This is a genomic window from Pseudomonas sp. B424 (assembly GCF_055408345.1).
The window spans coordinates 1-43,019 of the sequence record NZ_JBUZTL010000031.1; the positions used below are offsets into that span (position 1 = coordinate 1).

41 protein-coding genes are annotated in these 43,019 nt (G+C 59.1%); 20 read left to right on the plus strand and 21 right to left on the minus strand.

All coding sequences use genetic code 11. The features are described from left to right. Window positions 1–363 precede the first annotated feature (363 nt). Both ACZRMS_RS23390 and ACZRMS_RS23395 read left to right on the plus strand, forming a co-directional pair. Complete coding sequence (locus tag ACZRMS_RS23390; RefSeq protein WP_463997281.1) at window positions 364–1,815, plus strand: collagen-like triple helix repeat-containing protein; 1,452 nt, start codon at window positions 364–366, stop codon at window positions 1,813–1,815. Window positions 1,816–2,005: 190 nt separating this feature from the next. Then, window positions 2,006–3,688, plus strand: a complete 1,683-nt coding sequence (locus ACZRMS_RS23395) for a ShlB/FhaC/HecB family hemolysin secretion/activation protein (RefSeq protein ID WP_463997282.1) — start codon at window positions 2,006–2,008, stop codon at window positions 3,686–3,688. Window positions 3,689–3,783: 95 nt separating this feature from the next. On the opposite strand, the gene ACZRMS_RS23400 is transcribed toward ACZRMS_RS23395, so the two are convergent. Together ACZRMS_RS23400 and ACZRMS_RS23405 are read right to left on the minus strand one after the other, a co-directional pair. Beyond that, entirely contained in the window at window positions 3,784–4,197 is a 414-nt protein-coding gene (locus tag ACZRMS_RS23400) for a response regulator (protein WP_463997283.1), read from the minus strand. 22 nt (window positions 4,198–4,219) lie between these two features. Continuing rightward, window positions 4,220–4,444: a Flp family type IVb pilin gene (locus ACZRMS_RS23405; RefSeq protein ID WP_463997284.1), complete on the minus strand. Its 225-nt coding sequence runs from the start codon at window positions 4,442–4,444 to the stop codon at window positions 4,220–4,222. 331 nt (window positions 4,445–4,775) lie between these two features. On the opposite strand from ACZRMS_RS23405, the gene cpaB reads away from it, so the two are divergent. The 8 genes from cpaB to ACZRMS_RS23445 are packed head-to-tail and all read left to right on the plus strand — an operon-like array spanning window position 4,776 to window position 12,189. Continuing rightward, window positions 4,776–5,711 carry a Flp pilus assembly protein CpaB gene (cpaB, locus tag ACZRMS_RS23410; RefSeq protein WP_463997285.1) on the plus strand — a complete coding sequence of 312 codons (936 nt, stop codon included), beginning with the start codon at window positions 4,776–4,778 and terminating at the stop codon, window positions 5,709–5,711. A gap of 27 nt (window positions 5,712–5,738) precedes the next feature. Continuing rightward, window positions 5,739–6,965 (plus strand): type II and III secretion system protein family protein, encoded by a 1,227-nt coding sequence (locus tag ACZRMS_RS23415; RefSeq protein ID WP_463997286.1) that lies wholly within the window; start codon window positions 5,739–5,741, stop codon window positions 6,963–6,965. Continuing rightward, window positions 6,962–8,161, plus strand: coding sequence for a pilus assembly protein (locus ACZRMS_RS23420; RefSeq protein ID WP_463997287.1), 1,200 nt, complete (start codon window positions 6,962–6,964; stop codon window positions 8,159–8,161). The genes ACZRMS_RS23415 and ACZRMS_RS23420 overlap by 4 nt, the downstream gene beginning before the upstream one ends. After that, window positions 8,158–9,432 carry a CpaF family protein gene (locus ACZRMS_RS23425; protein ID WP_463997288.1) on the plus strand — a complete coding sequence of 425 codons (1,275 nt, stop codon included), beginning with the start codon at window positions 8,158–8,160 and terminating at the stop codon, window positions 9,430–9,432. Before ACZRMS_RS23420 ends, ACZRMS_RS23425 begins: the two co-directional genes overlap by 4 nt. A 10-nt stretch (window positions 9,433–9,442) precedes the next feature. After that, entirely contained in the window at window positions 9,443–10,327 is an 885-nt protein-coding gene (locus ACZRMS_RS23430) for a type II secretion system F family protein (protein WP_463997289.1), read from the plus strand. A gap of 1 nt (window position 10,328) precedes the next feature. Beyond that, window positions 10,329–11,213: a type II secretion system F family protein gene (locus ACZRMS_RS23435; protein ID WP_463997290.1), complete on the plus strand. Its 885-nt coding sequence runs from the start codon at window positions 10,329–10,331 to the stop codon at window positions 11,211–11,213. A gap of 14 nt (window positions 11,214–11,227) precedes the next feature. Continuing rightward, window positions 11,228–11,905, plus strand: coding sequence for a tetratricopeptide repeat protein (locus tag ACZRMS_RS23440; protein ID WP_463997291.1), 678 nt, complete (start codon window positions 11,228–11,230; stop codon window positions 11,903–11,905). Between the two features lie 17 nt (window positions 11,906–11,922). After that, window positions 11,923–12,189 (plus strand): DUF3613 domain-containing protein, encoded by a 267-nt coding sequence (locus tag ACZRMS_RS23445; RefSeq protein WP_463997292.1) that lies wholly within the window; start codon window positions 11,923–11,925, stop codon window positions 12,187–12,189. Between the two features lie 61 nt (window positions 12,190–12,250). On the opposite strand, the gene ACZRMS_RS23450 is transcribed toward ACZRMS_RS23445, so the two are convergent. Both ACZRMS_RS23450 and ACZRMS_RS23455 read right to left on the minus strand, forming a co-directional pair. Continuing rightward, the gene (locus ACZRMS_RS23450) at window positions 12,251–13,039 is read right to left on the minus strand and encodes a response regulator transcription factor (protein WP_463997293.1); all 789 of its coding nucleotides are present in this window, start codon (window positions 13,037–13,039) and stop codon (window positions 12,251–12,253) included. A 118-nt stretch (window positions 13,040–13,157) separates the two neighbouring features. Next, entirely contained in the window at window positions 13,158–13,631 is a 474-nt protein-coding gene (locus ACZRMS_RS23455) for a prepilin peptidase (RefSeq protein ID WP_463997294.1), read from the minus strand. Window positions 13,632–13,702: 71 nt separating this feature from the next. Between ACZRMS_RS23455 and ACZRMS_RS23460 the strand changes: the two genes are divergently transcribed. Together ACZRMS_RS23460 and ACZRMS_RS23465 are read left to right on the plus strand one after the other, a co-directional pair. Further along, the gene (locus ACZRMS_RS23460) at window positions 13,703–14,146 is read left to right on the plus strand and encodes a TadE/TadG family type IV pilus assembly protein (RefSeq protein ID WP_463997295.1); all 444 of its coding nucleotides are present in this window, start codon (window positions 13,703–13,705) and stop codon (window positions 14,144–14,146) included. After that, a complete protein-coding gene (locus tag ACZRMS_RS23465; RefSeq protein WP_463997296.1) occupies window positions 14,136–16,880 on the plus strand; it encodes a PAS domain-containing sensor histidine kinase in 2,745 nt (914 codons plus the stop codon). The genes ACZRMS_RS23460 and ACZRMS_RS23465 overlap by 11 nt, the downstream gene beginning before the upstream one ends. Window positions 16,881–16,983: 103 nt before the next feature. On the opposite strand, the gene ACZRMS_RS23470 is transcribed toward ACZRMS_RS23465, so the two are convergent. From ACZRMS_RS23470 to ACZRMS_RS23500, 7 genes are all read right to left on the minus strand, one after another. Next, complete coding sequence (locus ACZRMS_RS23470) at window positions 16,984–18,990, minus strand: pilus assembly protein TadG-related protein (protein WP_463997297.1); 2,007 nt, start codon at window positions 18,988–18,990, stop codon at window positions 16,984–16,986. Between the two features lie 232 nt (window positions 18,991–19,222). Further along, window positions 19,223–19,810, minus strand: a complete 588-nt coding sequence (locus tag ACZRMS_RS23475; protein ID WP_463997298.1) for a DUF4136 domain-containing protein — start codon at window positions 19,808–19,810, stop codon at window positions 19,223–19,225. A gap of 28 nt (window positions 19,811–19,838) precedes the next feature. Beyond that, window positions 19,839–20,453, minus strand: a complete 615-nt coding sequence (locus ACZRMS_RS23480; protein WP_463997299.1) for a DUF4136 domain-containing protein — start codon at window positions 20,451–20,453, stop codon at window positions 19,839–19,841. Window positions 20,454–20,476: 23 nt separating this feature from the next. After that, window positions 20,477–21,226: a methyltransferase domain-containing protein gene (locus ACZRMS_RS23485; protein WP_463997300.1), complete on the minus strand. Its 750-nt coding sequence runs from the start codon at window positions 21,224–21,226 to the stop codon at window positions 20,477–20,479. Next, window positions 21,223–21,528 (minus strand): nucleotide pyrophosphohydrolase, encoded by a 306-nt coding sequence (locus tag ACZRMS_RS23490; RefSeq protein WP_463947599.1) that lies wholly within the window; start codon window positions 21,526–21,528, stop codon window positions 21,223–21,225. Before ACZRMS_RS23490 ends, ACZRMS_RS23485 begins: the two co-directional genes overlap by 4 nt. Before the next feature lie 149 nt (window positions 21,529–21,677). Next, a complete protein-coding gene (locus ACZRMS_RS23495) occupies window positions 21,678–22,532 on the minus strand; it encodes a MaoC family dehydratase (RefSeq protein ID WP_463997301.1) in 855 nt (284 codons plus the stop codon). 3 nt (window positions 22,533–22,535) lie between these two features. Next, entirely contained in the window at window positions 22,536–23,888 is a 1,353-nt protein-coding gene (locus ACZRMS_RS23500; protein ID WP_463997302.1) for a 3-oxoacyl-ACP reductase, read from the minus strand. A gap of 185 nt (window positions 23,889–24,073) precedes the next feature. Here ACZRMS_RS23500 and ACZRMS_RS23505 point away from each other — a divergent pair, with 185 nt between their 5' ends. Next, a complete protein-coding gene (locus ACZRMS_RS23505) occupies window positions 24,074–25,348 on the plus strand; it encodes an acetyl-CoA C-acetyltransferase (protein WP_463997303.1) in 1,275 nt (424 codons plus the stop codon). Window positions 25,349–25,415: 67 nt separating this feature from the next. Here the strand turns inward: ACZRMS_RS23505 and ACZRMS_RS23510 are convergent, their stop codons facing one another. Continuing rightward, entirely contained in the window at window positions 25,416–26,429 is a 1,014-nt protein-coding gene (locus ACZRMS_RS23510) for a bile acid:sodium symporter family protein (protein ID WP_463997304.1), read from the minus strand. An 82-nt stretch (window positions 26,430–26,511) separates the two neighbouring features. Between ACZRMS_RS23510 and ACZRMS_RS23515 the strand changes: the two genes are divergently transcribed. Further along, window positions 26,512–27,306, plus strand: coding sequence for an AraC family transcriptional regulator (locus ACZRMS_RS23515; RefSeq protein ID WP_463997305.1), 795 nt, complete (start codon window positions 26,512–26,514; stop codon window positions 27,304–27,306). Between the two features lie 127 nt (window positions 27,307–27,433). Further along, window positions 27,434–28,327 (plus strand): PA4780 family RIO1-like protein kinase, encoded by an 894-nt coding sequence (locus ACZRMS_RS23520; protein ID WP_463997306.1) that lies wholly within the window; start codon window positions 27,434–27,436, stop codon window positions 28,325–28,327. A 38-nt stretch (window positions 28,328–28,365) separates the two neighbouring features. Here ACZRMS_RS23520 and cueR read toward each other — a convergent pair whose 3' ends face one another. The 3 genes from cueR to ACZRMS_RS23535 all read right to left on the minus strand — a co-directional run bounded on the left by cueR (window position 28,366) and on the right by ACZRMS_RS23535 (window position 31,668). Next, window positions 28,366–28,791: a Cu(I)-responsive transcriptional regulator gene (gene cueR, locus ACZRMS_RS23525; RefSeq protein WP_463997307.1), complete on the minus strand. Its 426-nt coding sequence runs from the start codon at window positions 28,789–28,791 to the stop codon at window positions 28,366–28,368. A gap of 13 nt (window positions 28,792–28,804) precedes the next feature. Beyond that, window positions 28,805–31,192, minus strand: a complete 2,388-nt coding sequence (locus ACZRMS_RS23530; RefSeq protein WP_463997308.1) for a heavy metal translocating P-type ATPase — start codon at window positions 31,190–31,192, stop codon at window positions 28,805–28,807. 95 nt (window positions 31,193–31,287) lie between these two features. Next, entirely contained in the window at window positions 31,288–31,668 is a 381-nt protein-coding gene (locus ACZRMS_RS23535) for a hypothetical protein (protein ID WP_463997309.1), read from the minus strand. A 146-nt stretch (window positions 31,669–31,814) separates the two neighbouring features. Here ACZRMS_RS23535 and ACZRMS_RS23540 point away from each other — a divergent pair, with 146 nt between their 5' ends. Then, window positions 31,815–32,015, plus strand: a complete 201-nt coding sequence (locus ACZRMS_RS23540; RefSeq protein WP_048360213.1) for a heavy-metal-associated domain-containing protein — start codon at window positions 31,815–31,817, stop codon at window positions 32,013–32,015. A 193-nt stretch (window positions 32,016–32,208) separates the two neighbouring features. Beyond that, complete coding sequence (locus tag ACZRMS_RS23545; RefSeq protein ID WP_463997310.1) at window positions 32,209–33,405, plus strand: multidrug effflux MFS transporter; 1,197 nt, start codon at window positions 32,209–32,211, stop codon at window positions 33,403–33,405. A gap of 1 nt (window position 33,406) precedes the next feature. Here the strand turns inward: ACZRMS_RS23545 and ACZRMS_RS23550 are convergent, their stop codons facing one another. After that, window positions 33,407–33,577, minus strand: coding sequence for a hypothetical protein (locus ACZRMS_RS23550; protein WP_463997311.1), 171 nt, complete (start codon window positions 33,575–33,577; stop codon window positions 33,407–33,409). Between the two features lie 124 nt (window positions 33,578–33,701). Further along, entirely contained in the window at window positions 33,702–34,715 is a 1,014-nt protein-coding gene (locus ACZRMS_RS23555; protein ID WP_463997312.1) for a zinc-binding alcohol dehydrogenase family protein, read from the minus strand. A gap of 124 nt (window positions 34,716–34,839) precedes the next feature. Between ACZRMS_RS23555 and ACZRMS_RS23560 the strand changes: the two genes are divergently transcribed. Beyond that, on the plus strand, window positions 34,840–35,757 hold the full coding sequence (locus ACZRMS_RS23560; RefSeq protein WP_463997313.1) for a LysR family transcriptional regulator: 918 nt from the start codon (window positions 34,840–34,842) through the stop codon (window positions 35,755–35,757). Window positions 35,758–35,806: 49 nt separating this feature from the next. Here ACZRMS_RS23560 and ACZRMS_RS23565 read toward each other — a convergent pair whose 3' ends face one another. The 4 genes from ACZRMS_RS23565 to ACZRMS_RS23580 form a co-directional block, all read right to left on the minus strand. Continuing rightward, window positions 35,807–36,760, minus strand: a complete 954-nt coding sequence (locus ACZRMS_RS23565) for an adenosine deaminase (protein ID WP_463997314.1) — start codon at window positions 36,758–36,760, stop codon at window positions 35,807–35,809. A 171-nt stretch (window positions 36,761–36,931) separates the two neighbouring features. Then, window positions 36,932–37,618, minus strand: coding sequence for an SDR family oxidoreductase (locus tag ACZRMS_RS23570; RefSeq protein ID WP_463997315.1), 687 nt, complete (start codon window positions 37,616–37,618; stop codon window positions 36,932–36,934). A gap of 519 nt (window positions 37,619–38,137) precedes the next feature. Next, on the minus strand, window positions 38,138–38,734 hold the full coding sequence (locus ACZRMS_RS23575; protein WP_463997316.1) for an IMPACT family protein: 597 nt from the start codon (window positions 38,732–38,734) through the stop codon (window positions 38,138–38,140). Between the two features lie 95 nt (window positions 38,735–38,829). Beyond that, entirely contained in the window at window positions 38,830–39,750 is a 921-nt protein-coding gene (locus tag ACZRMS_RS23580; protein ID WP_463997317.1) for a LysR family transcriptional regulator, read from the minus strand. Window positions 39,751–39,873: 123 nt separating this feature from the next. Between ACZRMS_RS23580 and aptA the strand changes: the two genes are divergently transcribed. Both aptA and ACZRMS_RS23590 read left to right on the plus strand, forming a co-directional pair. Beyond that, window positions 39,874–41,223 carry an omega-aminotransferase AptA gene (gene aptA, locus ACZRMS_RS23585; RefSeq protein ID WP_463997318.1) on the plus strand — a complete coding sequence of 450 codons (1,350 nt, stop codon included), beginning with the start codon at window positions 39,874–39,876 and terminating at the stop codon, window positions 41,221–41,223. An 86-nt stretch (window positions 41,224–41,309) separates the two neighbouring features. Beyond that, a complete protein-coding gene (locus ACZRMS_RS23590; RefSeq protein ID WP_463997319.1) occupies window positions 41,310–42,803 on the plus strand; it encodes a CoA-acylating methylmalonate-semialdehyde dehydrogenase in 1,494 nt (497 codons plus the stop codon). The last annotated feature ends 216 nt before the right edge of the window (window positions 42,804–43,019 follow it).

A 43,019-nucleotide genomic window follows, 5' to 3' on the forward strand; every position in this document is an offset into this window, starting at 1 on the left:
GTCATGGGAGAGGTGATGCAGGAAGCCTTGGCTATGCGGCATGATGCTCCGGCTTCAATTCAATAACCGTGTTGCACTCAGCTCCTGCAACCGCCTAGGCTTATACCTAAAGTAGGGTTGTTATTGCCGGCGTTTTGTCGGATATCAAATAGTATTGATAAGTAACGTTTTTTTAGAATGCGTCAGTTCTAAAGTATTAGTCCATAAGCAAGATGACGGCACTTTTATATAAGGGGTTAATACCAAGTTGTGAATTGTTTGATAAGGCCCGTGGCGTTGTTATGTCTGCAACCGATGAATGTATCCCTGACGCAGAACAGGGAACTCTCGAACTCAGGCGTAACAGGTGCAAGGGAATTAATCATGAACACTCAATTGTGGTTGAAAACAAGTACAGCATTACTGTTGGTCATGACCGTCAGCCTGGCTGGCTGCAGCAGCGGTGGTGGCGGTTCCAAGAGCCATGTGTCGGCGAGCACGCCGGATAGCGGCACCGGCGGCGGTACCGGTGGTGGCGATGGCGGCACAGGTGGCGGCGATGGCGGAACTGGCGGCGGTACAGGGGGTGGCGACGGTGGTACCGGTGGTGGCGGTACAGGCGGTGGCGACGGTGGCACGGGCGGTGGCGGTACGGGCGGTGGTGGCACTGGTGGTGGCGGTACAGGTGGTGGCGGCACGGGTGCAGGCACCACGCCTCTGGTCACAGGCCAGGTCGTCGGGCAAGTCGGCACGGCTGTTGGCGGCGTGGGCTCCACGGTCAGCGGGCTTGGCAGCACCCTGACCACCGTGCCTGTGGTGGGCAACCTGGGCGGCGGGCTGGTGGTCAACACCGGTAATGCGGTGACCTCCGTCACCGATGGCCTCACCAACGGCCTGGGCTCGCTGGGTACAGACAAGGACTCGCTTGGCCTCACCGTAGCCGGTGCCACCAATGCCGTCAGTGACTTGGGTAAAGGTGTGTCTTCGGTCGGTACCGGCCTGAGCACCGTGCTGGATAACACCCCGATCAGCCAGATCCCGCTGGTCGGTGGTGTGGTGGGCAAGGTGACTGACACCACAGGCGGGCTAGTGAATAAAGTGGGCACCACGGTGACCATGCTCGGCAACACGCTGACCACCAATGTGACCAGTGGCCAGTTGGGCAAGGTGACTGGGGGCGTGAATGACAAGGTGCTGGTGCCGGTGATTTCCCTGGTGGAAAACGTGACGGGCAAAGTGGGGACCACGACCGGTCTGGGCGCGCCGGTGGACGGCCTGCTGAACAAAGTCGGCGGTGTCGTGGGCGGGCTGGGCAACAAGGTAACCGCTACCGGCGGCGACAACCCGGTCACCTCTCTGGTCGGCGGCGTGCTGGCCGGTGTGGGCGGTGTGGCTGACAAGGCGGGTGGTTACGTGAACCCGGCGGCAGGTACCGGCACAGGCACAGGCACTGGCCTGGGTGGTCTTGGCGGGTTGCTGGGCCTGGGTGCTGGTGCAGGCGCAGTTGCCGGTGGCGGCACGGGTGCTGGCGTAGGTGTCGGTGCAGGCGCTGGCGTAGGTGCCGGTGTAGGCGTAGGTGCAGGTGTCGGTGTTGGTGCAGGCGCTGGCGTGGGTGCCGGTGCCGTCACGGGTACCGGTGGCGCCGCAGGTGGTGGTCTGGGGGCAGGTCTGGGTGCCGGGCTTGGTGGTTTGCTGGGCGTCAAAGTAGATTCAGGCAGCACCGGCAACACAGGTGCAGCAGCGGGCGGTACGGGTACAACAGGCGGTTTGGGTGGTCTGGGTGGTGCTCTTGGGGGAGTGCTTGGCGGGCTGGGCAACTTGGGCAAGAAAAACTGACGATATTGCACCTGGCCGGTTCGACGGCCGTACCTACAGCGCCTACTCTTGGTTGGGACGGGAGATTCAGATGAGTCTCTCGTCTTTTTTCATGTGCAGGTTGTAGGACTGATGCTCGGGCAGCTTCGCGCAGACCTTAAAGGTGAAGCCCCCCCTCGTTATGCCGCTGTAGTTGAACATGGAGAGTCATATGCGTAATTGCGTCCCCTTTTTACTATTGGCATTGGTCCCGTATGCGGGCGCCGAGCCTCTTCCCCGTTTCCTCAATAGCAACGACAGCATGCAAAACCTGCCCGCGCCCAATTTGCCGGTGGATGCCTATCGCCCGTCGGCACCTGCGCTGGAGCTGCCAAAACCTGCCGCCGCCGAGGCCCAGCCATTACAGATGGGTACCCGGCTGACCATCCGCAAGTTGCAGATCGAAGGTGGCACGGTGTACCCGCTCACTGAACTGGGTGCCGCGTACAAGCCGTTGCTGGGCCATGAAGTCACCCTGGCCCAATTGATTGAAGCCACCCGCAGCATCACCCAGCGCTACCAGGATGACGGTTATTTATTGTCGTACGCGTTTTTGCCCCCGCAGAACTTTGATCAGGGTCTGGTGCGTGTGGTGCTGGTCGAAGGTTATATCCGTGATTACCAGGTAGATGGCGATGTGGGGCGGGTCAAAGGCTTCATTGATGAGTTGGTGGACAAGCTCAAGGGCGAGCGCCCCCTGACCCGTAAAACCTTCGACCGCTACAGCACCTTGATGAGCCGGATTCCCGGCGTGACCCTGCAGGCGCAAGTGCCCCCGCCGGGTACCACCGATGGCGCGTCGACGCTGCATATCAGTGCCAGCCGCCAGCCGTTCACTACCAGCATGAGCCTCACCGAAGGCAGTCGGGACAGTACCCAGGCCTTGTTCGGGATCAGCAGCAACTCGCAAACGGCCATGGCGGAACAGTTGACCCTGAGCGGATTGTTCCCGCCGGGCGATGACAAGGAACACTACTACCGCCTTGACTACTCGCAGTACCTGAACGCCGAAGGCACGCAGTTGAACCTGTATGGCGCCAGTTATCGCAGCGACCCCGGCACCAACATTGCCACCAGCGATGGCTTTGAGCTCAAGCCCCATCGCGAAAATGACCGCTTCTCGATTGGCGTCAGCCACCCGCTGATTGCAGCACCCAGTGAATGGCTCAGCGCCACTGCCCGGCTGTACGGGGTCAACGACAAGACGGACTACGAGGTGGTCGGCTACGGGCAGACCATCAGCGAAAAAACCAACACCCGTGCGGTGGCGTTTGAAGGTGACTGGCGCAAGTCCGATGCCAGGCAGTTGCGCATTGTCAGTGCCGGTCTGTACCAGGGGATAAACGGCTTGGGCGCCAAGACCGAGACCAATCTGACCAGCAGTCACTACGACCTGGATTTCTTCCGTTTGCGTTTGTCGGGCGTGCAGAGCGACGGTTATTTCGATAACTGGCAGGGCGTGATGTCGGGCGCCTTGTACTGGACGGATGACAGTTTGCCTGACAGTGAACGTGCAGTATTCGGCGGGCAGAACTTCGGTCGTGGTTACCCGGATGATCAAGCGTCGGGGGATAAAGGCTGGGGTGTGGCGTATGAGTTGAACTACAGCTTTAATCGCGACGGTGAATGGGTAAAGTTATTGCAACCTTATGCGGCTTTGGACAGGGCCAAGACCTGGTACAACGAACTGCCTTTAAAAGGTTCGGACATGTCGTCGGCGGCAGTGGGGTTGCGTTTTGGTGACAAGCGTTACTACAACATTGCCCTGGAAGTTGCCAAGCCCATGTCGGACATTGCATTGGACAGTTTTAATCGCCGGCCACGTTATACCTTGAGTTTCAGTTATCAGTTGTAAGGCTGGATGCATAAAAACTGCCGCAGGCTGCGATCTTTTTAAAGACTAAAAGAACGCAGTCGGCGGCAATTTTTTATTGGGTTTTAACAGATGGTCTAAGGCGTGGCCAGGTGCAGCTTGGCGGGTTTCGGGAAGAGGTTGTCGAGGGTGTCGAGCAGGCGCACGTGGTAGATGGGTTTGCGGAACAGGTCCAGCACCTGCAGGCGCAGAAGGTCGCTGACATCGTCCATGTCGGCGTGACCCGAGATGACAATCACCGGTAAATGCTGGCGCGATGTGTGTTCACGCAGGCGCTTGATCAGCGCTATACCGCTGTCTTCCGGCATGCGCAGGTCAGTGATGACCAGCGCAATATCCGGATGTTGGGTCAACTGCTGAAGGGCAAGTTTGACTGAAGTTGCCGTAAAGCAACAAAAGTCCTCGCCCTCCAACAGTTCTGCCAACTCCAGAAGTGCGTCCTCTTCATCATCGACCAGGAGAAGCTGTTGGCGTGGTGAGGAGAGGGGCATGTTAATGGCGCTCCGTAATTAATTAAGCTGTTGCGGTTCCCAGGCCGGTTTTGATTTTGGTGAATACGCCTGTTACAGCGGTTTGTACATCGGGTGAAAGCCCAGCAATAACCACAGCCACCATTGCCGCAATAATGGCGTACTCAATACCTGAAGCGCCCTCTGTTTGTTGTGCGAAACGTTTGACCTGTTGCGACAGGAATACTTTGGTCGGTACGTACACTTTCAGAACAGTATTCAACATCATCTGACTTCTCCTTGGTGCACCGGGACGGGCACTGCATAACAATGGCGCTACATGATTTCTATGTGCCACCACAGCATTGGCAATAATTGACGTTCCGACAACTGTAACAATGGACTAATCACAAAGCATTAATCCAAATGGACATTAAAAAAATGTGTGGTCAATCAAAGTATTGAGAATTAAACGAAGAATTTTCAGCCGACTAATGGCATTTTGCTTCACCTGAGCTATTTTTAAATAGCGAAAGGTTGCAAGCGCGTCATTGGTTCATAGCCACCTGATTATAAATGGGTATTTAGTCTGCAGCAGGCAGTGGTAAATGGAGTTATTTATGAACAATCGACGCAGTTTGATACTGGCCGCCATTTTATTTATCGGTGCTATTGCTGCCGGTTATTGGGGGCTGGTGTTGAGTCGGCAGCAGCCGGTTGCCGCAGTCCCTGTGACCCAGGTGGTCGAGCAGGGTGTGGCAGCCGCTGAAGACACGACCCGCAAGGCAGTGGTGGTGCTGGCCCGCGATGTACCCCCGAATGTGGCCTTGACGGCCAATGATCTGATCCTGGAAAAACTGACCACTGCACCTGCTGGCAGCTTGACTGCAATTGATCAGGCGGTGGGCCGTACCCCGTGGCGCAGTCTGGCGGCGGGCACCTGGCTCAGTGAGCAAAGCTTCGAGGCAGGCGGGCCATTGGCTCGCATGATTCGCCCTGATGAGCGCGCACTGGCCGTAGGCATTGACGAAGTCAGCGGTGCGGGCGGGCAGTTAACCCCGGGCGACTACGTCGATATCTTGCTGTTCTTGCGTCAGGACACCGCCAACCCCCAGCAGTCGGCTCAGGTGGTACTGCCTGCAGTACGTGTATTGAGCGTGGGTGAAGAACTGGGCCTGACCAGCGACGGAAAGCTGGCCAGCCAGCCGAAAAACGCCGAAGAGGCACTCAAGCTGGAGCAGCGTCGCGCCAGTGCGCGCACCGCAGTGCTGGCAGTGCCTGAACCTCTGCTCAATCAATTGATGCTCGCCACTCAGGCCGGGACTTTGCGTCTGGCCGTGCGCAGCGCCCAGGAGCAGCGCTTGAGCAAATACTGGGCGGGTGAGCAGGAGTCCCCGTCCAACCTTGAGAATGCCAAACGCAGTCTGTATCAGTTCAACCAACTGGCTATGGCCGGTCCGGTAAGAGCGCCAGTTATCAGTAACCCCGGTGCGCCTCGTGTGCGTGGTACCGAAATTATTCGTGGCAATCAGATGGCCCAACAGCCTGCCCAATAAAAATCCTGATTTTAAAGGAAGCACACCATGAGCCACCGTTGCGTACCGTTATACAAACGTGCAGCCTGGACGCTGATTTTAAGCAGCTTGCCCCTTGAAATGGCCCTGGCCGCGTCCAGCAATTGTGCGGCACTCGAACAGATGCCGTCGGTCGTGGAAGTGATTCAGGGAGCCCAGCAGGCACTGGAATCGCCGGTCAGCGTGACCCGTATTGCAGTAGGCGACCCGACGGTTGCAGACGTACACGTTAATGGCAGCAACTCCTTTTTGCTCACCGGTGTAGCGCCGGGCACCACCAGCCTGATGATCTGGACTGCCTGCTCGAAGACGCCCCGCCAGAGCATGGTCTTCGTCAAGGGTAAAGCCTCGGCGGGCCTGACCAGTACAGCCCTGTCGCCTTCCGCGGACCCTACCTTGCCGAGCCAGGTGCAAACCGATATCCGCTTTGTTGAAGTCAGCCGCACCAAGCTGCAGGAAGCCAGTACCTCGATCTTTGGTATGGGCAGCAACTTCCTGATCGGTTCGCCGGGCTCGTTGATTACCTCGGCAGCCAATGTCATCACCGGCGGGCCGCCGGCCAACAATAACTTCTTCAACATCGGCTTCGGCGGTGGTCGGGTCCGGGCCATGATCAACGCTCTGGAAGGCAGCGGTTTTGCCTACACCCTGGCGCGTCCCAGCCTGGTGGCACTCAGTGGGCAAAGTGCAACGTTCCTCGCCGGTGGCGAAGTGCCGATCCCGGTGCCGAGCAGTGGCAGCGATAACGTGTCGATCGAGTACAAAGAGTTCGGTATCCGCCTCACGCTGACCCCCACCGTGGTGGGGCGTGATCGCATCCTGCTCAAGGTTGCCCCTGAGGTCAGCGAGCTGGACTACACCAATGCGGTGAATATCGCCGGGACACTGGTGCCGGGTCTTAATGTTCGTCGTACCGACACCAGCATTTCCCTGGCCGATGGCGAGAGCTTCGTGATCAGTGGCTTGATCAGTTCGAAAAACAGCGCCCAGGTAAACAAATTCCCGGGGCTGGGAGAAATCCCGATTCTTGGCGCCTTTTTTCGTGACTCCAACACCAGCAGCGAAGAGAAAGAACTGCTGATGATCGTGACGCCGCACCTGGTTCAGCCGTTGGCGGCCAATGCGCAACTGCCGTCCCTGCCGGGCGAAAAACTGCGCACTTACGACCCTAACTGGTACCGCTTGTACTTCCTGGAAAACGGCAACTTCAATAGCCGCAGCGGGTTATCTCAATGAGCCAAAGCCTTAGCCAGACGTTTCTCGCGCTGACGCGCAACAACACCGATCTTGAGTGGCTGCAAGGTGCATTGGCGCCCTTGGGCCAAGTGGTGGGTGCGGGCACCAGCAGCCTGGATGAACTGCTGGCATTGGTTGATGTGACGTTCGCCGGGTTGATTTTTGTGGGCCTGGACCGCGAAAAAGTAGTGGCTCAGTGCGCACTGATTGAAAGTGCGCTGGAAGCCAAGCCGATGCTGGCCATTGTCGCCCTGGGCGATGGCATGGATAACCAGTTGGTACTCAATGCCATGCGCGCCGGGGCCCGGGATTTTGTTGCCTATGGTTCGCGGTCCAGCGAAGTGGCGGGGCTGGTGCGCCGCCTGAGCAAGCGTCTGCCGCCGGTGGCGCCGAACGCCGAGCTGGGCGGCCTGAGCGTGCTGTTCAGTGCCCAGTGCAATGCCGACGGTGCACTGCTGGCCAGTCACTTGGGGCTGGTGGTGCAAAAGACTGAGCAGAGAACCCTGTTTCTGGATCTGGGGGTGCCCCGGGGTGATGGTCTTGCCCTGATGGGCCTTGAGAGCACGTTTTTCTTTGGTGATGCCTTGCGCCATCTGCGGCGCCTGGACAGCACCTTGATTGACAGCGCCTTTGCCAGGGCCGAGGGCGGGTTGCGGGTCCTGGCCCACAGCGACAGCGATGAGTCACTGGAGTCAACCAGTGCGGCCGAGTTGTACATGCTGCTCAGCGCCTTGCGTCTGCATTTTCAGCACATCGTGGTGAACCTCTCGGGCCAGCCCGACAGCGATGCGCTGCGTACCTTCGTCAGCCATTGCGACACCTTGCTGTGGTACACCGACCAAAGCGTGCTCGACTGCCGGCGCAACCTGGATGTGCTCAGCCTTTGGCGTGCCAAAGGCATGAAGCTCGATCATGCGGGGTTGTTGGTCGACCGTTATTTGCGCGGTGTGGCCCCCAGTGCCGATGCGCTGGTCAAGAGTTTTGGTTTCCCGGTGATGGCTACGCTGCCACTGAGCCCCGAGTTGCGAATCAACGCCAAGAACCAGGCCGCGAGCCTGTTTGATCTGGCCCCGCGAGAAGCCCTGAGCCTGGGGCTGAAAAAACTGGGTGAGCAACTGACCCGCCGTTCGCAGGTGGCCGAACAGGCGGTTTCCAGGCCTGCCGCGTGGTTGAACCGTCTGTGGGGGGCTAAATGAGCAATGAACAACTGTTTGGCTCAGGCCTGTACAAGGACGGCCGGGCGGACCATGACGGTCTGAAACTGGTATTGCACCGCTACATCATCGACGCCATTGAAGAGACCGGCAAAAACCTGCTGGAAGATTCGCGTGTGATCCTGTCGCAATTCGTCACCGAGCGGGTTGCCGAGTATGTGTCGCGCCTGCACCTGGCGATTTCCCGCTATGAGATGGAGCGCCTGGCCGAAGAAATCGTCGACGAACTGACCGGGTTCGGCCCGCTGGAAGTGCTGCTGCGCGACCCGGCCGTGACGGAAATTCTGGTCAACGGCCCGCACCGGGTATTTGTGGAACGCGAGGGTTTGTTGAGCCGAAGCGATCTGCGCTTTATCGACGATCATCACGTTGAACGGGTGATGCAACGCATATTGGCGCCGCTGGGTCGGCGCCTGGACGAGTCCTCGCCGATGGTGGATGCGCGCCTGCCCGATGGCAGCCGGGTCAACGCGATCATCCCGCCGATTGCGCTGGATGGTCCGTGCCTGTCGATCCGTAAGTTTCGCAAGGACATGCTCAAAGGTACCGATCTGGTTGCGATGCAAACCATCGACCAGGGGATCTACGAATTTTTTCAGGAGTCGGTGGGCAAGCGCTGCAATATCCTGATCAGCGGCGGTACCGGGACCGGTAAAACCACGCTGCTCAATATTTTGAGCCAGCTGATCAACCCCCACGAACGTCTGGTCACCATCGAAGACGTGGCCGAATTGCAACTTGGTCACCCGCACGTGGTGCGCCTTGAAACCCGCCCGCCCAATGCCGAAGGGCATGGCGAGGTCAAATCCAGCGACCTGATCCGTAACGCCCTGCGGATGCGCCCGGACCGCATCATCCTTGGTGAGATTCGGGGTGTGGAAGTACTCGATGTGCTGACCGCAATGAACACCGGCCACGACGGTTCGATGAGCACCGTGCACGCCAACACCGCGCAGGATGCCTTGCTGCGACTGGAAACCCTGGTGGGCCTGACGGGCCGCACGGTGGCGGAAAAAACCCTGCGCCAGATGATTTGCGCCGCACTGGACGTGATCATCCAGCTCACGCGAATGCCAGATGGTCGGCGGTGCGTCAGCGAGGTGCTGGAAGTGGTGGGGGTGCGTGACGATGTGTATGTGACCAACACTCTGTTCCGGCTGGACAAGCGCACGGGCTTTGGCTTTATGCGCGAAGCCTTGAACCCGGCAGGTGACAAGTTGCGTCGTGACCCCATTTTGAATGCTCACGGCTGAGGCACTGCATATGATCCCGGCCCTACTGCTGTTCACCATCAGTTTTCTGATGTTCTCGTTATCCATGAACCTGGTGTATCGCGCCCTGCGTGACCCGACAACCAGCCGGGTACTCGATCGCCTGGGCGAAAGCCAGCCGCAGCATGCGGAAAGAATCCAGGGTGTCGCGTGGCTGGACCGGGCATTTCTGCAGGCCGGTCTGGGGCGACCTTCTGAGCGTCTGGGCCTGTGGCTGTCGTTATGGGCAGTGGCGATAGTGTTGGCAGGTCTGCTCGGCGGCTGGTGGTTTTTCCTCGCACTTGTGGTGTTGCCGCCGGTACTGCTCAAGGTGTTTGTCAGTTGGCGTTACCACCGTCGCGTGCGGCGCATGGTTGAACAACTGCCGCTATTGCTCGACCACAGTGTGCGTAGCCTGAAGGCGGGCCGAACCTTGACCGATGCGGTGCTGAACGCGATCGAAGCCTCCAGTGATCCGCTCAAAAGCAGCATCGGCCGGGTGTCGCGCAGTGTGCAGATGGGGGTGAGTTTACCCGAGGCAGTGCAGGACTTTGCCGAGCTGTATGAGCGTGACGAATTTCGCATGTTTGCCCTTGGGTTGAAGGTCAACCATCGCTACGGCGGCAACGCCAGCGAACTGCTGGAAAACCTGATCGTACTGATCCGCGAACGCGATCAAGGGGCTCGCAGGTTGAGGGCCATGACCGGGGAAACCCGCATGACGGCTTTGGTGCTGGGCATGTTGCCGGTGTTTGTGGTGGCGTTCTTCATGGCCACCAACCCCAACTACATGATCAAAATGTGGCAAGACGGGGGAGGCCAGCACATGCTCCTGACGGCGCTTGCGATGCAAATAATTGGCAGCGTGGCGTTGTGGCGCATGGTACGGAGCGTATGACATGGCCTTTTTGATTTGCGCAGTTTTATTGCTTGGCGCCATGGGGTTGCTGATCAACAACGTGGTTCAGGAACGCCTGAGTCAGCAGCGGGTGATGCAGCGCCTGGAAGGTGACCAGACCGGGCCGGGCAAGCTCAGCCTGTGGATGCGGGCGATGGGTAACAGCAAGTTTGGCCAGCGCTCGGTCACCATGGACAGCGAGACCCAGACCCTGCTCAACCGGGTGGGCTGGCGTACCGCAAGCCAGCGTTCGTTGTTTGCCGCCTTTCAGATCGGCACACCGTTTGCGTTCGCCGGGCTGGTGTTTCTGGGGCATGAACTGTTCTTCCCCAAGTCGGGCAACCTGTTGGTCGTGTTGCTGTTGTCCCTTGCCGTGGGGTATCTGATCCCCAAGCGGCTGTTGGCTTTTGCGGCCAAACAGCGTCAGCAGGAAGTGGCGGTGGAGGTGTCGACCTTTATCCCCTTGCTGCGCATCCTCTTCGAGTCGGGCATGGCGGTCGAGCAAGCGCTGCGAGTGCTGAGCCAGGAGGGGAGGCAATTGCTGCCGATACTCACCGGCGAATTGCGGGTGGTGCTCAATCGGGTGGACTCGGGGCTGGAGTTGAGTCAGGAACTGAGCAAAACCGCGAGGTTGCTGGAGGTGGATGAGTTCAATGACACCTGCGTGATCCTTCAACAATTGATTCAGCAGGGCGGCGGCGCGATGAAGTCGTTGCAGGCGCTCAAGGAGCTGCTGGATGACCGGCGCCTGACACGCATGGAGGAATACATCTCCAAAATGTCCGCCAAAATGTCGGTAGTGATGATGGTGTTCCTGTTCCCAGCGTTGATGATTGTCCTGGCCGGGCCGAGTTTTGTCGCTATCTCACGAGCCTTTCTCTCTTGATCAGGGGTATGAACATGAAAGCTGTCATCGTCGTATGCGGGCTGCTGATGCTGGGCGGCTGTGCGACCGGAGGAGGCGGGCTGGGCATGGGCGCCAGTTGCACCAAGTTGAGCAACGATCAGGAACTGTCGCTGAGCCTGGCGGACAACATGGCCAAAGAGGGCAAGCTGCACGCCAGCCTGGCCAACCTGCAAAGCCTGCCGGAGCGTTCGGCGCAGGTGCAACTGCGCAAGGCGCGGATCTACCGCCAGCTGGGCCGTAATGAGGCCGAGCCTTTGTATAACGGATTATTGGGCAGTTGCCTGGCCGCTGAAGGCGAGCATGGCCTTGGCCAGTTGGCGGCAGGGCGCGGTGATAACGCACTGGCGGCAACCCATCTGGAACGCGCTGCACAAATGGCATCGACCAACGACAAGATTCGCAATGACCTGGGCGTGGTTTACCTCAACCAGCGCAGGATCAATGAGGCGCGGTTCGAGTTCTTGACGGCTCTGGAGCTCAAGCAGGAGGACACACTGGCGGCAGAGAATCTGGTGACCCTGCTGATTTATCAGGACCAGTGGAAACAGGCTTCAGAACTGGTGAGCCGTACCGGGCTGACCTCCGAGCAAGTGAGTAACGCACAGTCCCGGGCACAAGCGTTGAAGGCCCAAGCCAAGGCAGCCAGTAACCAGGTGGCTGTCGTCAAATAATAAGTTGGAGGTTTGCCATGACTTTTTACATTCGTGTGGGGGTGCTGTTAGCCCTGGTGCCACTTGGCGCGATGGCCATCGAGCCAGGACCTTCGTCCAGAAACCAACAGGAAACCGAACACTGGTTGCAGCTGCAAATCAGCGGCAATGCTCAATCGCCGGTGCGCCAGGTGGCAACGCCGGCCGAGCGCGAGCAAAGCCTGCAGCGCTGGCTGGACAGCTACAAACACGAAATTCCTGAGTATTACAAACAGGATGAGGGCGGCAAGGCCAAGCAGAATTGACTACGCATTCTGCGGGAGGTGGTCTCCCACAGAGGTTGCGTCAATACGGGCAGGGTGTCGTTTACAGCACACTTTGCCGGTGTTGTTGAGACGGGCCGTTGGGGGACAAGGCAAGCGCCAGTTGGGTGCGGTTGTTCATGTGGGTAAGGCGCAGCACTTGCGACACGTAGAGCTTTACCGTGTTTTCGGTGATGCCCAGATCACAGGCAATCTGGTAGTTGGTCTGGCCTTTGCTCACCAGCTTGGCAACGTCCAGCTGGCGCGGTGACAGCTGTTTGAAAATGGCCGGGATCTGTTGCCAGGTACCCTCGATCGAGCCTTGCGGGTCCGTGCTGTGAGACGCCGTTTGGGGAGGGCGTCGAGCTGACTCCATGTCTTGATACAGATCGTCAATGGACTCTGCCAGGAACTGCAACTTCTGGTTCAGGTGGCCCAGCTGATCGCTCTTGTGGCGCTCGCGCAGGATGCCTTCCTGACGCTGAATGCCCTCGAGCAGTTCATTGAGGTCAACCGGCTTTTGATAGTAATCGGCGATGCCGATACGCAGGGCCTTGATCACATCCTGCTTGTCGGCTCGGCCGGTGAGCAAAATGCTTTCAAAGGCGCGGTGCTTGCCCGCGAGTTTTTGCAAGTGCTGGGTCAGCTCGATGCCATTCATCTCGGGCATGTGCAGGTCGCACAGCACCAGGCCGATGTCCGTGTCGGCAATGAAAGCACTGATCGCTTCACGGGTGGTATTGCAAGGCACGCAACGGTAACCGCTGCTTTCCAGAAACTCGCACAGTTCTTCGACAATCAATGGTTGGTCATCGACCACGAGCACTTTTATTAGGGGGGTTGGCGTATTCACACGGTTCTCCATCCTGGTAAACCAATCAGGGACTTCTTTGATCCATTCACTTGAGTGGACTGATTAAAACGTAGACCTACTTTACTACTATGTACAAGGTATTAATCCCTCATATCAATTAGCTCAGAGCCCACATAGTCAGGGTAAATCCGCCTAATAGGAAGGGTGCGAAGGGAAGCTTTTTTGACGTTGAGACTTCCATTCCAAATGAATAGATCTTAAGTCGTTGATTCACTGAAGGCAGGATTTTTGACGCAAACAGCCACCAGATCCCGGTACAGACACCGGCGCCGATCAGGGTGCCCAGAATTGTCGGACGGTCGGTTGCCAGCGCCAGGGCCATCAACAGCTTTACGTCGCCGGCTCCAAGCTTGTTCAGCGCATAGCCGGGGAGGGTCAAGACCAGCGTGATCAGCAGCGCCCAGCCGCCTTCGGCCGCGCTTGCCCCGAGCCAGGTATGGCCTGTCCACAGCAGATACAGCAATGCCAGCGCCGCTGCACCAAAGGTCAGGACGTTGGAAATCTGGCGTTGGAGAAGGTCTTGAATGGAGCAGGCGATGAACCACAGAAACACTACACATAACTGGATCACGTAATTAACGTCCCTTTTTTACCAATGATTCTATGATGATATTACTGTCGATTGTCAGGGTAGACGCAGCCATGAAAGCAATACTTCCAAAAAAGCAGAAAGGCGCCGCGGCGATTGAGTTCGCACTGGTGTTTGTGATTTTTTTTGCGGTGCTCTACGGCGTGATCAGCTACAGCCTGCCGCTGTTGCTGATGCAGTCATTCAATAACGCGACGTCCGAAGCGGTCCGCCGCAGCATGGCGGTGGACCCGACGGCGACCGATTATCAGGGGGCGGTGGAAACGCTGGCCAAGAAAGTACTGAACGAGAAGCTGAGCTGGGTGCCCTCCGCAGTGAAAGGGAATTTGATGCCGAGCGCGACATACAACACCACCACCAAAGTGCTGACTGCCAGCGTCTCGCTGCCAGCCACGGCCTTGACCTCAATCATGCCGGTGCTCAAATTGGGCACCATTACCGTGCCTAACTTGCCGACCAATCTGACGGCCCAGTCGAGTGCGCAACTTGTCCCCTAATGAAGGGCTGTTCGGGCGATTATTGGGACGGACCGACAATCGCTTGCCTGAATCCACAGATCCGCAATTGCATACCAATGCGGGCATCCAGTTGATGCTCGATCAACAAGGCTACGTCACGGACATTCACGGCCTGCAGCGTTACGGTCTGGCGCGTTCGAGCGGCGACGGCTCACCGCGCCTGCTGCTGAGCTATATGGTGCCGGGCAGCACGCTGGCGCTCGAAGGCGTACCGGCTGACTGGGTGGGCCACAGCCTTGACCTGGATTTCCAGTGCGCGGGCCTGCGCGTGGTGCATACCCGGGGTTGGGTTCAGCCACAGGGTGACGGCTGGCTTTTGCAGCTGCTGGATATCAGCGACCTGCGCCAGGGCAGCCAGCAGGCCCGCGCTCGCGAGCGCTGCACGCAACTGACCCTCGGCCTGAGTGAGCAATTGCGCCAGTGCAGTGCGGCGCGCTTGCCTGAAGTGATGCACGAAGCGTTACGCAGCGTGGCCCAGCACGGGCGCGTGCCCTGCATGGCGCTGGCCGTGCGCGATGATGCGCAGTCCGGCTGGTACATGCACAGCACCTTCCATGCGTTTGATGCCCCCAAACTCTGGACGCTTGAGCAGAACCTCGGCAGCCTGCTCGACCCGCTCGGCGGGTCGGTGCCCCAGCGTGTAGAGCGCGGTGCCAACCCCCGGCTCAACGACCTGTTTGGCAATGCCGACGGCGTGCTGGTGCCGTACAGCGACCAGCAAGGGCTGTGTGCGTGGCTGATGCTGGGGTTTTACCCGGCCTCCCTGCACGGGCCGCAGATGAGCGACAGCGACTGGTTGCAAGTGTGCGCTGCGTTGGCCGGACCACTGCTGGATCGCTTGCGCGAACAGCAGCATCTGCAACAGCGCGAACGCATGGAAGCCCTGCAAGTCTTGCTGGGCACGGGCTGGTGGGAGTGGTCAACCACCAACGAACTGTTGCAACTGGCCCCGCAACTGGCCACGCACCTGACGGCGACAGCCGGGTCACAGCTGCTGACCCGCGAGGCCTGGCTGGCGCTGTTCCATCCAGCTGATCGGGATGAGCTCAGCGGTCGTTTCAATGAGCTGCTGGAGCATGGCAAGGCTCTGTTGCTGTTCGCGCGGGTGCATCAACCTCAGAGCGCGCAGCCTGCCCAGTGGTACCGGATTCAGGGGCAGGTGCTGGGGACCGGCCCCCGGCGGCGAATCGTGGGCTTCATGCTGGATGTCAGCGACATCAAGAATCAACAGCAGCAAATCGCTGCCGCCCATGCCCGGCTGGACAACCTGATAGCCAGTTCGCCTGCGGTGATCTACGTGCAGCGCTATGTCGAAGGTGCGCTGCAGCCTGCATTCTTCAGTGACAGCCTCAAGCCTTTGCTGGGCTGGACATTGGAAGAGTGCACGAGCGCGACCTTGATCGAGTGGGTCCATCCCGAAGACCGGGAGCAGTATTTTGAACGCACGCGCCAGTTGCTGCGCGAAGGCAGCGCCCGCAGCCGGTATCGCCTGCGTGATCGACGCGGCGATTATCACTGGTTGCTGGATGAGGCCAAGCTGTTGCGCGACGACCTGGGCTTGCCCGTTGAAGTAGTCGGGTTGTGGCTGGACATCAGCGATGCGACCGAAGCGGCCGAGCGAGTCAAAAACAGTGAAGAGCGTTACCGGATTCTGGTTGAAGACTCGCCTGCCATGATTTGCCGTTACCTGCCTGACCTGACCCTGACCTTTGGCAACCAGCCGCTGGCCAGCTATCTGGAGTGCACGACCGCGCAACTGCCGGGGATCAACCTGAGCAGCTGGCTGTCCAGCGAACAGCGTGAGGCCTTTGTGCAGCGCATTGCGGGCTTGACCCCGGAAGCGCCGGTCAGCTCCGCTGAAATCAGCCTGCAACTGCCGGGTCGTGAATATGCCTGGTGGGTGTGGTCGGACCGGGGCATCTTCGACGAGCAGGGCAACTTGCTGGAAGTGCAGGCCGTGGGCCGCGACAACACCGAGGTGCGCCGCTCGCAGCAGCAACTGACCCACAGCGCGAAAATGGCCACCCTTGGCGAAATGGCCACGGGGCTGGCCCACGAAATCAACCAGCCGCTGAACGTGATGCGCATGGCCATCGTCAATGTGCTCAAACGCCTGAGCAACGGCGATGTGCAGATCGATTACCTGCAAGACAAACTCACCCGCATCGACGGGCAAATCCAGCGTGCGGCGCGGGTGGTCGACCACTTGCGCGTGTTCGGTCGGCGTTCGGAGATCGAGCAGCAAGTGTTCAACCCGGTGCAGGCGCTGGAGGGCACTTTGGCCCTGCTTGGAGAAGGGTTGCGCGGTAAAGGTGTGGAGCTGCGCAGCGAGGGTCAGGCGTGCGATGTACAAGTGCGTGGCCATGTGGACCAGCTTGAACAAGTGTTGATCAACCTGATGGTCAACGCCCGTGATGCGCTGATGAGCAAACGCGAAACCGACCGTGACTTTGAGCCCTGGATTGCCCTGAGTGTCGAGTCCGATGCCCAGAGTGTGCGGCTTAAAGTGGACGACAACGGAGGCGGCATCGACCCGCGCCTGCTGGAGCGGATCTTCGAACCGTTCTTCACCACCAAGCCCATCGGTTTGGGCACTGGTTTGGGGTTGTCCGTGAGCTACGGGATTATCGACAACATGGGTGGGCGGCTAAGCGTGAGCAACACCGGGCACGGCGCCCGGTTTTGTGTGGAGTTGCCGGTGGTTGAGGTTTAAACCACACCTGTGTGGGAGCGGGCTTGCTCGCGATTGCATCACCTCGGTGTATCAGCTGTACCGAGGTGCCTGAATCGCGAGCAAGCCCGCTCCCACAGTGGGGTTACATCACCAGTTGGGCGCGACCGCCTTGGTTGCAGGAGAGGTTGGCGCCGACAACAACCTGGTTTAAATCTATCCCCAGAGCCAAGAGTAATGTGTCAATAATTCTGTCGAGCACAGGCCCCAGTACGGTGTTGATGGTGCTGATCAGTATTGGGGTAACGGTTGTAAGCAAGCCGTCCAGAGCCCCCATTAGTACACCAAGGATGTTGTTTTGCACGGGTTGGTAAATATGAACTTTTATTCCATGTAATGTATTGCCGAGGCTCGTGACTATTCCGTTAGTGGAGTAAGTGTGAGGCAGTGGTGTTTGCCCTACCGGTAACAAATTTGTAGGCCCATAAGTGTAGGGCTGTTTCATGTTTGCTCCGACACTGGTATCGAGGCTTATACCTATGCCTCCGCCTATAGATGGTATCCGGGGATCGCATATTCTTGGTGAGAAAAGGGGAAGCAGAGGCGTTCCACAGGCAATTGTACCTATGTCGACTACTGGAAGTGGCGCGACAGCTAGCGGTTGGGGGTTGGTGGTGCTGCCGGGGAATGCCTGGGACTTATTTATGATGCCAAGTTTGATGTTTACTAAGGATGTATTAGTAGTAGCTGTTAAAGTTTTAGTGGCCTCACTGGCGCAGCTATAACCGGTGACATAGCTTTCTGCGCTGGGAGCATCAATGTAGATGTCGATAGTATTGTTAAGTAATAACAATGACGGGGATGTGCACTTGGCTCCAAGTACGCAGCTAAGAGACTCAAGCGCGCCGACTATATTCAAGCCTAAAAGGTTTTTTAGGGTGTCCACAAGCGCAGAACCTAATGATGTTACCGCATCCACCAATTTTTGTACTAATGATAGAACTGGAAGGTCGACGGAGACTACAGTACGTATTTGTGCTGTTTTAACATAAATACTATGAGGGCCAGTTTTGGGTTCTAGTATAGCCAGTGCTGGGTTTCCTATAGCTGAAAGCTGGGGGGGCTCAAGAACTTGAATCCGTGCGGTGATTTTTGTAAGCCCTAGATCGATAGGGAAATTCGCAACCAGGCCATTGGTTTTATTGGCGAGTTGTACATACCCACTAATTAGGTCAAATAAGTTCATGTTGACATTTAATGCGGAGCTCGGTGTGCTGCTTTGTACGTTTAAAATCTTCCCGAGAACTACAGTTGTTTTACCGGCAGCTAATTTTAAAGCGTTCAGACTTACTATTGTCGCCGTTGCGCCGAGTGTGTTGTTTGGGTCCAGTAGTTTGATGGTGGACTGTATTAGTTGGCCGACAGCGATGTTGGAGTTTAAGACTTCGTCGTAACCTCCCGCGTTAAGCGTCAAGTCGATTTTCAGTTGGTTTAAATAAGAGAGTAGATTGACTTGAGTGTTTAGTAGACCGTTCCATCCCGCTGCATCAATAGCCACGTTTCCGCCAAGCAGTCCTCCAAACAACGAGCTCAAGATTTTCGATTTGCTGGTATCAATGGCGAGCGTTGTATTTCGAATCGTCAACTGCGCCAACGGCGCCCCACCATTGCTCCCCACTGCACTCGCCGTTAATTGGGTATTAGGGGTAAACCCACTTTTGGAAAACATGCTCACCAATCCCCCCGCCACGCTGGTGAGGACGGTGGTAGTGGCTATTACGCGGATAGCATCGGATTTGCTCAAGTCTTCGGTGAAGACGCGCACCTGGTCGTTTCCGGTCTTGAGCGATCCACATGTAGTACTGACCTGTTGCACGCCACCAGGCTTGAAGTTGTTGCGGGTAGCGTTTTGGTTGGCGAAGCCGGCGGCTGTCTTGGTGCTGCCACAGGTACCCCCCAAACTCACCGCCTCCAGCACTGCCATGTCCGCCACGCGCTGCAATTTGCGCTGCTCCAGGTACAGGCGCCCGCTGTCGACCACCAGCAACATGAACAGCAGCACCATGCCCAGGGTCACGGCGGCCATCAAACCGATTGCGCCACGCTGTTGCCGGGGACCATTGAAACCAATACCGCGTAGTTGGGGAGACATCGAGCACTCCTGATGCTGGACATTGCCCAGCGCTAACTCTCCAAAGTTCAAGCGAGTGTAGTCAAGAAGTGCTCAGTGCGCTGGCCAGTTGCCAGTTTTATAGGCGCGTTGTGAGCGACCGATCAAAAGCCGTCGATTAATGAACGAAAACTTAATGTAAATACCAACTTGCTCACGAAAGTATTAATACGAACTTACTTATATACATCGTGAGCAAGTGGTGATGTGCAACTTACTTGGGTGGATAAGTACTCAGGATTTTGGTCACCGCTTCGTGGATTGCTGCGCTGCGCTCTGCGGGCGTCGGGCTGCTGTCGACGACTTTCTCGGCACTGCCGCGCCATACCAGCCTGCCGGTTTTGGCATCGCTCAGGTCGATCTGCAATGTGCCCACCTGATAGACCACGTTGCGGGTTTCGTTATACATAGGTGCGCCCCAGTAGCCTTCCCACGGGCCAGCCCCATAACCACCCCATGGTCCGCCCCAGGGGCCGCCGTAGCCGTAGTGGGTGACCACCTGCTCCTGACGGTTGGCCACGATCAGCCAGGCTTGCACCAGCAAGTCCGGCTTGCTGCCTGCTGCTACCGGGCGCAAGCCGCGCTGGTCCAGCTGGCTGCCCACGGCCTGGATGATCCGCTGCTCGGTCAGGTCGCTTCTGAGCATCGGATTATTGGGCTGATACTGCACGGCAGGGTCTTTCCAGGCCCAGGACTGGAACTTGGCAAAATCGACAGCCGGGTTGTAGTCGTGAGTGACCTGCATGGTTTCGCAGGCACTGAGCATCAGGGCCAGACCCAGTAATGCAATGCGACGTAGCATGATGATTGCTCCACTTCAATATCGAGGCTTAATGAGGAGGATAAGCCTGCACCGCCTTGTTCAGTGATTCGCGCAGGGCGTCACTGCGTTCGCTCAGGCTGCCTTTACTGCTGGTTTCTGCACTTGAGCTCCACACCGGTTGGCCGGTCTTGCCGTCATACAGGTTGAGTCGAACCACCATGACTTCAACCTCGTATGTGCGTACCACGGGTACAGAGTTATACATTCCGTACTGGTTGCCGTAACGGCCGTAGCCGCTTCCATAGCCTGCTCCATAACCATAGTCGTCCTGTACCTGGCGCAAGCGTTTTTCGGTATGCAAATCAGCACTGACCCACAGATCAGCCGGACGGTCGGGCTGTACCGGGCGTAAACCGCGCTGGTCCAGGGCATTGCTCACGGCTTCGGCGATTTGTGCCGAGTCGGCCCAGGCGGTGCCCACCGGCAGGCGATTGTTGAGCCAGGCCCAGCTCTGGTAGCGCCCGTAGTCCCGTGGCGGTGCCGGGTAGGCACTCAAATCCAGGGTGTTGGCCGCCTGTGCCGGGGCCGGTGGCATCGGCATGGCGCTTGGGGTGTAAGGGTTGGGGCTTTGGCAGGCGCCCAGCCCCAGGCTTAGAACGATTAAGGCAACGCGGCGATACATGATGTTCTCCCCCGCAGGGCGATTTAAACCGGGCGGCACACCCAATGCAGGTAACGTCCCAACCCGGCAAAGGCAGGATGGCGACGGTGGGCCAGTTCCATTTCAACCAGTGCTTCAAGTTCGACACGAGCCTGAAACTCCACTGGCATGTAGTCGTGAAACACCCGCACGCCGCTCCGGGTTTCGACCTGCCACAGGCCTTCCATGGCCGTGGCCAGTTCCCGCGGGTCCAGGGGCTGTTGCGGGGTGAGGCTCTGCTTTTCGCCGGCCATGTCGTTCTTGCGCATCTTGCGGAAGTGGCCCTTGAGCAGGTTGCGATAGATCAGCGCGTCGCGGTTGTAAAACGCCAGGGACAACCAGCCGTTTTTGGCGGTCAGTTGATGCAGCACCGGCAGGATCGCGTGGGGCTCGGCCAGCCATTCCAGCACGGCGTGGCACAGCACCAGGTCATAGGGCTCGGTCAGCTGGCCCAGCAATTCCTGCCAGGGTGCCTGGATAAAGGTGGCCGTCTGGCCTGCCTCGGCAAAGCGCTGGCGGGCACCTTCCAGCATCGGCGCGGCCGGTTCTGCCAGGGTCACGTCGTGCCCCTGCTGTGCCAGCCACAAAGACATATGGCCCAGCCCGGCACCGATATCCAGCACCCGCAACGGGCGTTGTGGCAATGATTCCTTGAGGTCGGCCTGAAGCACGGCCAGACGAATGGCACCCTTGGCGCCGCCGTAGATCTTCTCGGCGAAGCGGGTGGCCAGTTGGTCGAAGTGACGGTCACTCATTTGCTGAAACGCCTTTCATTGTCGGCCAGTTTGTTGCGCACTACGTCGTTCATGTCCAGGCCCAGTTCGGCGCACAGCAACACGAGATACAGCACGATATCGCCCACTTCCTGCCCGGCGTGGGCGAGTTTGTCGGCGGGGAGCTGGCGGGATTGGTCTTCGCTCAACCACTGAAAGATTTCCACCAGTTCGGCCATCTCGACACTGGCAGCCATGGCCAGGTTTTTCGGGCTGTGGAATTGCTTCCAGTCGTTGTTATCGCGGATGCGATGCATGCGCTGGGTCAGTTCATCAAGATTCATTGCGGGCGTGCTCTCCAGAAGGCGCAAAGCTTGCGACTGAACGGGCATTGGTGCAAGTGAAAGGCATAGAACTCATGCGGGTCTGGCACGCAATACGTTGTAGCCGCAGCCTCGCTGCGCTCCTCAGCGGCTACAGGGGGCGTGTCGGTTCAGCAGATCGGTCGCCAGTTGCCGATGAGGTGGACGAGATCGCCCGGCCCGTTAACTTGAAAGTCGCCGCTGGAGCCCGGCGCGCTGGCCAGCAGGATCACTTCGCCGGGCAGGCGTACCGGCTTTTTAAAGGCCACGAAAACCTCGACATTGGCGGCCGGCAGGTGCGAAGTCAGGGCCGCGAGGGCGCGGGCTTTTATCCACAGGCCGTGGGCGATGGCACTGGGCAGGCCAAACAGCCTGGCGCTGGCAGCACTGAGGTGGATAGGGTTGTAGTCGCCTGACACTCTGGCGTACTGGCGGCCAATGCCGGCCGGGGCATACCAGCGGGTCAGTTCGTTCAGCGCAACCGGCGCAGGCGACGGGGGCTCGGACACCGGCCCCGGTAGTTCGACGCCTTTGCACAGCAGCGTGCTTTCAGCCTCCCACAGCGGGCCGAGCAGATCGTCCACCCGGGTGACCATCTCAAAGGTGGCTCCCTTGGCGTGTTTTTGCAGGTTGTGCACAAACACCCCGATGCGCAGCTGCGTCACGCCCCCCATGGGGCGCAGTATCCGAATCCGGTTAGTCAGATGGATCAACCCGAGCAGCGGGAAAGGGAACTCCTTGCCCGTCAGTAATTGCATTTGCAGCCCGAAGGCCAGGACATGGGGATAAGTAGGCGGCAGCAATGGGCTCGGCACCAGCTCGCATGCATCCCTGAAAGCCGCCAGTGGCTTGGCCTCAACCTCGACCTGGCAGCGCAAGCCCTGTTCCGGCAAGGTGCTGCCGGTGATTTTGCGTCGGGCCGCGGCGTGAGCATAGAGCGCGGGCAAGTTCGGGGGGGTGTCGCGGTCAAGCCACTGTGTGGTCATGGTTCATGCTCCCAAAATACTTTGCCCGCACACTCGCAGCGCTTGCCCGCTGACGGCGCCCGAGCCCGGTTGACTGAGCCAGGCCACGGCTTCGGCAACGTCCTGCGGCAGGCCGCCCTGACCCAATGAGCTCATGCGCCGCCCGGCTTCGCGCAGGGCAAAGGGGATATGCGCAGTCATTTGGGTTTCGATAAAGCCCGGGGCCACGGCGTTGATGCTGATGCCGCGCTCGCCCAGCAATGGTGCCCAGGCCTGGGCCAGGCCAATCAGCCCGGCCTTGCTGGCGGCGTAGTTGGTCTGCCCGCGATTGCCGGCGATGCCGCTGATGGATGCGAGCAGAATCACCCGGCCGTTATCGCGCAGGGTGCCGCTGTCGAGCAGGGCCTTGGTCAGCACCTGCGGGGCGTTGAGGTTGACGGCCAGTACTGCGTCCCAGAACTCGGGCGTCATATTGGCCAGGGTTTTGTCGCGGGTGATGCCGGCGTTGTGAACCACGATATCGACGCCGTCGGCCAGTTGCCCGATCAGTTGCCCGGCGGCGTCAGCGGCGCAGATATCCAGCGCGATGCTGTGCCCGCCCAGGCGTGCGGCCAGCGCATCAAGGTCACTTTTGGCCGAGGGCACATCGAGCAGGATCAGCTCGGCGCCATCCCGGGCCAAGGTTTCGGCGATCGCGGCACCAATCCCGCGAGCCGCCCCGGTGACCAGTGCCTTGCGCCCGGCCAGAGGTCGCGTCCAGTCCTGTACCTGGGCGTCGCAGGCTGTAAGACGCAGCACTTGGCCGCTGATAAACGCACTTTTAGGCGAGAGGAAAAACCGCAGCGCCCCTTCAAGTTGCTCTTCGGCCCCTTCGCCGACATACAGCAGTTGCAGGGTGCTGGCGTTGCGCAGCTCTTTGGCCAGTGAGCGGCTGAAACCCTCAAGCGCACGCTGGGCGCTGGCGGCAAAAGGGTCACTTAATGTTTCGGGTGCGCGGCCCAGAATCACCAGGTGCGCGCTGTGTTCCAGATTGCGCAGCAGCGGCTGGAAAAATTCGCGCAGTTGCTTGAGCTGGTCGGTGTGCAGCAACGTGCTGGCGTCGAAGACCACGGCCTTGAGTTTGGGCCCCTGGCCAGGAATCCATGGCGTGGCGATCAACGGTTCGGCGCCATAGCTGAACACGGCGTCGGTGAGTTTGCTGGCAAACCGGTTGACCTGTTCAGCCAGCTGGCCGCCGCCAATCAGCAGCGGACCTTCGACGGGGCGCAGACGCCCGGCTTGCCAGCGTTCCAGTCTGCCCGGTGACGGCAACCCCAACGCGCCGACCAGGCGCTGGCCGAGGGATGAGTTGACGAAGTCGATATAACGGTCTGACATGGAACACTCTCCGACAGATGGGGTTCAAAGGGTTGACCACAAACATGCCGTGGTCGTTCGTTATCAGCGATATGGCCTACGCTAGGGTCTGTTGACGTTTGGTTGTGACCCAGCGGCGCAGCCACAACCAAACGTCAACAGACCCTAGTAACGATTAGTGGATTAAAGAGAATAGGGGGAATCGTATGAGTCTGCGTCGTGTTGCCATTATTGGCGGTAATCGAATTCCATTTGCCCGTTCCAACGGGTCGTATGCGAGCGCCAGTAATCAGGCGATGTTGACGGCTGCACTGGAGGGGTTGATCGAGCGTTACAACCTGCATGGGCTGCGCATGGGCGAGGTGGTGGCCGGGGCCGTGCTCAAGGATTCGCGGGACTTCAGCCTGACCCGCGAGTGCGTGCTGGGCTCGCGCTTGTCGCCGCAGACTCCGGCCTATGACTTGCAGCAAGCGTGCGGCACTGGCCTTGAGGCCGTTGTGCTGGTGGCCAATAAAATAGCCCTGGGGCAGATTGACTGCGCGATTGCAGGCGGTGTCGATACAACTTCAGATGCGCCGATCGGCCTGAATGACGGGCTGCGCAAATGGCTGCTGCAGTTCAATCGCACCAAGGCCCCTGTGGACAAGCTCAAAGCCTTGCTGCAATTGCGCCCGGGCTTCCTGAAACCGGAGTTTCCGCGCAATGGCGAGCCGCGCACCGGTCTGTCGATGGGCCAGCACTGCGAGTTGATGGCGCAGGCCTGGGACATCCCCCGGGTTGAGCAGGATGAGTTTGCCCTGCACAGTCATCAGGCCTTGACAGCGGCGTATCACGCGGGTTGGGAAGATGACTTGATCACACCGTTCATGGGCCTGAGCCGCGACAACAACCTGCGTGCCGACCTGACCCTGGAGAAACTGGCAGCCCTTAAACCGGTGTTCGAGCGCAGTGCCAAGGGCACGCTGACGGCGGGCAACTCCACCCCGTTGACCGATGGCGCGTCAGTGGTGTTGCTGGGCAGCGAAGAATGGGCCCGGGAGCGCGGCTTGCCGGTGTTGGCGTACTTTCGCGATGCAGAAACGGCAGCGGTGGATTTCGTGCATGGCGCTGAAGGCCTGCTGATGGCCCCGGTGTATGCCGTCCCACGGTTGTTGGCGCGTAATGGCCTGACCTTGCAGGACTTTGACTACTACGAAATTCACGAAGCCTTTGCCGCCCAGGTGTTGTGCACCTTGAAGGCCTGGGAGGATGCGCACTACTGCAAAACCCGATTGGGGCTCGATGCACCGCTGGGCTCGATTGATCGCAGCAAGCTGAATATCAAGGGCAGTTCACTGGCGGTTGGGCATCCGTTTGCGGCGACGGGCGGGCGGATTGTCACCAACATGTCCAAGTTGCTCGCCACCGCCGGGCAAGGGCGAGGGCTGATCTCGATCTGCGCGGCGGGCGGGCAGGGAGTGACGGCAATCCTTGAGCGGTAGCGCTGAACCCCATAGGCACTCTGTTACCGGCCAAGGCTCGCTCCCACGGTTGAAGTCTCTCCAGACGTTATTCGGGCACTGGGGCCCGAACCTCTTTGCGATTGCGAGTGGCGTAGCTTTCCGCCATGACCGAGCACACGATCAGCTGCAGCGGGTGGTAGATCATGATCGGCAGCAGAATCAGCCCCAGCCCCGGGTTGGCGCCGAAGATCAGCGCGGCCATCGGCGCGCCTGCCGCCAGGGATTTCTTGCTGGCGCAGAACACCGCGGCAATTTCATCGCTGGTGCTGAACCTCAGGGCGCGGGCGGTGCGGGTGGTCAGCCACAGGATCACCGCCAGCAGCAAGGCACTGCCGATCAAGGCGCTGATAATCACCGAGGTGCCTTGCTCTTGCCACATGCCCGACACCATCGAGTTGCAGAACGCGGCGTAGACCAGCAGCAGAATCACCACCTTGTCGGCGATGTTGGTGTAGCGCTTGTGGCGGGCGAAAAAGCGGCCGAGCCAGGGGCGCAGCAGTTGGCCCAGCACCAGCGGCAGCAAGAGCATGGCGCACAGGTCGAGCAAAGTTGAACCCAGGTCAATGCCCCCGGAGCCGCTGCCCAGCACCAGGCTCACCAGCAATGGCGTGAGAAAAATCCCCAGCACGCTGGACAGGCTGGCGTTGAGAATCGCCGCCGGTACGTTGCCGCCTGCGCTGCCGGTCAGTGCCACCGAGGACGAGATGGTCGAGGGCAGGGCGCACAAGTAGAAGAAGCCCAGCATCAGCAGCGGCGGGATATGCGCCCCCAGCAGTTTGTCGCTGATCACCCACAGCAGGGGGAACACGATAAAGGTGAAGCCTTGAACCATCAGGTGCAGGCGGGTGTTTCTCAGACCGTGGCTGATCTGTTCGCTGGACAGGTTGACCCCGTGCAGGAAGAACACCAGAAACACACCGATGTTGATTACCCATTCAGCGTGCATGGCGCCGCCGGTGCTGCCGAAGTGTGGAAACACATACGCGAGAAAAGTCGCAAGCAGCATGCCGCACAGAAACCAGTCGGTGACCATTCGTTTGAGATGTTTGAGCACAGCCATTGAGGGCACCGCAACATTGTAAGAATTGATGACTTAGCCTAACGTCGGATGTATCTGACGTCTTGCGATATAAGGCCAACCAATGCCGCCAAACGGACAACGTGGGCTCCAGCGTGCGATTCCAGTGCTCGATGTTTTGCCCCGGGCGCTGTATGCCCGGGCCGAAAGCCTGGGGGCGGGTTCGTGGACGCCACGGCATCGGCATGATTGGGTGCAGTTTTCGTACGCGATCAGTGGCGTGCTGGGCGTGCATACCGACGAAGGCAGTTTCTTTGCACCGCCGCAGTGGGGTATCTGGATTCCGGCCGGGCTGGAACATGAGGTCATCACCTCGATGCGGGCTGAAATGCGCAGTCTGTATGTGCGTCGTGAGGACTGTCCGTGGGCGCCGCCGCATTGTCGCGTGCTTGAGGTCACCCCGCTGGCCCGGGAATTGATCAAGCGTTTTTGCGACTTGCCGGTGGAGTACCCCGAAGGCCAGACCCCTGAACAACGGCTGGTGCAGGTGCTGCTCGATCAGCTTGCCAGTTTGCCCGAGGTCGGGTTTTCGCTGCCATTGCCGCGTCATGGGCGGTTGCTGGCGCTGTGCAGTGAGCTGATCGAACGCCCGGATACAGACGTAACCTTGAGCCTGTGGGCCGAGCGCCTGGGTACGTCGGAAAAAACCCTGATGCGTTTGTTTACCCGTGAAACCGGCTTGAGCTTTGGCCGCTGGCGTCAGCGCATGCGCTTGCTGTCGTCTTTGCGGGTGCTGGAGGAGGGGGCCAGTGTGACCAGCGCCGCGTTGTCCTGCGGTTATGACTCGACGTCGGCCTTTATTGCCGCCTTCAAGAAAATGTTCGGGTTTACCCCGGGCGAGTTGTTTCGTCATTGCTGAGTCGGTGCTCTAAACGAGTTACTCGTCTATCATGCAAAATCGTTTGCCCCCTCCCCGTGGTGAGTGGATTGCCGTATAACGAGTGACATTCGCGTGTTTGGTAATAAAGGACCCACAATAAAAGCTGATGAAGACTCCAAAACGCTTAGAACCCCTGATCGAGGACGGTCTGATCGACGAGGTGCTGCGCCCACTCATGAGTGGCAAAGAAGCAGCTGTGTACGTAGTCCGCTGCGGCAATGAGCTGCGATGCGCCAAGGTTTATAAGGAGGCTAACAAACGAAGTTTCCGCCAGGCCGCCGAATATCAGGAGGGTCGCAAGGTTCGTAACAGCCGTCAGGCCCGAGCGATGGCCAAGGGCTCCAAGTTCGGTCGTAAAGAAACCGAAGATGCCTGGCAGAACGCTGAAGTGGCTGCGTTGTTTCGTCTGGCGGGCGCCGGTGTCCGGGTTCCAAAACCGTTCGACTTCCTTGAGGGCGTGCTGTTGATGGAGCTGGTGGCGGATGAGTACGGCGATGCCGCGCCGCGTCTCAATGACGTGACGCTGGAGCCGGATCAGGCCCGTGAGTATCACGCGTTCCTGATTCAGCAGATCGTGCTGATGCTGTGCACTGGCCTGGTCCACGGCGACTTGTCCGAGTTCAACGTACTGTTGACCCCGACCGGCCCGGTGATCATCGACTTGCCGCAAGCAGTCGATGCAGCGGGCAACAACCACGCATTCAGCATGCTGGAGCGTGATGTGGGCAACATGGCTTCTTACTTCGGGCGTTTTGCGCCGGAGCTCAAGACCACCAAGTACGCCAAGGAAATGTGGGCGCTTTACGAAGCGGCCACCTTGCACCCTGGTAGCGTGTTGACCGGCGAGTTTGACGAGCCGGACGAGTTGGCGGATGTCGGCGGTGTAATGCGCGAGATCGAAGCGGCACGTCTGGACGAAGCATTCCGTCAGGCAGTACGGGCTGCGGATGATGCGCCACCGAGCAAAGCCGAAGAGCCGCCTCCACCATGGATGCAGTGATTCGATGAATAAAAAAATCCGGCCCAGGCCGGATTTTTTTATGGCTGCTTCAGGGGCCCTTCACGGCTACAGCATTTACCCGATTCCAGATCCTTGAGAATAGGGCAGTCAGGACGGTGGTCGCCCTGGCAGCTTTCGACCAGTTCCTGCAGGGTGTCGCGCAGGCCGGTGAGTTCGCGGATTTTTTGATTCAACTGCTCGATATGCTCACGGGCCAGGGCTTTGACATCGCCGCTGGCTCGCTGGCGGTCCTGCCAGAGAGTCAGCAGCTTGCCCACTTCTTCCAGCGAAAACCCCAAATCCCGGGAGCGCTTGATAAACGCCAGGGTGTGCAGGTCGTCGTCGCTGTACAGGCGGTAGCCGCTGTCACTGCGATGTGCGGGTTTGAGCAGGCCGATGGACTCGTAATAACGAATCATCTTGGCGCTCAGGCCGCTGTGTTTGGCTGCCTGGCCGATATTCATTGCTGGGGGCTCCTCATTCAAGATCCTTGGGTTTCCAGAATTTGAGCATCAACGCGTTGCTGACCACGCTGACGCTGGAAAAGGCCATGGCCGCGCCCGCCAGCACCGGATTCAAAAAGCCGAAGGCGGCCAGCGGAATCCCGATCATGTTGTAGATAAAGGCCCAAAACAGGTTTTGCCGGATCTTGGCGTAGGTTTTACGGCTGATTTCCAGCGCGGCGGGGACCAGTCGCGGGTCGCCGCGCATCAGGGTGATCCCGGCAGCATGCATGGCCACGTCGGTGCCGCCGCCCATGGCGATGCCGATATCGGCCGCTGCCAGCGCCGGGGCGTCGTTGATGCCGTCGCCAACCATGGCCACGACGCCGGTTTTTTTCAGCTCGGCCACGGTCGCCGCCTTGTCGGCGGGCAGGACTTCGGCGTGTACGTCGGTGATGCCCAGCGCGTCGGCGACTACTTTTGCGCTACCGCGGTTATCGCCGGTCAACAAGTGGCTGCTGATGTGGCGGGCATTGAGCTGCTGGATCGCCGAGTACGCGCCGTTCTTGAGCGTGTCGCCAAAGGCAAACAGGCCCAGCACTTGCGGTTGCGGGCTTTGCTCGATCAGCCACGACAGGGTACGGCCTTCGGTTTCCCAGGCCTGGGCGGACCCGGCCAGCGTACCCGGGCCAAGGCCGCTCTCTTCCAGCAGGCGACGGTTGCCCAGCGCCAGGCGCCGGCCCTCCAGGGTGCCGGCAATGCCGCGTCCGGTGAGTGATTGGCTGTCCGTGACATCAGGAACGTTCAGATCGCGGGCGGTGCAGGCGTCCAGTACGGCTTTGGCCAGCGGGTGTTCGCTGCCGCGTTGCAGGGCGCCGGCGGCTTGCAGCAACTGCGCCTCATCACCGTCGAGGGCGCTGAAGTGGGCAATTTGCGGAGTGCCGGAGGTCAGGGTGCCGGTTTTGTCGAAAACCACGGCGCTGACTTCATGGGCGCGTTCGAGGGCTTCGGCGTCTTTGATCAGAATTCCGTAGCGGGCGGCCACGCCGGTGCCGGCCATGATCGCTGTCGGTGTCGCCAGCCCCAGCGCACAGGGGCAGGCGATGACCAATACCGCCACGGCGTTGATCAGCGCGGTTTCGATGGGGGCGCCGTAGAACCACCAGCCCAGCAGGGTGGCGAGTGCAATCAGGAGCACCACTGGGACAAACACCTGGCTGACTTTATCCACCAGTTTCTGGATCGGCGCCTTGGCGGCCTGGGCGTCTTCGACCAGGCGGATAATGCGTGCCAGTACGGTTTCGGTGCCAAGGGCCAGGGTTTTGATGACCAGTCGGCCCTCGCCATTGATGGCGCCCCCGGTGACTTTATCCCCAGGCTGTTTCGGCACGGGCAGGCTTTCGCCGCTGATCAGGGCTTCGTCGGCATGGCTCTGGCCTTCAACCACTTCGCCATCGACCGGGAAGCGTTCGCCGGGTTTGACCAGTACCAGATCATTAAGGCGCAGGTCGCTGATGGCGACGTCTTGCTCCTGCCCGTCGACTACGCGCAATGCACGTTCAGGGCGCAGGGCCTCCAGGGCGCGGATGGCGCTGGCGGTCTGGCGTTTGGCACGGCTTTCGAGGTATTTGCCCAGCAGCACCAGCGCGATCACTACCGCCGAGGCTTCGAAATACAGATGCGGCATGGTGCCGGGCGCTGCGGTGACCCACTCGTAAATACTTAGGCCATAACCGGCGCTGGTGCCCAGGGCGACCAGCAAGTCCATGTTGCCCGCACCGGCCTTGACGGCTTTCCAGGCGGCGACATAAAAACGCGCGCCGAGGATGAATTGCACCGGGGTGGCGAGCACAAACTGCGCCCAGGCCGGGAGCATCCAATGCACACCGAAGGGGGCGAGCAGCATCGGCAGTACCAGCGGCAGCGCCAGCATAATGGCCAGGGTCAGCGCCCAGCGCTCACGGTGCAGACGCTTTTGTTGATCGTCTTGAGTGGTTTTTTGATTTTGGTGAACGCTGGCGCCATAGCCTGCCTGGCTGACCGCGTTGATCAGCACGTTCGTATCGACCTCGCCGAGCAGCTCTATATGAGCGCGCTCACTGGCTAGGTTGACGCTGGCGCTTTTGACCCCGGGCACTTTGGCCAGGGCTTTTTCGACCCGGCCCGCGCAAGAGGCGCAGGTCATGCCGTTGATGTCCAGTTCCAGGCTATGGGCCGGTACGCTGTAGCCCGCCTGTTGAACGGCTTCTACCAGTGCCGGAAGGTTATCGGCAGGTGCCACGACGCGGGCCTGCTCGGTGGCCAGATTGACGCTGACCGAACGGACCCCGGGCACTTTGGCCAGGGCTTTCTCCACACGGCCGGCGCAACTGGCGCAGGTCATGCCGGCAATCGGCAGATCGAATTGGGTGGGCACGAGCATTCCTCCTCAAGAAGTTATCTATCCATAGAATCAACCTTGACCCCATGGGAAGGTCAAGGCCTCTTGCTGTGCGTCGGGCCGCTCATCGACCCCGTTTAATATTCCAGCCTGGCGGGCATGAGGTACATGCCTTGCTTGCCGAGGGCGATACGGTACTTGCGTACGTCACCGGCCTTCAGCGAGAACTGCTGGGCCGGCGGTACGAGCATGCCCGGCAAGCAGCCGGGGGCCTGGCCGGGGAGCAGTTTGAGACGGATATCGACGCTGGCAGCCGGTAAATTGAAGGCCAGCGCCTGTTCCTGAAACAAACGTCCGGCCAGTTGATTGTCGATATACACACCGACCTCGCAACTGGTGGGTACTTCAAGGCGTTCGCGGGAGATGATCAGTACGCCGTAGTCCTGGGCGGCATTTGCCCACAGCGGCAAACTGGCAAGACCCAAAAGGCTGACTAGGCTCAAAGCGGACCAGCGCATGGCTAGGTATCCTGTTTTAAATCGCAAGGCTTGCAGCTTGGCCGAGCAGAGGATGGATTGCCAGTCAGCGAGTAAAACAACGGGCTTGACCTTGCCACGGTGGCAAGGTCGAAGCTGTCGTCATCTCTCAGATAGGAGGCGTGATCATGCAAACGTTCAAAGTAGATGGTATGACCTGTGGCGGTTGTGTTGGCGCGGTGACCCGTGCCGTGCAGGCTGTGGATAAAGACGCGAAAGTCGAAGTGGACCTGGCGACCAAAACCGTCAAGGTGGACAGCAAGGTGTCCCCTTTGCAAATCATCGACGTGATCACCAATGCCGGGTTTGAGGCGCGGACTGCGCACTAGGGTCAATGGTGGGAGCTGGCTTGCCTGCGATGGTATCGCTGCGCCAGGCTGCGGCGCTTGAGTCGCGAGCAAGCCCGATCCCACAGAGTCTTTGGCATCGAGCTATTTATTAGCTAGCTATCTTTATGTTCAAGTTCTGCAACCACGGCTAGACTATCGGGCTGCGCTAACCGCAGCCCGATCTGGATACCTGATGAACTTTCGAACAATTTTGATTCTCGGCGCCCTGAGTGCCTTCGGCCCTTTGGCGATCGATTTCTATCTGCCGGGCTTCCCGGCGATGGCGCAAGCCTTTGCAACTGATGAGCAACACATTCAGCTCACCCTGGCGGTTTACTTTTTGGGCTTGTCTATCGGCCAGCTGGCTTATGGCCCGATTGCTGACCGTTTCGGGCGGCGCATACCGCTGCTGGTGGGGGTTGGCCTGTTCACTGCAGCGTCTGCGGCCTGTGCATTTGCCCCTACCCTGGAATGGCTGATCGGTGCCCGGTTCGTTCAGGCATTGGGTGGTTGCGCAGGCATGGTGCTGTCGCGGGCAATTGTCAGCGACAAGTGTGATGCCGTGGGTTCGGCCAAGGTCTTTTCGCAGTTGATGCTGGTGATGGGGCTAGCCCCGATCCTGGCGCCCATGCTCGGCGGTGTTCTGGTCAACCTGCATGGCTGGCAGTCGATTTTCATCGTGCTGACCGGCTTCAGTGCCCTGGCTGCACTGGCCGTGGCATTGGGCCTGCCGGAAAGCTTGCCCGCCAATGTGCCGCGCCAACCGCTGTCGGGTGCATTGCGCCAATATGGCAGTTTGCTCAAGGATCGCGAGTTTCTGGGGCATGCCCTCACCGGGGGGATCGCCATGGCCGGGATGTTTGCCTACATAGCCGGTTCACCCTTTGTCTTTATCAAACTCTACGGCGTTCCTGCCGAGCATTACGGCTGGTTGTTTGGCAGCAACGCCGCGGGCTTTATTCTGGTCGCCCAGGTTAATGCCCGCTTGCTGGCCAAGCGCGGCCCGGCCTTTTTGCTGGCGCGTACGGTGTGGGTCTATCTGGCGGCAGGTCTGGTGTTGTTGGGTATCAGTGCGCTGCACACCGAGCAACTGTGGCCGCTGTTGATCCCGCTGTTTATCTGTATTGCCAGCCTGGGTTGCATCATCCCCAACGCTTCGGCCTGTGCCATGAGCGGGCAGGGCGCGCGCGCCGGCAGTGCCTCGGCGATGCTCGGCTGTTTGCAGTTCAGTGTGGCCGCGGCGGCCGCGTCATTGGTGGGGGTGTTGCACGATGGCAGCGCAATGCCGATGGCAATGGTCATTACCCTGTGTGGCGTGTTGGCAGTTGCTATCGCGGTGGCGACCCGACGTGTTTATACCGCCCGGATCGCCGCTCAGCAGTCGATCTGATTCAGCCGGCCAAGCGCTCGGGGAGTATGTGGGGCGCTTGCAGGCGCGATTGCAGCGTGTCCACAAAGGCGCGGGCCTCGGATTCGCTGCGAAAGTTGACGGTCTGCTGATCGATTTGAACCTGCCATTGGCAGTTACGGGATCTTGCTAACGCTTTTATCAGGATTTTCATTTCTGGCCTCCTTCGGTTCGCAAAGGAGGTCAGTGTATGCCGAAATACTTTGGCAAATATGTCCGGGATCAAGTCTCTGACTGACGGTTGAACATTGGCCGTATCCGTCCTCCGGCACGTTTTATCAGAACCCTTCGAGCACGATTTTGCCTTTGGCCTTGCCGCTTTCCAGCAGCTCATGGGCGCGGCGCAGGTTGGCGGCATTGATGCGGCCAAAGTGCTCGCCCACCGTGGTGCGCAGGGTACCGGCGTCGATCAGTTCGGCGACGCGGTTGAGCAGGTGATGCTGCTCGATCATGTCCGGGGTTTCGAACAGCGAGCGGGTGTACATGAACTCCCAGTGCAACGAGAGGCTCTTGCGCTTGAGCTTGGTAATGTCCAGCGCCTTGGGATCGTCGATCAAAGCCAGTTTGCCTTGGGGGGCGAGCGCTTCTACCAGTTGGTCCAGATGCTGATCGGTCTGGGTCAGGCTGGTCACGTGGGTGACGGCGTTGATGCCGTGACGCTTGAGTTCTTCGCTCAACGGCTGGCTATGGTCGACAACGATGTCGGCGCCCAGCTCGCGGACCCAGGCCTGGGTTTCAGGGCGTGAAGCGCTGCCAATCACCTTGAGTGCGCTCAGCTGGCTGGCCAGTTGGGTCAGGATCGAACCGACGCCGCCCGCCGCGCCGACGATCAGCAGGCTTTGTTGTTCATCGTTTTTGCCTTCGGTGACACCAAGGCGTTCAAACAGCAGTTCCCACGCGGTGATGGCCGTCAGCGGCAGCGCTGCTGCCTGGGCGAAATCGAGGCTCTTTGGCATATGACCAACGATTCGCTCGTCGACCACATGACGCTCGCTGTTGCCCCCGGCACGGGCGATGGAACCGGCGTAAAACACCTTGTCGCCAACCTTGAACAGGCTGACGTCACTGCCAACCGCCTTGACCACACCGGCAACATCCCAGCCCAGCACTTTGGCCGCGCCTGCTTCAGGCTGTGCGTTCTGGCGCACTTTTGTGTCCACCGGGTTGACGGAAACGGCCTTGACCTCGACCAGCAGGTCGCGGGGGCCGGCCACCGGCTCAGGCAATTCAATGTCTTGCAGGGCCAGTGGGTCTTGAATCGGTAGCGAATGGTAATAGGCAACAGCTTTCATAGGGCACGTCCTGAAGATGGGTAAGAAACTGGTGATGATGATTCGCTATTTCGCAGGATGATAAAACCGGATAAAACAGCAGTCTCTTTCAATATTATTTTGATAATTGCCGAGTGAACTTTGGATGCTGCGTTTCGATGACCTGCAATTGTTTGTTCGCGCCGCTGATTTGGGCAGCCTTTCGGCAGCCGCGCGGGTGATGGACCTGTCGCCTGCGGTGGCCAGTGCGGCACTCAAGCGGATAGAGGCGCAGTTGGGGGCGCGGCTGCTGGCGCGCTCCACCCGCAGCTTGCGTCTGACGGCGGAGGGCGAAGGGTTTCTTGAATATGCCCGTACGGCACTGGCCAGCCTTGATGAAGGGCGACGCCTGCTGGCCCGCGGGCAAGATCAGGTCAGCGGTGTGCTGCAACTGTCTGCACCGTCGGACTTCGGGCGCAATCTGCTGTTGCCCTGGCTCGACGAGTTTCAGCGTGAGCACCCGCAACTGACAGTGCGATTGTTGCTGGGCGACCGGATAGCCGACCTGTTCCGCCAGCCGGTGGACATTGCCCTGCGTTACGGCGAGCCGGAAGACTCCAGCCTGGTGGCGTTGCCGGTGGCCCCGGACAATCGCCGGGTGCTGTGCGCATCACCGGCTTACCTGGCACGCCACGGGGAACCGCGTCAGCTCGAACAGTTGCTGCAACACAATTGCCTCCTGTACATGCTTGGCACGCGGGTTCACGACCACTGGAAATTCAATGACGGCAAGCGCGAGCCGGGGCTGACGGTGAGTGGCAATCGTTTCAGTGATGATGCCGATGTGGTGCGCTTGTGGGCGGTTGCCGGGGAGGGCATTGCCTACAAGTCGTGGCTGGATGTGGCGGGGGATGTGCAGGCTGGCAGGCTCAAGGTGTTATTGCCGGAGCTGACCTGTGAACGGGCGCCGTTGAATCTGCTTTGTGGGCATCGTGCGCAGTTGAGCAAACCGGTGAAGTTATTGCGCGACATGCTCAGCGAGCGGTGTGGGATGTTGAGCAAACTGTATCCGGGCAGACAGTGAACCTTCTGTGGGAGCGGGCAGGCCCGCGCCCACAGGAGGCGTGCAGGTGTCAGGGCCTGATCAACCGTGCATCCAGGCTGTTTTGCGCCAGGCGTTTGGCCTGGTCCTGGGTCATGCCCAGGTCGGTGTACAGCGCGTGGAAGTTCTCGGTCATGTAGCCACCGAAGTAAGCCGGGTCATCGGAGTTGACCGTGACTTTCACGCCACGCTCAAGCATGTCGAGAATGTTGTGCTGTGACATGTGATCGAACACGCAGAGCTTGGTGTTGGACAACGGGCATACGGTCAACGGGATTTGCTCGTCGATGATGCGTTGCATCAGGCGCTCGTCTTCAATCGCCCGCACGCCGTGGTCTATGCGCTGAATCTTCAGCAGATCGAGGGCTTCCCAGATGTATTCCGGCGGGCCTTCTTCGCCTGCGTGGGCGACTGTCAGGAAGCCTTCGTGGCGTGCGCGATCGAACACGCGCTGGAACTTGCTCGGCGGGTGGCCCATTTCTGAACTGTCCAGGCCGACGGCGATAAATGCATCGCGAAACGGCAGTGCCTGGTCGAGGGTTTTTTCGGCTTCTTCTTCGCTCAAGTGGCGCAGGAAGCTCAGGATCAGGCCGCTGGTGATGCCCAGTTGCTGCTCGCCATCCTTGAGTGCGCTGGCGATGCCGTTGAGCACGACTTCGAACGGGATGCCGCGGTCAGTGTGGGTTTGCGGGTCGAAGAACGGTTCGGTGTGAATGACGTTCTGTGCCTTGCAGCGCAACAGGTAGGCCCATGTCAGGTCGTAGAAGTCCTGAGAGGTGCGCAGTACGTCCGCGCCCTTGTAATAGAGGTCGAGGAACTCTTGCAGGTTGTTGAAGGCATACGCCTTGCGCAAGGTTTCAACGTCGTTCCAGGGCAGGGCGATCTTGTTGCGCTCGGCCAGCGCGAACAGCAACTCAGGCTCCAGGGAGCCTTCAAGGTGCATGTGCAGTTCAGCTTTTGGCAGGGCGTTCAGCCAGTCATACATAAAAAATTTTCTCATCAGGTGCAAACAAGGCGCACTGAACCGTCGTACTGCAGATGACGGTTGAGTGCGCCTGCAAAAACGACATTCTACAGGCGTGTTACAGAGTGCAACATAAAACTAGACCAACTGGTTTGCATGGGAGGTGTGAAGCGCGACGGCAGGATCGTCGTGTTACCAGGGCAGGGTTTCTCCTTTGTAGTTAAGGAAGAAGTGACCGCCTTTACCGGCGTAGGCATCGACCTGATCAATGAGGCCGCGGGTACTGGTGGCTACATCGATATCAGCGCCTTCGCCGCCCATATCGGTTTTGACCCAGCCCGGGTGCAGGGACAAAACGGTCAGCTTGCGATCGCCCAACTGACTGACGAAGGTATTGGTCAGGGAGTTGAGAGCTGCCTTGCTGGCCTTGTACAGCGCCAGTTCCGGTGCGTCGGGGCTGGTAATGCTGCCCAGGCCCGAGCTCATGAACGCCAGCACCCCGGTGTCCGGGCGCAGGTTTTCTGTAAAACATTGCGCCAGGCTGACAGGCGCAACGATGTTGGTCCAAAACAGCTGTGCCACTTCATGGGCGGGGGCTGCGCCGGGCGTCTGGTTGTCCGGACCTTTGACGCCGGCGTTGACGAACAGCAAGTCGAAAACCTGGCCCTGCAGACGCTCATGCAGAGCGTTGACGGAGCCAGCATCGTCCATGTCCAGTTGCTCGACATGGACGTCGGGTACGGCACGCAGGGCTTCGGCCCGGCTCTTGTCGCGCACGGTCGCGGTAACCGCCCAGCCATCTTCTTTCAGGCGTTGTACCAGCCCGAGACCCAAACCTCGGGAGGCGCCGATAATCAGTGCGTTTTTTGTCCCGGACATGATGTGTTTCCTTTGAGCAGGGAAGGTCGCAAACGGCTACTTTGCCCCAGCCACCTGAGCAATACCAGTGCTGGGCTTGCGCTGCATCGGGGAGTTATCTACATGGCACCAGCACCCTTTCAGGGCGTGGATAAACCGATAAGTAGCTATCGGTTTCCGCTATTCGATCAAAAAACGTACAAAATTATACAGCCGCTGCCGGACAAGCCTTACGGGGGCTCTTGCACGGGTTATCCACAGGTTGCTCCACAGCTACTGTGCACAAGCGCAAAAGCTCGGCATAAGCACCTGAGGGCCTTGTTCCAACTGGCGATAAACAGCAGCAAGCGACTGTTTTATCGAGAAAAGAGTGGCGTACTGGCTAAATTGATCATTTTTTGATCTTTGATGGCAAAGCCACGTTCCTAAAGGCCTGCAGCGGTATGTGCTCAGGTTATCCACAGCCCGGTGCACAGCGGTTGGGGGTAAAGACGCAGGGGAGGGGAGCGGCGGGCCAGGTTAAGCAACCCGCCATGACGGTCACGGCGTGGCGCGATGCCGGTGCAGGATAATGCGGCCACGGCTGAGGTCGGCCAGCTGTTGTTGCAACAGACTGATCTGTGGCTCGGCCACGGCCATCCGCAGTGACACCCCTTGAGCGTTGAAGGTTTCGTCGAGCAACAGCCCGCCCAGGTCATTGAGTCGTACTTTCAAGAGGGCCAGCTCGCTGAATGAACATTCACAGCTCAGTTCGGTGCGCTGGATCAGCGGCAGGTGCTCGGCGTTTTGCAGGCATTTGTTGGCGCCCCCGCCATATGCCCGTGCCAGGCCGCCCGTACCCAGTTGGATACCGCCGTACCAGCGGATGACGAGGACTACGACTTGATCGAAATCCTGTGCCTCGATGGCCGCCAGAATGGGGCGCCCGGCGGTACCGCCGGGTTCGCCGTCGTCGTGGCTGCGGTATTGATCGGCCAGCTTCCAGGCCCAGCAATTATGCGAGGCATTGAGGTCGCGGTGCTGTTCGATAAATGCTTGGGCTTCGGCGGCCGTACTGATGGGGCCGGCGAAGGTGATAAAGCGGCTCTTGCGAATTTCTTCACGGTATTCGCACAGGCCGGCCAGGGTAAAAGGCATGCTCTACTCAGTGTCGTGACGGGGTGTTGGGCCGCAGCCCATGAGGATGATATGAATCCGCCCGGAATTCTGCGTGCAGGCATCATTTTGGCACTCTAGCGTGTGGCCTCCAGACTTTCCAGAAAGCTTTCCAGCACCAAATGAGGACGTCGACCCTTGCGGGTCACAGATGCCAGGCTCAAGTCGTAGAACCGTGTTTTGGGCTTTAGTGCCCGCAACCGACCTTGCTGAACCCACAGGCTGGCGTAATGGTCCGGCAGATAACCGATATAGCGTCCGGTCAAAATCAGGAAGGCCATGCCTTCGCGGTCCGAAGCACTGGCGGTGCAATTGAGCGCTTGATAGAGGGCCTGGATTTCAGAGGGCAGGCGAAAGGTCGGGGCAATGGCATCTTGATCATTGAGCCGCACATCCTCCAGCTGCCGGTCATCGACATAAAACAATGGATGGCCCACCGCGCAATACAGCAGGGAGCGCTCGCTGTAGAGCGGCAGATACTCCAGCCCGGACAAGGTGCTTGCCTGGGGGACGACGCCCACATGCAGGCGCCCGTCGAGCACCCCTTGTTCGACTTCATGGGGCGAGATCATACGGATATGGACTTGCACTTCAGGGCCGCGTTCTTTGAGTTGGGCCAGGGCGTGGGTGATGCGCATATGGGGCAGTGTCACGAGGTTATCGGTCAGGCCTATGTTCAGCTCGCCGCGTAAATGTAGATGAAGGCCGTTTACCTCTGTGCGAAAGCTCTCAAGTGCGCCGAGTAATTGCAGAGCCGACTGGTAGACCTCTCGCCCTTCTTCAGTCAGAGAAAACCCTGCTCGCCCACGCTGACAAAGACGCAAGCCCAGGCGCTGTTCCAGGTCACTCATCTGCTGGCTGATTGCAGAGCGTCCGATGCCCAGCACCGTCTCTGCGGCCGAGAACCCGCCGCACTCCACAACACTGCGAAAGATGCGCAGCAATCGGATATCAAAGTCGCTGACTTGGGCCAGTGCATCGGGACGACGGCTGCTCATAGTTTAGTGAACGCCTAACTAAAGGTTAGAAGAGTTGGATTTCATCGACTTTATAGGCGTGGCAATTTAGGTGCAACAACGCTTTCGATCCCACGCCGCTTTCTGCTTTGCGAGGTTTTGCCCATGAACATGCCCGAAAACGCCGAAGTCATAGTGACCAGTCAGCTCAAGCTGGATGCTCACTGGATGCCTTACACCGCCAACCGTAACTTCCATCGTGACCCGCGTTTTATCGTGGGTGCCAAGGGTAGCTATCTGACGGACGATAAAGGTCGGCAAATCTACGATTCGCTGTCAGGTCTTTGGACTTGCGGCGCAGGGCATACCCGCACGGAAATTCAGCAAGCCGTAGCCAAGCAATTGGGCACTCTCGATTACTCGCCTGCGTTCCAGTACGGCCATCCGCTGTCATTCCAGCTGGCTGAGAAAATCACCGAGCTGACACCGGGCAACCTCAATCACGTGTTCTTCACAGACTCGGGTTCCGAGTGCGCTGATACTGCGGTGAAGATGGTGCGTGCCTACTGGCGCCTGAAAGGGCAGTCGACCAAAACCAAGATGATTGGTCGTGCTCGCGGTTATCACGGTGTAAACATTGCCGGAACCAGTCTGGGCGGTGTGAACGGCAACCGTAAAATGTTTGGCCAGGCAATGATGGACGTGGATCACTTGCCGCATACGCTGTTGGCGAGCAACGCGTTTTCTCGCGGTATGCCTGAGCTGGGCGGGATCGCACTGGCCGATGAGCTGCTCAAACTGATCGAACTCCACGACGCCTCGAATATTGCGGCGGTTTTTGTGGAGCCGATGGCCGGTTCCGCGGGTGTACTGGTTCCGCCTCAGGGGTATCTGAAGCGCCTGCGTGAAATCTGCGATCAGCACAACATTCTGTTGGTCTTCGATGAGGTAATTACCGGCTTTGGTCGTACGGGCTCAATGTTCGGTGCTGACAGCTTCGGTGTGACGCCTGACTTGATGTGCATTGCCAAGCAAGTGACTAACGGTGCTATCCCTATGGGCGCAGTGATTGCGACCAGCGAGATCTATCACACGTTCATGAATCAGCCGACGCCGGAATACGCCGTTGAATTCCCTCATGGCTACACCTATTCGGCCCACCCGGTAGCCTGTGCTGCCGGTCTTGCGGCGCTTGATCTGCTGCAAAAAGAAAACCTGGTGCAGAGCGTGGCTGAAGTCGCGCCGCATTTTGAAAATGCGTTGCACGGTCTGAAGGGCGTGAAAAACGTCATCGATATTCGTAACTATGGTCTGGCGGGTGCTATTCAGATTGCGCCGCGTGATGGCGATGCGATCGTGCGTCCGTTTGATGCTGCGATGAAGCTGTGGAAAGCCGGCTTCTACGTGCGCTTTGGTGGTGACACCCTGCAGTTCGGGCCAACCTTCAATAGCAAGCCGCAAGAGCTGGACCGTTTGTTCGATGCTGTAGGCGAAGCACTTAACCAGATCGACTGATCCTTCTATCTATATAGAAGCGACACTTATTGCACTTACGCAGGCGCGCAGCGTTCGCGCCTGTGGACAACTTTTCTGGAGCATCCATGAGCACCATTCAACACTTGATCAACGGCGAGCTGCTGAACGATTCCGGTCGTACCGCCGATGTATACAACCCGTCGACCGGTAAAGTGATTCACCAGGTTCCGCTGGCCAGCCGCGAGACTATTCAACAAGCCATTGATGCAGCCAAAGCCGCCTTCCCGGCGTGGCGCAATACCCCTCCTGCAAAGCGTGCCCAGGTGATGTTCCGCTTCAAGCAATTGCTGGAGCAGAACGAAGCGCGTATCTCGCAATTGATCAGCGAGGAACACGGCAAGACCCTGGAAGATGCAGCAGGTGAGTTGAAGCGCGGGATCGAGAACGTCGAATACGCCTGCTCTGCTCCTGAAATCTTGAAGGGCGAGTACAGCCGTAACGTAGGGCCGAACATTGATGCATGGTCGGACTTCCAGCCGCTGGGTGTTGTTGCAGGGATTACGCCTTTCAACTTCCCGGCCATGGTTCCGCTGTGGATGTACCCACTGGCGATTGTGTGCGGCAACTGCTTCATTCTTAAGCCGTCTGAGCGCGACCCGAGTTCGACGCTGTTGATCGCTCAACTGTTGCTGGAAGCCGGTCTGCCCAAGGGTGTGATGAACGTGGTGCACGGCGACAAGTCAGCGGTGGATGCATTGATTGAAGCGCCGGAAGTCAAAGCATTGAGCTTTGTGGGCTCGACGCCGATTGCCGAGTACATCTACGCCGAAGGCACCAAGCGCGGCAAACGCGTTCAGGCACTGGGCGGGGCGAAAAACCACGCAGTGCTGATGCCGGATGCGGACCTGGATAACGCGGTCAGTGCATTGATGGGCGCAGCGTACGGCTCATGCGGCGAGCGTTGCATGGCCATTTCGGTGGCAGTGTGTGTGGGCGATCAGGTGGCAGATGCCCTGGTGGCCAAGCTGGTTCCGCAAATCAAGGCGCTTAAAATCGGTGCAGGCACATCCTGTGGTCTGGACATGGGGCCTCTGGTCACCGGGCAGGCACGTGACAAGGTCAGCGGCTATGTGGACGACGGCGTAGCAGCAGGTGCCGAGCTGGTGGTTGATGGCCGCGGGTTGAGCATCAAGGATCACGAAGGGGGCTTCTTCCTCGGGGGCTGCCTGTTTGATCGCGTGACGCCTGAGATGCGCATCTATAAAGAAGAAATTTTTGGCCCGGTGTTGTGCATCGTGCGGGTTGATAGCCTGGAAGCGGCCATGCAACTGATCAATGATCACGAGTACGGCAACGGCACCTGCATTTTCACCCGCGATGGTGAAGCGGCACGTTTGTTCTGCGATGAGATTGAAGTGGGGATGGTGGGGGTTAACGTTCCACTGCCAGTACCTGTGGCATACCACAGCTTCGGCGGCTGGAAGCGTTCGCTGTTTGGCGACCTGCATGCTTATGGTCCGGATGGTGTGCGCTTCTACACACGTCGCAAGGCCATTACCCAGCGCTGGCCGCAACGTGCCAGCCATGAAGCGTCGCAGTTTGCCTTCCCTAGCCTGTAAGGGTGGCGAGAGCCCTATCTCTATATAGAAGAAGAGAGGCCAGCCGTCAGGCTGGCCTCTGCTTTTAGGGGCTTTTAAAGCTATATGACAGAAATGTGAATTTAGGACTTGACCCAGAATTCTGACGGCCTATAATTCGCGCCTCTTCCGGCACAGTAGAAACGGAAAACTCGTTGAGTTTCAATGAGTTGGATCAGTTTTCGAGAGTGCCAGCTT

Coding starts and splice junctions, on each gene's coding strand:
- ACZRMS_RS23540 (WP_048360213.1), top strand. CDS start 31,815: ATGCAAACGTTCAAAGTAGATGGTATGACCTGTGGCGGTTGTGTTGGC.
- ACZRMS_RS23435 (WP_463997290.1), top strand. CDS start 10,329: ATGGCCTTTTTGATTTGCGCAGTTTTATTGCTTGGCGCCATGGGGTTG.
- ACZRMS_RS23495 (WP_463997301.1), bottom strand. CDS start 22,532: ATGACCACACAGTGGCTTGACCGCGACACCCCCCCGAACTTGCCCGCG.
- ACZRMS_RS23510 (WP_463997304.1), bottom strand. CDS start 26,429: ATGGCTGTGCTCAAACATCTCAAACGAATGGTCACCGACTGGTTTCTG.
- ACZRMS_RS23430 (WP_463997289.1), top strand. CDS start 9,443: ATGATCCCGGCCCTACTGCTGTTCACCATCAGTTTTCTGATGTTCTCG.
- ACZRMS_RS23490 (WP_463947599.1), bottom strand. CDS start 21,528: ATGAATCTTGATGAACTGACCCAGCGCATGCATCGCATCCGCGATAAC.
- ACZRMS_RS23530 (WP_463997308.1), bottom strand. CDS start 31,192: ATGCTCGTGCCCACCCAATTCGATCTGCCGATTGCCGGCATGACCTGC.
- ACZRMS_RS23570 (WP_463997315.1), bottom strand. CDS start 37,618: ATGTCCGGGACAAAAAACGCACTGATTATCGGCGCCTCCCGAGGTTTG.
- ACZRMS_RS23440 (WP_463997291.1), top strand. CDS start 11,228: ATGAAAGCTGTCATCGTCGTATGCGGGCTGCTGATGCTGGGCGGCTGT.
- ACZRMS_RS23480 (WP_463997299.1), bottom strand. CDS start 20,453: ATGTATCGCCGCGTTGCCTTAATCGTTCTAAGCCTGGGGCTGGGCGCC.
- ACZRMS_RS23445 (WP_463997292.1), top strand. CDS start 11,923: ATGACTTTTTACATTCGTGTGGGGGTGCTGTTAGCCCTGGTGCCACTT.
- cueR (WP_463997307.1), bottom strand. CDS start 28,791: ATGAATATCGGCCAGGCAGCCAAACACAGCGGCCTGAGCGCCAAGATG.
- ACZRMS_RS23395 (WP_463997282.1), top strand. CDS start 2,006: ATGCGTAATTGCGTCCCCTTTTTACTATTGGCATTGGTCCCGTATGCG.
- ACZRMS_RS23505 (WP_463997303.1), top strand. CDS start 24,074: ATGAGTCTGCGTCGTGTTGCCATTATTGGCGGTAATCGAATTCCATTT.
- ACZRMS_RS23545 (WP_463997310.1), top strand. CDS start 32,209: ATGAACTTTCGAACAATTTTGATTCTCGGCGCCCTGAGTGCCTTCGGC.
- ACZRMS_RS23390 (WP_463997281.1), top strand. CDS start 364: ATGAACACTCAATTGTGGTTGAAAACAAGTACAGCATTACTGTTGGTC.
- ACZRMS_RS23515 (WP_463997305.1), top strand. CDS start 26,512: ATGCCGCCAAACGGACAACGTGGGCTCCAGCGTGCGATTCCAGTGCTC.
- ACZRMS_RS23475 (WP_463997298.1), bottom strand. CDS start 19,810: ATGCTACGTCGCATTGCATTACTGGGTCTGGCCCTGATGCTCAGTGCC.
- ACZRMS_RS23575 (WP_463997316.1), bottom strand. CDS start 38,734: ATGCCTTTTACCCTGGCCGGCCTGTGCGAATACCGTGAAGAAATTCGC.
- ACZRMS_RS23520 (WP_463997306.1), top strand. CDS start 27,434: ATGAAGACTCCAAAACGCTTAGAACCCCTGATCGAGGACGGTCTGATC.
- ACZRMS_RS23425 (WP_463997288.1), top strand. CDS start 8,158: ATGAGCAATGAACAACTGTTTGGCTCAGGCCTGTACAAGGACGGCCGG.
- ACZRMS_RS23535 (WP_463997309.1), bottom strand. CDS start 31,668: ATGCGCTGGTCCGCTTTGAGCCTAGTCAGCCTTTTGGGTCTTGCCAGT.
- ACZRMS_RS23420 (WP_463997287.1), top strand. CDS start 6,962: ATGAGCCAAAGCCTTAGCCAGACGTTTCTCGCGCTGACGCGCAACAAC.
- ACZRMS_RS23485 (WP_463997300.1), bottom strand. CDS start 21,226: ATGAGTGACCGTCACTTCGACCAACTGGCCACCCGCTTCGCCGAGAAG.
- ACZRMS_RS23565 (WP_463997314.1), bottom strand. CDS start 36,760: ATGTATGACTGGCTGAACGCCCTGCCAAAAGCTGAACTGCACATGCAC.
- ACZRMS_RS23400 (WP_463997283.1), bottom strand. CDS start 4,197: ATGCCCCTCTCCTCACCACGCCAACAGCTTCTCCTGGTCGATGATGAA.
- ACZRMS_RS23415 (WP_463997286.1), top strand. CDS start 5,739: ATGAGCCACCGTTGCGTACCGTTATACAAACGTGCAGCCTGGACGCTG.
- ACZRMS_RS23550 (WP_463997311.1), bottom strand. CDS start 33,577: ATGAAAATCCTGATAAAAGCGTTAGCAAGATCCCGTAACTGCCAATGG.
- ACZRMS_RS23460 (WP_463997295.1), top strand. CDS start 13,703: ATGAAAGCAATACTTCCAAAAAAGCAGAAAGGCGCCGCGGCGATTGAG.
- ACZRMS_RS23560 (WP_463997313.1), top strand. CDS start 34,840: ATGCTGCGTTTCGATGACCTGCAATTGTTTGTTCGCGCCGCTGATTTG.
- ACZRMS_RS23500 (WP_463997302.1), bottom strand. CDS start 23,888: ATGTCAGACCGTTATATCGACTTCGTCAACTCATCCCTCGGCCAGCGC.
- ACZRMS_RS23470 (WP_463997297.1), bottom strand. CDS start 18,990: ATGTCTCCCCAACTACGCGGTATTGGTTTCAATGGTCCCCGGCAACAG.
- cpaB (WP_463997285.1), top strand. CDS start 4,776: ATGAACAATCGACGCAGTTTGATACTGGCCGCCATTTTATTTATCGGT.
- aptA (WP_463997318.1), top strand. CDS start 39,874: ATGAACATGCCCGAAAACGCCGAAGTCATAGTGACCAGTCAGCTCAAG.
- ACZRMS_RS23590 (WP_463997319.1), top strand. CDS start 41,310: ATGAGCACCATTCAACACTTGATCAACGGCGAGCTGCTGAACGATTCC.
- ACZRMS_RS23580 (WP_463997317.1), bottom strand. CDS start 39,750: ATGAGCAGCCGTCGTCCCGATGCACTGGCCCAAGTCAGCGACTTTGAT.
- ACZRMS_RS23405 (WP_463997284.1), bottom strand. CDS start 4,444: ATGATGTTGAATACTGTTCTGAAAGTGTACGTACCGACCAAAGTATTC.
- ACZRMS_RS23555 (WP_463997312.1), bottom strand. CDS start 34,715: ATGAAAGCTGTTGCCTATTACCATTCGCTACCGATTCAAGACCCACTG.